Annotated in this window: 47 protein-coding genes (1 of these 47 cut by a window edge); 35 read left to right on the top strand and 12 right to left on the bottom strand. The window is 73.3% G+C overall.

The window, feature by feature from the left end; translation table 11 throughout:
- The 9 genes from ACZ6W9_RS29115 to ACZ6W9_RS29075 all read left to right on the top strand — a co-directional run.
- Positions 1-828, top strand: the 3' portion of a protein-coding gene (locus tag ACZ6W9_RS29115; protein WP_470120592.1) for a DUF6395 domain-containing protein. The gene continues 444 nt to the left of window position 1, outside the view; only the last 828 of its 1272 coding nucleotides appear in the window; the start codon falls outside the window, past its left edge; the stop codon is at positions 826-828.
- Positions 825-1667 (top strand): M55 family metallopeptidase, encoded by an 843-nt coding sequence (locus ACZ6W9_RS29110; RefSeq protein ID WP_362939007.1) that lies wholly within the window; start codon positions 825-827, stop codon positions 1665-1667. Before ACZ6W9_RS29115 ends, ACZ6W9_RS29110 begins: the two co-directional genes overlap by 4 nt.
- Positions 1668-1747: 80 nt before the next feature.
- The gene (locus ACZ6W9_RS29105) at positions 1748-3292 is read left to right on the top strand and encodes a flavin monoamine oxidase family protein (RefSeq protein ID WP_389959654.1); all 1545 of its coding nucleotides are present in this window, start codon (positions 1748-1750) and stop codon (positions 3290-3292) included.
- A 215-nt stretch (positions 3293-3507) separates the two neighbouring features.
- Positions 3508-4029, top strand: a complete 522-nt coding sequence (locus tag ACZ6W9_RS29100; protein WP_389959657.1) for a YbaK/EbsC family protein — start codon at positions 3508-3510, stop codon at positions 4027-4029.
- 415 nt (positions 4030-4444) lie between these two features.
- Positions 4445-7102: a serine/threonine-protein kinase gene (locus ACZ6W9_RS29095; RefSeq protein WP_470120589.1), complete on the top strand. Its 2658-nt coding sequence runs from the start codon at positions 4445-4447 to the stop codon at positions 7100-7102.
- Entirely contained in the window at positions 7099-9063 is a 1965-nt protein-coding gene (locus ACZ6W9_RS29090) for a serine/threonine-protein kinase (RefSeq protein ID WP_470120587.1), read from the top strand. Before ACZ6W9_RS29095 ends, ACZ6W9_RS29090 begins: the two co-directional genes overlap by 4 nt.
- Positions 9064-9113: 50 nt before the next feature.
- Complete coding sequence (locus ACZ6W9_RS29085) at positions 9114-10571, top strand: serine/threonine-protein kinase (RefSeq protein WP_470120585.1); 1458 nt, start codon at positions 9114-9116, stop codon at positions 10569-10571.
- Between the two features lie 448 nt (positions 10572-11019).
- The gene (locus ACZ6W9_RS29080; RefSeq protein WP_362939025.1) at positions 11020-11799 is read left to right on the top strand and encodes an electron transfer flavoprotein subunit beta/FixA family protein; all 780 of its coding nucleotides are present in this window, start codon (positions 11020-11022) and stop codon (positions 11797-11799) included.
- 19 nt (positions 11800-11818) lie between these two features.
- The gene (locus ACZ6W9_RS29075) at positions 11819-12772 is read left to right on the top strand and encodes an electron transfer flavoprotein subunit alpha/FixB family protein (protein WP_389959667.1); all 954 of its coding nucleotides are present in this window, start codon (positions 11819-11821) and stop codon (positions 12770-12772) included.
- A 184-nt stretch (positions 12773-12956) separates the two neighbouring features.
- Here the strand turns inward: ACZ6W9_RS29075 and ACZ6W9_RS29070 are convergent, their stop codons facing one another.
- From ACZ6W9_RS29070 to ACZ6W9_RS29060, 3 genes are all read right to left on the bottom strand, one after another.
- Positions 12957-13745 carry a rhomboid family intramembrane serine protease gene (locus ACZ6W9_RS29070; protein WP_389959670.1) on the bottom strand — a complete coding sequence of 263 codons (789 nt, stop codon included), beginning with the start codon at positions 13743-13745 and terminating at the stop codon, positions 12957-12959.
- 139 nt (positions 13746-13884) lie between these two features.
- Positions 13885-15081: an MFS transporter gene (locus tag ACZ6W9_RS29065; protein ID WP_389959673.1), complete on the bottom strand. Its 1197-nt coding sequence runs from the start codon at positions 15079-15081 to the stop codon at positions 13885-13887.
- 142 nt (positions 15082-15223) lie between these two features.
- On the bottom strand, positions 15224-15730 hold the full coding sequence (locus tag ACZ6W9_RS29060) for a TetR/AcrR family transcriptional regulator (protein WP_362939037.1): 507 nt from the start codon (positions 15728-15730) through the stop codon (positions 15224-15226).
- 174 nt (positions 15731-15904) lie between these two features.
- Between ACZ6W9_RS29060 and ACZ6W9_RS29055 the strand changes: the two genes are divergently transcribed.
- Both ACZ6W9_RS29055 and mnmA read left to right on the top strand, forming a co-directional pair.
- A complete protein-coding gene (locus tag ACZ6W9_RS29055) occupies positions 15905-17068 on the top strand; it encodes a cysteine desulfurase family protein (RefSeq protein ID WP_389959676.1) in 1164 nt (387 codons plus the stop codon).
- A gap of 158 nt (positions 17069-17226) precedes the next feature.
- A complete protein-coding gene (mnmA, locus tag ACZ6W9_RS29050) occupies positions 17227-18297 on the top strand; it encodes a tRNA 2-thiouridine(34) synthase MnmA (RefSeq protein WP_389959678.1) in 1071 nt (356 codons plus the stop codon).
- A gap of 170 nt (positions 18298-18467) precedes the next feature.
- On the opposite strand, the gene ACZ6W9_RS29045 is transcribed toward mnmA, so the two are convergent.
- The 3 genes from ACZ6W9_RS29045 to ACZ6W9_RS29035 all read right to left on the bottom strand — a co-directional run bounded on the left by ACZ6W9_RS29045 (position 18468) and on the right by ACZ6W9_RS29035 (position 20651).
- Entirely contained in the window at positions 18468-19109 is a 642-nt protein-coding gene (locus ACZ6W9_RS29045) for an MBL fold metallo-hydrolase (RefSeq protein ID WP_389959680.1), read from the bottom strand.
- Positions 19110-19245: 136 nt separating this feature from the next.
- The gene (locus ACZ6W9_RS29040) at positions 19246-20358 is read right to left on the bottom strand and encodes a transglycosylase SLT domain-containing protein (RefSeq protein WP_389959683.1); all 1113 of its coding nucleotides are present in this window, start codon (positions 20356-20358) and stop codon (positions 19246-19248) included.
- The gene (locus ACZ6W9_RS29035; RefSeq protein WP_389959685.1) at positions 20358-20651 is read right to left on the bottom strand and encodes a hypothetical protein; all 294 of its coding nucleotides are present in this window, start codon (positions 20649-20651) and stop codon (positions 20358-20360) included. Before ACZ6W9_RS29035 ends, ACZ6W9_RS29040 begins: the two co-directional genes overlap by 1 nt.
- 177 nt (positions 20652-20828) lie before the next feature.
- On the opposite strand from ACZ6W9_RS29035, the gene ACZ6W9_RS29030 reads away from it, so the two are divergent.
- The 4 genes from ACZ6W9_RS29030 to ACZ6W9_RS29015 all read left to right on the top strand — a co-directional run bounded on the left by ACZ6W9_RS29030 (position 20829) and on the right by ACZ6W9_RS29015 (position 22094).
- The gene (locus tag ACZ6W9_RS29030; RefSeq protein WP_389959688.1) at positions 20829-20975 is read left to right on the top strand and encodes a hypothetical protein; all 147 of its coding nucleotides are present in this window, start codon (positions 20829-20831) and stop codon (positions 20973-20975) included.
- Between the two features lie 168 nt (positions 20976-21143).
- Entirely contained in the window at positions 21144-21548 is a 405-nt protein-coding gene (locus ACZ6W9_RS29025; protein ID WP_362939059.1) for a YbaB/EbfC family nucleoid-associated protein, read from the top strand.
- The gene (locus ACZ6W9_RS29020; protein ID WP_389959691.1) at positions 21545-21868 is read left to right on the top strand and encodes a hypothetical protein; all 324 of its coding nucleotides are present in this window, start codon (positions 21545-21547) and stop codon (positions 21866-21868) included. Before ACZ6W9_RS29025 ends, ACZ6W9_RS29020 begins: the two co-directional genes overlap by 4 nt.
- A 64-nt stretch (positions 21869-21932) precedes the next feature.
- Complete coding sequence (locus tag ACZ6W9_RS29015; protein WP_470120578.1) at positions 21933-22094, top strand: hypothetical protein; 162 nt, start codon at positions 21933-21935, stop codon at positions 22092-22094.
- A gap of 82 nt (positions 22095-22176) precedes the next feature.
- Here ACZ6W9_RS29015 and eccCa read toward each other — a convergent pair whose 3' ends face one another.
- Entirely contained in the window at positions 22177-26181 is a 4005-nt protein-coding gene (eccCa, locus tag ACZ6W9_RS29010; RefSeq protein ID WP_389959697.1) for a type VII secretion protein EccCa, read from the bottom strand.
- Positions 26182-26336: 155 nt separating this feature from the next.
- Here eccCa and eccD point away from each other — a divergent pair, with 155 nt between their 5' ends.
- Together eccD and ACZ6W9_RS29000 are read left to right on the top strand one after the other, a co-directional pair.
- Complete coding sequence (gene eccD / locus ACZ6W9_RS29005; RefSeq protein WP_470120575.1) at positions 26337-27782, top strand: type VII secretion integral membrane protein EccD; 1446 nt, start codon at positions 26337-26339, stop codon at positions 27780-27782.
- 275 nt (positions 27783-28057) lie between these two features.
- Positions 28058-28426, top strand: coding sequence for a YbaB/EbfC family nucleoid-associated protein (locus ACZ6W9_RS29000; RefSeq protein ID WP_389959703.1), 369 nt, complete (start codon positions 28058-28060; stop codon positions 28424-28426).
- A gap of 35 nt (positions 28427-28461) precedes the next feature.
- Here ACZ6W9_RS29000 and ACZ6W9_RS28995 read toward each other — a convergent pair whose 3' ends face one another.
- Both ACZ6W9_RS28995 and ACZ6W9_RS28990 read right to left on the bottom strand, forming a co-directional pair.
- Positions 28462-29244: a hypothetical protein gene (locus ACZ6W9_RS28995; RefSeq protein WP_389959706.1), complete on the bottom strand. Its 783-nt coding sequence runs from the start codon at positions 29242-29244 to the stop codon at positions 28462-28464.
- 6 nt (positions 29245-29250) lie between these two features.
- Positions 29251-30936, bottom strand: coding sequence for a hypothetical protein (locus tag ACZ6W9_RS28990; RefSeq protein ID WP_470120573.1), 1686 nt, complete (start codon positions 30934-30936; stop codon positions 29251-29253).
- A gap of 319 nt (positions 30937-31255) precedes the next feature.
- On the opposite strand from ACZ6W9_RS28990, the gene ACZ6W9_RS28985 reads away from it, so the two are divergent.
- The 6 genes from ACZ6W9_RS28985 (at position 31256) to ACZ6W9_RS28960 (ending at position 36222) form a co-directional block, all read left to right on the top strand.
- The gene (locus tag ACZ6W9_RS28985) at positions 31256-31579 is read left to right on the top strand and encodes a WXG100 family type VII secretion target (RefSeq protein ID WP_362939089.1); all 324 of its coding nucleotides are present in this window, start codon (positions 31256-31258) and stop codon (positions 31577-31579) included.
- Between the two features lie 36 nt (positions 31580-31615).
- A complete protein-coding gene (locus tag ACZ6W9_RS28980) occupies positions 31616-31930 on the top strand; it encodes a WXG100 family type VII secretion target (protein WP_362939092.1) in 315 nt (104 codons plus the stop codon).
- A 112-nt stretch (positions 31931-32042) separates the two neighbouring features.
- The gene (locus tag ACZ6W9_RS28975; protein ID WP_389959712.1) at positions 32043-32459 is read left to right on the top strand and encodes a hypothetical protein; all 417 of its coding nucleotides are present in this window, start codon (positions 32043-32045) and stop codon (positions 32457-32459) included.
- A gap of 38 nt (positions 32460-32497) precedes the next feature.
- Positions 32498-34033, top strand: a complete 1536-nt coding sequence (locus tag ACZ6W9_RS28970; protein ID WP_389959715.1) for a WXG100 family type VII secretion target — start codon at positions 32498-32500, stop codon at positions 34031-34033.
- Between the two features lie 200 nt (positions 34034-34233).
- Positions 34234-35418, top strand: coding sequence for a hypothetical protein (locus tag ACZ6W9_RS28965; protein ID WP_470120569.1), 1185 nt, complete (start codon positions 34234-34236; stop codon positions 35416-35418).
- A gap of 36 nt (positions 35419-35454) precedes the next feature.
- Entirely contained in the window at positions 35455-36222 is a 768-nt protein-coding gene (locus ACZ6W9_RS28960; RefSeq protein WP_389959720.1) for a hypothetical protein, read from the top strand.
- Positions 36223-36324: 102 nt separating this feature from the next.
- On the opposite strand, the gene eccB is transcribed toward ACZ6W9_RS28960, so the two are convergent.
- Positions 36325-37773: a type VII secretion protein EccB gene (eccB, locus tag ACZ6W9_RS28955; protein ID WP_470120567.1), complete on the bottom strand. Its 1449-nt coding sequence runs from the start codon at positions 37771-37773 to the stop codon at positions 36325-36327.
- Positions 37774-37979: 206 nt separating this feature from the next.
- Here eccB and ACZ6W9_RS28950 point away from each other — a divergent pair, with 206 nt between their 5' ends.
- From ACZ6W9_RS28950 to ACZ6W9_RS28940, 3 genes are read left to right on the top strand one after another with little or no spacing between them, the layout of a single operon-like run.
- A complete protein-coding gene (locus ACZ6W9_RS28950) occupies positions 37980-38306 on the top strand; it encodes a hypothetical protein (RefSeq protein ID WP_389959725.1) in 327 nt (108 codons plus the stop codon).
- A 13-nt stretch (positions 38307-38319) separates the two neighbouring features.
- Positions 38320-39438 (top strand): WXG100 family type VII secretion target, encoded by a 1119-nt coding sequence (locus tag ACZ6W9_RS28945; protein ID WP_470120564.1) that lies wholly within the window; start codon positions 38320-38322, stop codon positions 39436-39438.
- Complete coding sequence (locus tag ACZ6W9_RS28940; protein ID WP_362939116.1) at positions 39435-39857, top strand: YbaB/EbfC family nucleoid-associated protein; 423 nt, start codon at positions 39435-39437, stop codon at positions 39855-39857. Before ACZ6W9_RS28945 ends, ACZ6W9_RS28940 begins: the two co-directional genes overlap by 4 nt.
- A 217-nt stretch (positions 39858-40074) precedes the next feature.
- Here the strand turns inward: ACZ6W9_RS28940 and ACZ6W9_RS28935 are convergent, their stop codons facing one another.
- Positions 40075-42369 (bottom strand): serine/threonine protein kinase, encoded by a 2295-nt coding sequence (locus ACZ6W9_RS28935; protein WP_470120562.1) that lies wholly within the window; start codon positions 42367-42369, stop codon positions 40075-40077.
- A gap of 101 nt (positions 42370-42470) precedes the next feature.
- A complete protein-coding gene (mycP, locus tag ACZ6W9_RS28930; protein WP_389959733.1) occupies positions 42471-43634 on the bottom strand; it encodes a type VII secretion-associated serine protease mycosin in 1164 nt (387 codons plus the stop codon).
- Between the two features lie 326 nt (positions 43635-43960).
- On the opposite strand from mycP, the gene ACZ6W9_RS28925 reads away from it, so the two are divergent.
- From ACZ6W9_RS28925 to ACZ6W9_RS28885, 9 genes are all read left to right on the top strand, one after another.
- The gene (locus ACZ6W9_RS28925; protein ID WP_389959734.1) at positions 43961-44965 is read left to right on the top strand and encodes a methionine synthase; all 1005 of its coding nucleotides are present in this window, start codon (positions 43961-43963) and stop codon (positions 44963-44965) included.
- A gap of 151 nt (positions 44966-45116) precedes the next feature.
- Complete coding sequence (gene ligA / locus ACZ6W9_RS28920; RefSeq protein WP_389959736.1) at positions 45117-47315, top strand: NAD-dependent DNA ligase LigA; 2199 nt, start codon at positions 45117-45119, stop codon at positions 47313-47315.
- A gap of 453 nt (positions 47316-47768) precedes the next feature.
- On the top strand, positions 47769-49850 hold the full coding sequence (locus tag ACZ6W9_RS28915) for a putative bifunctional diguanylate cyclase/phosphodiesterase (RefSeq protein ID WP_389959739.1): 2082 nt from the start codon (positions 47769-47771) through the stop codon (positions 49848-49850).
- 110 nt (positions 49851-49960) lie between these two features.
- Positions 49961-50260, top strand: coding sequence for an Asp-tRNA(Asn)/Glu-tRNA(Gln) amidotransferase subunit GatC (gatC, locus tag ACZ6W9_RS28910; protein ID WP_179824916.1), 300 nt, complete (start codon positions 49961-49963; stop codon positions 50258-50260).
- Complete coding sequence (gatA, locus tag ACZ6W9_RS28905) at positions 50257-51747, top strand: Asp-tRNA(Asn)/Glu-tRNA(Gln) amidotransferase subunit GatA (protein WP_470120559.1); 1491 nt, start codon at positions 50257-50259, stop codon at positions 51745-51747. The genes gatC and gatA overlap by 4 nt, the downstream gene beginning before the upstream one ends.
- 49 nt (positions 51748-51796) lie before the next feature.
- Positions 51797-52885 carry an AAA family ATPase gene (locus ACZ6W9_RS28900; RefSeq protein WP_362939138.1) on the top strand — a complete coding sequence of 363 codons (1089 nt, stop codon included), beginning with the start codon at positions 51797-51799 and terminating at the stop codon, positions 52883-52885.
- Positions 52882-53463, top strand: coding sequence for a hypothetical protein (locus ACZ6W9_RS28895; RefSeq protein ID WP_389959746.1), 582 nt, complete (start codon positions 52882-52884; stop codon positions 53461-53463). The genes ACZ6W9_RS28900 and ACZ6W9_RS28895 overlap by 4 nt, the downstream gene beginning before the upstream one ends.
- Positions 53464-53528: 65 nt before the next feature.
- On the top strand, positions 53529-55016 hold the full coding sequence (gene gatB / locus ACZ6W9_RS28890; RefSeq protein WP_389960311.1) for an Asp-tRNA(Asn)/Glu-tRNA(Gln) amidotransferase subunit GatB: 1488 nt from the start codon (positions 53529-53531) through the stop codon (positions 55014-55016).
- A gap of 187 nt (positions 55017-55203) precedes the next feature.
- The gene (locus ACZ6W9_RS28885) at positions 55204-57270 is read left to right on the top strand and encodes a VanW family protein (protein WP_389959749.1); all 2067 of its coding nucleotides are present in this window, start codon (positions 55204-55206) and stop codon (positions 57268-57270) included.
- Positions 57271-57448 lie beyond the last annotated feature (178 nt).

Here is a 57448-nt window from a genome sequence, read left to right as displayed (position 1 = left end):
TTCCAGCGGGTGTCCCACCCGCGCGTGCCCAACCGCTGGACCCACTACCGCTCCGACGTGCTGGCGAAGCTGGCCGCGCGCACCGGCCGCGAGCTGACCGTCGTCCGCTCCGACCTGGAGTTCACGCTCGCCGAGCCCCGGCCCGGCTACCCCGAGCATCACGCGGTGGCCGCCGGGGCGCTGCTGATGGCCGACGAGCTGGATCTCGGCGGCCTGGCGTTCGGCTACGAGCTGGGCTCGCGCTGGCTGGGCGGCGACCGCTACCTGCTGCGGTACACCCCGGACAACCCGATGTGGGCCCCGCACGGCGCCTGGGGCCGCGCCTTCGCCGCGGCGGGCGTGCACATCGTGCTGCCCGTCGGCGGGGTGAGCGAGGCCGTCACCATGCGGCTCGCCCTGGACTCCCCCCTGAAGGAGTGCGTCCGCTGGTGCCTACGCGGCGTGGACGGCCCCTGTGGCACCTGCGGCAAGTGCCTGTACAAGGAGCTCATCCAGGCCGCCGTCGAACGCCGCCCGCTGCGCACCGCCGTCGGCCCGGACCGGCCGGTCGCCCGTAAGTGGAGCGAGCCCCCGCCGTACGGCGGGCAGGAGATGATCGAGTACGGCTGCGCCCGGATCCCGGGCATCGAGGACACGGTCTTCGCCAAGGCCGCGGAGTTCCTCGGCGCGACCGAGGCCTCGACCGCCTGGCTGGACCGCTGCTACCCTCCCGCGATCGAGGAGATCCCCGAGCCGTGGCGGGCGACGGTCCGCGACTTCGTCGCCGCGGAGGTCGGGTTCATGAACGATGACGAGGCGCGTCGCGTCGAGACCTGGGGGTTGTCGTGAGGGTGTACGTGTCGGTGGACATGGAGGGCGTCACCGGCCTGACCGACCCCGAGGAGATGGGCGCCGGGGGCCGGGGCTACGAGCGCGGCTGCGAGCTGATGACCGCCGACGCCAACGCCGCCGTCCAGGGAGCCTTCGACGCGGGGGCCGAGGCGGTGTGCGTCAACGACGCCCACGGCTCGACGAAGAACCTCAGGATCGACCTGCTCGACCCGCGCGCCACCCTGATCAGGGGGCCGGGCAAGCCGCTGCGGATGGGCCAGGGCCTCGACGCCGGTCACCGGGCCGCCTGCTTCGTCGGCTACCACGCGCGGGCCGGGGTCGAGCACGGGGTGCTCAACCACACGTGGATGGGCAGGGAGATCCAGAACCTCTACCTCAACGGCGAGATCTGCGGCGAGACCCGCCTGGTGGCGTCGTTCGCCGGGTCGCTCGGCGTCCCGGTGGCCCTGGTGACCGGGGACGAGGCGGTCTGCGAGGAGGCCAGGGAACTGCTCGGCGACGTCGAGACCGTCGCGGTCAAGAAGGGCATCAACAAGTTCTCCGCCGAGCTGCTGCCACCCTCGGTGGCCCAGGCCCGCATCCGCGAGGCCGCCGTCCGCGCGCTCGGCCGCCTCGCGGACTTCCGCCCCTACGCGCCGGAGCCGCCGTTCACCCTCGGCGTCGAGTGGAACTCCACCGCCATCGCCGCCGGGTGCGCCCTCATCCCCGGGGTGCGCTCCGTCGGGCCCCGGCACACCGAGTTCACCACCGACGACTTCGCCCAGATCATGGCGGTGATGGGTCTGCTGGCCGGCATCGGCGGCCAGGTCGCCTGCGACAGCGGCGCGTACGGCTGAGGCCGCCGTCCGCCCCCCGAGACCGAGACCGAGAGACCCCCGAGAAGACCCCCGAGAAGACAGTGACCGAACGTACGACGATGACGCGCAGGGCACTGCTGGTGGGCGTGGGCGCGGCCGGCGGCGCCGGGGCCATGTTCGCCGCCATGGGGGCGCTGGGCCTGGCCCCCGACTCCCAGCCGTCCGACTACGTCCCGCCGCAGCCGTCCGACTTCTCCCTCAAGGGGAGGGGCGCGGCGAAGGTCGTGGTCCTGGGGGCCGGCGTCGCCGGTCTGACCTGCGCATACGAGCTGGGCAAGGCGGGCTACGACTGCACCGTCCTGGAGGCGTCCGACCGGGTCGGCGGGCGCAACCTCACGCTGCGCGGAGGCGACCGGCTGTCCGAGAAGGACGGGCCCGCCCAGACGGCCGGCTTCGGCGAGGGCGTCTACTTCAACGCCGGCCCGGGGCGGATCGCGCAGTGGATGGTCACCATGGACTACTGCCGCGAGCTGGGCGTGCCCCTTGAGGTGTTCGTCAACAACAACGCCTCGGCGTACGTCCACACGCGCGGCATGAAGGCCCCGGTCCGGGCCCGTACGGCCCGCGCCGACCTGTACGGTTACGTCGCCGAGCTGCTGGCCAAGGTCTCCCACGCGGGCGCGCTGAACCGCCGCCTCACCGCCGAGGACCGGGAGCGGCTCTCGGAGTTCCTGCGCCGGTTCGGCGACCTCGGGCCCGACCTGTCCTACCGCGGCTCCGACCGCCGCGGGTTCGCGACCTACCCGGCGACCGGCGGCGGCGTGCCGCTCGACCCGCCCGCCTCACTGGCGGAGGTGCTCTCCGCGGGCACCGGCCGGGCGGTCACCATGGACTTCGGCTTCGAGCAGGCGGCGCCGATGTTCCAGCCGGTGGGCGGGATGGACGCGATCGTGACCGCGCTGGCCGAGGCGGTCGGCCGCGACCGGATCAGGACGGGCACGCCCGTCACCGGGATCAGGAACCTGCCCGACGGCGTCGAGGTGACCCATCCGGGCGGCTCGGTCCGCGCCGACTACTGCGTGGCCGCGCTGCCGCCGAACCTGCTCGCCCGGCTGCCGCACAACCTCGGCGCCCAGGTCACCGCCGCGCTCCGCACCCCCGTGCCGGTCGCCGCCGGCAAGATCGGCCTGGAGTACGGCAGGCGCTGGTGGGAGATCGAGGACCGCATCTACGGCGGCATCACCGAGACCGACCTGGACATCACCCACATCTGGTACCCCTCCTACGGCTACCACGCGCCGACCGGCCTGCTCGTCGGCTACTACAACACCGAGAAGGAGGCCGAGCTGTACGGCCGGCTCTCCCCGGCGGAGCGCCGCAACCGGGCGCTCACCCAGGGCAAGAAGATCCACGGTGAGAAGTACCGCGCCGAGCTGCGCTCCAGCGTCTCGATCGCCTGGCACCGCCAGCCGCACATCGAGGGGGGATGGGTCCGCTGGCCCACGTACCAGGGGGCCTTCACCCTCCTGCAACGCCCGGCCGGGCGGGTCTACTTCGCCGGCGACTGGCTCACCCACCTGATCGCCTGGCAGGCCGGGGCGATGGAGTCGGCCAGGAAGGCGGTCACCGCGATCCACGAGCGGGTCCTGAGCACGCCGTCCTGAGCAGGCCGTCCTGAGCACGCCGTCCTGAGCGCGGCCGGGCGCGCGGTGTCCGGGGGCCGTGCCGCGCGGCCGTACAGTCTCAGGGAACGGCGGGGCGGTCTCAGATAACGGCGGGGCGGTTCCCGGGGAACGACGGGACGGTCCCGGGAACGGCGAGAAGACGAGAAGAGGGGTCCCGGCGACGGCGGGACACATGACGGAGGGGAAGAACGGCGATGGCGATCGGAACGCTGGAATGGGTCAAGGCCGGCGAGCGCCCCGACCTGCTCGCGGAGCCCGTGGCGCGGGCCGCGGCGGGTCTCGACGGGGTCCTCGTGGCCCCGATCGACCCGGAGCTGGCCGACACGGCGGCGTTCTGCGAGCGGTACGGCGTCGCCCTGTCGGAGTCGGCCAACTGCGTGATCGTGGCGGCCAAACGCGCCGGGGAGGTCCGTTACGCCGCCTGCCTGGTGCTCGCCACGACGCGGGCGGACGTCAACGGCGTGGTCCGGCGGCACCTGGACGCCCGGAAGATCTCCTTCGCCCCGCAGGACGACGCGGTCGGGCTGACCGGGATGGAGTACGGCGGGATCACCCCGCTGGGGCTGCCCGCCGAGTGGCCGGTGCTGGTGGACGAGGCCGTGGCGGCGCACCCGGAGGTCGTGATCGGCAGCGGCGTCCGCCGCTCCAAGCTGGCGGTGGCCGGTTCGCTGCTGGCCGGGCTGGAGAACGCCGAGGTGCTCCGGCTGGCGGGCTGAGGCCGGCGCCGGAGCCGCGCGGGGAGGCCGGGCCGACACCGGGCCGTGGAACCGGGGCCCGACCGGAGGGGCGGGGGCGGCGGGGCCATCGGACCGGGGCCGGGCTGCGGGATCGGGACCGGGGAACCGGGATCGGAGGCGCGGGGGCCGGGGTGTGGAGCCGGGCCGGGCCGGAGGCGCGGCGAGGCCGGGCCGCGGAACCGGGGCCGGGCCGGTGAACGTCGGGGTGGTCCGGCCGGTGAGCTGAACGCCCGGTGAGGAGCCGGGGAAAATGGGCGAACCGTCGCCGAAAAGAGATTGAGTGTTGCCTGCCTTTGGGAAACCGTTGAAGCCTGGCGGACGTTGTTTGTTCGGGGAGTATGGCCTGATGGTTCAGCTCACGGGCGGTGTTTAACCGGATATGGTGCTACATGCCATGAATCAGGACGACCGATTGGGTCCTTACCGGCTGCTCAGGCGGCTCGGCGAGGGCGGCATGGGCGTGGTCCATCTCGCCACCGACCCCCGCGGCCGCCAGGTGGCGGTGAAGGTCCTGCGCGGCGAGGTCGCCGGAGACGACGTGGCGCGTCGCAGGCTCTCCCGCGAGGTCGAGACCATGCGCCGAGTGCGCAGCGAGTACATCGCCGAGGTCGTCGACGCCGACGTGACCGGCCACCGCCCCTACATCGTGACGCGATACGTCCCCGGCCGCTCGCTGGAGGAACTGGTCAAGCAGGACGGCCCGCTGGAGCTGTCCGGCCTGCTCCAGCTCGCCCACGGGGTGGCGGTGGCGCTGGCCGCCGTGCACTCCGTCGGGGTGATCCATCGTGACCTCAAGCCGGGCAACGTGCTCATCCTGGAAGGCCGTCCCGTCCTCATCGACTTCGGCATCGCGCAGGCCGTGGACGCCACCCGGCTCACCCAGACCGGCATGTTCATCGGCACGCCCGGCTACCTCGCCCCCGAGATCATCGAGGGACACGAGGCCGGACCCGAGGTGGACGTGCACGCCTGGGGCGGCACGCTGGTCTTCGCGGCCACCGGTCGTCCGCCCTTCGGCAAGGGCACGCTGGAGATGATCTTCTACAACATCACGGCGGGCAAGGCCGACGTGGACTCGGCCCCCGAGCCGCTGCGGCCGCTGCTGCGGGCCGCGCTCCAGCGCGACCCGGCCAGGCGTCCCACGGCGGCCGAGCTGGCCGAGCAGGTGGGGCGTCTGATGGCCAGGGGCGGCCGGCCCTGGGCGCCCGACGAGATCGCGACGGTCCCGCGCTTCGGCGACACGGGCCCCGGAGGCCCCGGCGCTGGTGGCCCCGGAGGTCACAGCGGTCCCGGCGGCCTCGGCGTGGCCGGCTCCGGTGTCACGGGCCCGGCGGGCGGCGGCTTTCCCGGCGGGCCGGACGGCTCCGGAGGCCGGGGGATCCCCGGCGGGGACGGCTTCCCCGGCCGGCCGGGCGATTCCGGAGGCGCGGGCCGGCCGGGCGACCCCGGTGAGGTGCCGATCCCGGCGACGCCCCGCCCGGGTGCCGGGCCGTGGCCGCCGCCCCAGCCGACCCAGCCGTCCCCGGTCGTTCCGTCTTCTCCGGCGTCCCCGGCGCACGAGTACGTCTCGCTGCTCGGCGAACAGCGGCCCGATGGGTGGCGGCCCGAGGGACGGCGGTCCGACGAGGGGCCAGGGGAGCGGCGGCCCGATGAGCGGTCCGGCGAGCGAGCCGGTGAGCGGCGCGCTGACGGGCAGGGGCCCGGCGGGCAGCGCTCCGGCGAGCAGTGGTCCGCCGGTCGGCCGGCCGAGCGTTCGGCCGACCGGTCCGATCCCTGGCCCACCCGCAGGGTGACGCCCGATGAGCTGCGCCGCGCCGCCGTGGAGGACGCCCACGACCTGCCCACCGGCGCGCTCGGGCCGGAGGACCTCCCGACCGGCCGCGTGCCCACCGGTCCGTCCGGCATCCCCGGCGCATCGGGGCCGGGCGCATCGAGGCCGGGCATGTCCGGGCCGGGCGCACCGGGATCGGGCGCATCAGGGCCGGGCATGCCCGCACCGGGCGCGTCGGGGCCGGGCGTGTCCGCCCCCGGCACGTCGCGGCCGGGCGCGTTCGGGCCGGGCGGGTCCGGTCCGGGCGCGTGGACCGGATCCGAGCGGTCCGGCATATCGGGTATGTCCGGCGACGGTGCCCGGCCCGGTGTCTCCGATCGGTCACGGCCCGCACCGCGGGTGCCGGACGGCGACATCCCGACGCAGCGGGTCCGTCCCCAGGAGTTGCAGGAGTACGCCCGCGACCACCAGGCCCGGCCCGGCTCGGGGCCCGGGACCGCCCGCCCGGCGGCGCCGTACCCGCCGCCGGTGCCCTCCGGGGGGCCGCGTGACCGGTGGCCCGCGCCGGCGGACCCGTTCGAGCACACACCGAACCTGCGGCCCGACCGGCACTCCGCGCCGCCGCCCTACCCCTACCCTCACCCCCGGCCGCCCGGGGCTCAGGCGGGTCACCTGTTGCAGCGTTCCCGGGCGCACGGCGTCGCCGCGACGATGGCGCTGGTCGCCGTCGCGGCGGTGGCCGTCCTGGCGCCGGTCCTCGCCGCCGTCGTGGTCGTGCCCGCCGTGATCCTGCTGCGCGCGGCCGACATCGCCCAGCCCGGCCTCGGCGCCCGCCGTCCGGCCGGCGCGGCGGCGGCCGACGTCCTGCGGGTGCTCGGCGACCCCGCCGCGCTGCTGAAGGCGGTGGGCGTCACGATCGCGCTCCTGCCGTACGCGCTGATCCTCGGCCTGCCGGTGACGCTCCTGCTGACCGTGCTGGTCACCGGCATGCCGGTGACGAACGCGCTGAGCTGGGGGGCGGCGGTGGCGCTGTGGGCGATCTGCGCGGGACCGGGGGTTGAGGGCCCCAGCCGCCAGATGCGACGTACGCTGGCATCATTGCTGCCTTCGCGCGGCGCGGCCGTGATCACGGCTGTGGCGCTGGGGGCGGCGGCGGTGCTGGCGGTCGTCATGGCGGCCGGAACCGTGCGCGACGGGGCACGGGAGGCGAGGTGGACGCCGGTCGGTGTCAAGACGGTGGTGAGCAGACTGGACGAGCTACGGGAGAGGGCGGGGCGATGACGGGGGAGACGCAGGCGCCCGAGAGGCTGGGCCCTTACCGGCTGCTCAGGCAGATCGGTGAGGGCGGGATGGGGGTCGTCCACCTGGGGCTCGACGAGGACGGCCGCGAGGTGGCGGTCAAGGTGCTCCACCCCCACGTGGCCGCCGACCTCAAGGCCCGCGACCGCCTCACCCGCGAGGTCGAGACCATGCGGCGGGTGCGCAGCCCACAGGTCGCCGAGGTCGTCGACGCCGAGCTGACCGGCAGGCAGCCCTACATCGTCACCCGCTTCGCGCCAGGCCGCACGCTGGAGGACATCGTCCTCACCGACGGGCCGCTCGACGCGGACGGGGTGATCAGGCTCGCCCGGGGCCTGTGCGCGGCGCTGGTGGCGATCCACGCCGCCGACGTCGTCCACCGCGACCTCAAGCCGGCCAACGTGATGATCGTCGACGGTGAGCCGCTGGTCATCGACTTCGGCATCGCGCACCTGGTCAACGCCACCCGGCTGACCCAGACCGGCATGTTCGTCGGCACGCCCGGCTACCTCGCCCCGGAGATCATCCGTGACTCCGAGATCACCCAGGCGGCCGACGTGCACGCGCTGGCCTCGACGGTGTTCTTCGCCGCGACCGGCAAACCGCCGTTCGGCACCGGCAGCTTCGAGGTCGTCTGCTTCAACATCATGGAGGGCCGGGCCAACATCGACCAGGCCCCCGCCTGGCTGCGCGGCTGGCTCCGCCGGGCGCTGGCGGTCGACGCGGACGCCCGGCCGAGCGCCCAGGAACTCCTCCGGATGGCCCGCGAGCTCGACCCCACGGCCACGGTCCTGCACGAGACGCCGCCGCCCGCCGACGGCGGCACCCGCGTCATCGACGCCGACGGCACCCGCGTCCTCGACGACGGCGGGACCCGGGTCCTCGACGCCGACGGCACCTCGACCCTGCCCGGCGGGCCGGGGTCCCCGCCGGGCGGCACCCGCACGCTTCCGCGCGGCGACGACTACGCGGACCTGCTGCCGCCGGTGGAGTACGCCAGGCCCGAACGGCGGACCCGGCCGGCCCGCCCCGAGCCGAGCCTGACCCCCGAGGGGATCGCCCCGTACGTGCCGGCCACGCCGCCCCCCTACGCCGCGGCCCCGACGCGGCGGGGCGCGTCCCCTCCGCCTCCCTACCCCGACCAGCGGGTCGCCGGCTACCCGCCGCCCCCGCCGACCGGGCAGCCCCAGCCGTACGCCCCGCCGGCCCAGGCCCGGCCGCACACCCCGCCGGAGGCCCGGCCCCGGCCGCAGGAGCGCGCCCCCTACCGCACCGGCCACCCGCTGGCCGCGGCGCTGCTGCTGACGATCCTCGTCGGGCTGGCCTGCGTGCGCCCGGTCATGGTGAGCGCCGTCGCGCTGGTCGCGGTGCTGTGCCTGCGGGTGGGCGAGTACCTCTTCGGGGACCTCGCCGAGCGCCGCTCGGTACGCGGCGGTAGCGCCGCCGATCCGCTGCTGGCGGTGCTGGGCACGCCGTGGGCGCTGGTCAAGGCGGTGTTCGCCACCGTTCTCACCACCCCGCTGGCCGCGATGTTCGGAATGTGCGTGTGGGGCGCGCTGCGGTTCGGCGCGAACCTTGGGCCCAACACGGCCGCCGCCTACGCCGCCGGGGGGTTCGTGGCCGGGCTGTTCGTGCTGCCCGGCGGGGGCAAGCCGCGCAAGGCCGTCGCCCGCACGCTCACCGCCTCCATCCGCAGCCCCGGCGCGGCGATGGTGACCACGATCGTCCTGGGCACGCTGGCGTTCTTCGCGGTGATGGCCGTGTTCACCATGCACCCGTCCTTCGCGCCCTGGAAGCCGCCGACCCAGGTCATCGACCAGCTCACGCTGGAATGGCAGAACCAGGTGAACCGCGGGAAGATGGGCGTTCTCGACCTCGTCGGCGGTCTCGTCGACGACCTGCTGAACAGCCTGGGTCTGGGTTTCGTCACCTTCTGGAAGTGATCGTCCCCCTGGGGCACGATGGGGGGACGCCGACGCCGGAGGGAGTTCGCATGGGAGCACCGGACGGCGAGAGCCTGGGCCCCTACCGCCTGCTGTCCACGCTCGGCGCGGGCGGCTTCGGCGAGGTCCACCTCGCGCTGGACCCCGAGGGGCGCACGGTCGCGGTCAAGATCCTGCACCCGCACGTCGCGGCCGACGCGACGGCCCTGGCCCGGCTGGCCCGCGAGGTCGAGACCATGCGGCGCGTCCAGGGGCCGTACGTCGCCGAGGTGCTCGACGCCTCCATGGCGGCCCCCCGCCCCTACCTCGTCACCCGTTACGCGCAGGGCCGCCCGCTCAGCGCGGTCATCGCGGCCGGGGCCGTCGAGGGGGACGGCCTGGCGCGTCTGGCGCGCGGCCTGGCCGGGGCGCTGGTGGCGATCCACGCCGCAGGCGTCGTCCACCGCGACCTCAAGCCGGCCAACGTGATCCTGAGCGACGGCGAGCCGGTGGTGATCGACTTCGGCATCGCCTGCGCACTCGACTCCGTCTCGGTCACGGTGTCCGGCGCGGTCCTGGGCACACCCGGCTACCTCGCGCCCGAGGTGCTGGAGGGCGCGGACGCCGGTCCCGCGGCCGACCTGTTCTCGCTCGGCGCGACGCTGGCCCACGCCGCGACCGGCCGCCCGCCGTACGGCGTCGGCCCGGCCTCGGCGGTCGGCTACCGCGTCGTCCACCACGATCCCGACCTGGAGGGCGTGCCCGGCTGGCTCGCGCCGCGGCTCGCCGCGTGCCTGCGGCGCGACCCGTCCGCCCGTCCCTCGGCGCCCGAGCTGCTGGCGGCCCTTTCAGCCGAGCCGCGGGTGGCCGCGCTGCCCGCCGGGAAGGCCGGCGCCGCCCGGCCGGTCCGCCCGCTCCTCGCCGCCGTCGCCACGGCCGAGCCGGCCGACGACGCCGGGGGATCCGGTGGGGCGGGGAGCGCCGTAGCCGGGCCCGCCGCCGGGATCGCGGAGGCGCGGGCCGCGGAGGCGCGGGCGGCGGAGGCGCGGGCCGCGGAGACCGGCATCGCCTTCCGAGAGCCGGGGGACGGCGCGGCCGGGACCGGGACCGGTGGCGTGGGTGGGAGCGGGCTGCACGGCCTGGTCACCCGCGAGTGGCGTCCCGGGCGGAAACGGCCACCCGGCAGGCCCTCGCCGGAGGAACTGCGCGAGCGCCGTCGCGCCGTGCTGCACCGCCGCTGGGTGATCGGCACCGGGCTGCTGACCGGGCTGGCCGCGGCGACGGCGCGGAACCCGTTGCCCGAGGTGTCGCTGCTGCTGCTGTCGGCGTACACGCTGACGGTGACCGTCGACGCGGGGGTCGCGATGTTCGCCCGGAAGAACCGCGGGCGGGCGATCCTCGACCTGGGCTGCGTCGCCGGGACGCTCGCGCTGTGGGCCGTGCTCGGCGCGTTCTTCAGCACCCTGACCCTCGCGCTGGCCCTGGGAACCGTCGTCTTCGTCGTGGCGGCGATCCTCCTGGGCTCCTGAACCCGGGGGACTTCGAACCCGTAGGGCTCTGGACCCGCGGAGCCCTGAGCCCGCCGGTTCCGGGGAGCGGGAGACCTCCGGCGGTTCGCCTCACGGGCCGTCACCCGCCGGGCCCGCGGGGCGTCTTTTCGCCGCGGGCGAATCCCGGGTGAGGCTCCCGCGTGGGTGGAACATAGTTCGGTTAGGGTGGGGGAACCGGTCGGAACGGGGGTGGATCGCCGGGTGAATGCCATACTGCCTGGCGGTTTGCACCTAAGCTACCGATGGGTAACATGATGTCGGGAGCCGGCGGGCGCGCGCCGGACCGGACATCCCACTGTCACGCCCCCTTCGGGCACCTGGCAGTCTTGGCATCACGTGCACGTGCCCCGCGTGCGCGTACCGCACATCCGGCGCCAACCGCAACGACGCGGTGGCGTACGCGAACACGGGAGGTCGGCCACCGGCCATGAACATCGTCGTCTGCGTGAAGCAGGTCCCCGACACGGCGACCGAGCGCAAGCTGAGGTCCGATGACAAGACGCTCGACCGCGACGCCGCCGACGGCGTCATCAACGAGCTGTGTGAATACGCGGTCGAGGAGGCGCTGCGCCTGAAGGAGGCCCACGGCGGTGAGGTGACCGTCCTCACCATGGGTCCCGGCAAGGCCACCGACACCATCCGCAAGGCCCTGGCCATGGGCGCCGACAAGGCGGTCCACCTGGTGGACGACGCGCTGCACGGCTCCGACGCCCTGGGCACCTCCTACGCCCTGGCGCAGACCCTCAGGAAGATCGGCTTCGACCTGGTCGTGCTGGGCTCGGAGTCGACCGACGCCCGCACCGGCGTCCTCGCCGCCATGCTGGCCGAGCGCCTCGGCGTTCCGCAGCTCACCTTCTCCAACAAGGTCGAGGTGAACGGCGAGACCATCACCGCCCAGCGCGTCACCGACTACGGCTACGACCGGGTCGAGGCGTCGCTGCCCGCCGTGGTCTCCGTGGTCGAGAAGATCAACGAGCCGCGCTACCCCTCCTTCAAGGGGATCATGGCCGCCAAGAAGAAGCCGGTCACCACGTTCGGCATCGCCGACGCGGAGATCGACGCCTCCCAGGTGGGCCTGGCCAACTCCTGGAGCGAGGTCGTCGACTTCGCCGCCGCCCCGCCCCGCGCGGCCGGCACCATCGTCAAGGACGAGGGCGACGGCGGCGCGAAGACCGCCGACTTCCTCGCGTCGAAGAAGTTCGTCTGAGGACGGGGGGTCAACCGAAATGTCTGAGATTCTCGTTCTCGTCGAGCACGTCGAGGGCCAGGTCAAGAAGGTCACGCTCGAACTGCTGACGCTCGCCCGCAGGCTGGGCGCGCCGTCGGCCGTCTGGGCCGGCCCCGGATACACCGCCGAGGCCCAGGCCCGGCTGGCCGAGTACGGCGCCGAGAAGGTCTACGTCGCCGACTCGGCCGACATCGCCGACCACGTCGTCGCGCCCAAGGCCGAGCTGCTGGCCCAGCTCGCCACGGAGAAGTCCGCCGCCGCGGTGCTCGTCGCCGCCACGGCCGAGGCCAAGGAGATCGCGGCCCGCCTGGCGATCAAGCTCGACGCCGGCATCCTCACCGACGTCGTCGGGATCCAGGACGGCATGGTCGCCGAGCACTCGATCTTCGGCGGCGGCGTCAACGTCCGGGCCCGGGTGACCAAGGGCCTCCCGATCATCGCCGTCCGCCCCAACTCCACGCCGGTCGAGGCCGCCGCGGGCGCGGGCGCCGAGGAGCGGATCTCGGTGGCCGTCTCCGACGCGGCCAAGGCCGTCCGGGTCGTCGAGCGCGTCAAGGAGGAGAAGGGGGCCCGTCCCGAGCTCACCGAGGCCGCGATCGTGGTCTCCGGCGGGCGAGGCGTGGGCTCGGCCGAGAACTTCTCGATCATCGAGAAGCTCGCCGACTCCCTCGGCGCGGCGGTCGGCGCCTCCCGCGCCGCCACCGACGCCGGCTGGTACCCCCACCAGTTCCAGGTCGGCCAGACCGGCAAGACCGTCTCGCCGCAGCTCTACATCGCCGCGGGCATCTCCGGAGCCATCCAGCACCGGGCCGGCATGCAGACCGCCAAGACGATCGTCGCGATCAACAAGGACCCCGAGGCGCCGATCTTCGAGCTGGCGGACTTCGGTGTCGTGGGCGACCTGCACCAGATCGTCCCGCAGCTGACCGAGGAGATCGCCAAGCGCAAGTGACGCGCGGCCCGCGAGGCGGGCACGGAACGCCGGAGGGCGCCGCACACGCGTGCGGCGCCCTCGTGCTTTCGGACGGCCCGCGTCCTCCGCGCGTTCGGGCGGCCCGTGCCCCCTCGCGCTCGGACGGCCCGTCTCCTCCCGCGCTCAGACCTTCCGCGCTCGGACGGCTCGCGCCTTCGCGCGATCAGACCTCCCGCGCCGGTGCGGCGGGCCGCCCCGCGACGGCCAGGCCGCAGACGAGGCCGCCCAGCAGGGCCGGGCCGTGCAGATCGGAGAACGCCGCGAGGAGCGCCCCGCCGGCCGTGACGACCGCGGGGAAGACCCACCGGGGCATCCGTTCGCGGTGGACGACGAGCTGGGCGCCCGCCGCGCAGAGCACGACGAGGGCGACGGTCCCGGCCGTCGAGCCGCCCAGGAGCCCGGCGGCCGTGAGGATCAACGCGTAGAAGGCGGCCACCGAGCCCGCCAGGGCCCCGGCGCGAGAGGCTCCGGTCCGTGAGGTTCCGGCCGGCGGTGTTCCGGCTTCCGGGCTCCCGGCCCGCGTGCTTTCGGGCCGCGTGTTCTCGGTGCGCGTGGCCCCTGCCCGTTCCCGCAGCGCGGCGATCGCGAGGCCGCCCGCCAGGCCGCAGACGGCGATCGAGTTCCCGGCGCCGACGGTGCCCCACAGCATCCCGGCCACCTGGCCGCACACCGCGCCCGCGCCGTACAGGGCGAGCCATCGCCACGGTCCCAGGGCCCGTTCGGCGAGGCAGCCGACCACGGCGAGCGTGACCAGGTTGAAGGCCGTGCCCGCGATCCCGCCGTCCTGGGTCACCAGCGAGGTGAGCAGCCGCCACCACTGGCCGCCGGCGACGGCCGCCGGATCACGTCGCAGCGCCGGTTCCAACGCCGGAAGGACGAACTGGAGCAGGCTGGGCACCGCCGTGACCGCGACGGCCGCGGCGGTGACGAGGGGGGTCGGCGTCCTGGGCATGACCCGATGATGCAGGGAGACCCGAGCGCGCCGGTAGTCCGGGCCTCCCCGTGCTCACCGGTACGGATGTCATCCCCCTCGACCGGCTCAGGCCACCTTGACGGAGCGTGGCACCGAGCCGGGCGGGTGTGGTGGCCGGTCAGGCGGCCATGGAGAGTTCGCGGCCGGGGGTCTCGGCCGGGGCGGCGGGGGCCTGTGTGCCGGTGCGCGGCAGGAACCGCGCGGCCACGGCGATCAGCAGGCCCAGCACCACGGCGATGCCGAGCGCGGCCCGCAGGGTGGCGACATCGGAGATGAAGCCGATGACGACCGGGCCGAGCAGCAGCCCCGCGTACCCCATCGCACCGGTCTGGGCGATGGCCGGACCGGGGTTGGCGACGGCGCCGCCCGCCAGGGACAGGGCCATCGGGGAGATCGTCGCCACCCCGATGCCCACGAGGAACATGACGGCGATGGCGACCATGGCCGTCGAGGCGGTGAGGACGACGGCGAACATCGCGGCGGTCACCAGCCCGGAGACCATGAGCATGCCGCGGGCGCCGAAGCGGGCCCGGATCCGGTCGCCGCCCAGACGGCCGAACAGCATGCCGGCCTCCAGGACCGGGTAGCCCAGCGCGGCCAGCGCCTCGGGGGCGCCGAGCACGTCGCGCAGGTACAGACCGTTCCAGTCGGCGACCGTGCCCTCCACCATGAAGGCGCAGAACGCGATCACACCGAGCAGGTAGACCACCGGCGGCATCCGGCGGCGCGACCCGGCCCGGCCGTCCTCGGTGACGACCGGATCGGGCAGGTAGGTGCGGCTGATGGCGACCAGCAGGGGCAGCGAGACCAGGGCCACGATGGCCAGGTGCGCCGTGGACGACAGCCCCGCGGCGATGGCCGCGGTGCCGAGCAGGCCGGCGGAGATCGCTCCGACGCACCAGCCGGCGTGCATGCCGTTCATCAGCGGACGTCCGTAGGTGCGTTCGACGGCCGAACCCTGGGCGTTCATCGCGACGTCCACGGCGCCGAACGCCATGCCGAAGAGCCCTGCGGTCACCAGCAGCAGAGGATACGTCGGCGCGAACGCCAGCAGGGCGAGCGTCGCCGCGCAGAGGGGGGCGCCGACCCGCAGTACGCTCCGGCTGCCGAAGCGGGTCATCACCCGGCGCATGGACTGCATGGTGACGAGGGCGCCGAGGCCCCACACCAGCAGCGTCACGCCGACCGACGCCTCGGACAGGCCGAGTTTGTCGGACAGCGCGGGGATGCGCACGGTCATCGATCCGCACATCAGTCCGGCGAGCACGAAGGTGAGAACGGCACCGGTACGGGCCATCCTCAGGGCGCGGGTCATCACTGGCTCCTTCAGATGAACTCAAACGAAAATCGTTGAACGTCGATCGGGCACGCACGAGCGGGCCGCCTCCGCGTGGGCGGAGACGACCGCGGGTGCGATCGGTCGGAGGGGTTGCGCAGGGGCCGCGGGAGCGGTTCGCTCAGGCGGGCAGCAGCGCCAGCAGGCGCCGTTTCAGCTCGTCGTAACGCTCGTCGTCGTACAGGGCGGGGTCGTGGCTGGCCACGTCCCACAGCCCCTCGCAGGCGAGCCGTACGATCTGCGCGGCGGCCGGGTCGGGCTCGTCGTCCAGCCCTTCGCGGTGCCACCTGGCCATCGCCTCGCGCAACGGGGCGAGGAGGAAGAGGTTGCCGGACGCGCCGGTGACCACGGCCCAGCGCCGCAGCCTGCCGGTCCGCACGGCCTCGAACGTGGCGGCCAGGTAGTTCTTGGTGTAGGTGTCGTGGCCCTGGGTGGCGACGAGCTGGTCGAAGTCCTCGATGAGGCGCTCGACCATGCCTTTGATCAGGGCTTCTTTGGAGTTGAAGTGGTAGAGCAGACCGCCCTTGCTGCATCCGGCCCGCTCCGCGACGGCGGCCAGGGTGAGGGCCGCGGAACCCTGGTCGCAGAGGAGGTCCTCCGCCGCGTCCAGTAGCTCTTCTCGTCGCATGACATTTACTGTACCGTCCGGACGGTACAGCGGCAAGCGCGGCGGCTGTGACGCGCGTGACACCCGTGCCGCCCCGGTGCCCCGGTGCCCCCGGGACCACGGCGACGGCGTCCGTCCGGGCGCGGATACGCTTGGAAGGGCCGGAGGAAAGCGGCCGGGGAAGGAAGTGCGGTCGTGGAGTCTGCCTATCTCGATCACGCGGCGACCACGCCGATGCTGCCCGAGGCGATCGAGGCGATGACCGCCCAGCTCGGCGTGGTCGGCAACGCCTCGTCGCTGCACGCCGCGGGCCGCCGGGCCCGCCGGGTCGTGGAGGAGTCGCGGGAGAGCATCGCGGAAGCGCTGGACGCCCGGCCGAGCGAGGTGGTCTTCACCTCCGGCGGCACCGAGGCCGACAACCTGGCCGTCAAGGGCCTGTACTGGGCCCGCCGCGCCAGGGGCGCGACCCGGATCCTGATGAGTGCGGCCGAGCACCACGCGGCCCTCGACCCCGCGCACTGGCTGGGCGACCACCAGGACGCGAAGGTGGAGCTGCTGGAGGTGGACGAGCTCGGCCGGGTGCACCCGCAGACCCTCCGCGACGCCGTCGAGCGCGACCCGGAGAGCGTCGCCCTGGTGAGCGTGATGTGGGCCAACAACGAGGTCGGCACCGTCCAACCGGTCCGCGTGCTCGCCGCCGTCGCCCACGACCACGGCATCCCCTTCCACACCGACGCGGTGCAGGCCGTCGGCCAGCTCCCGGTCGAGTTCGCCGCCTCCGGCGTGGACGCCATGACCGTCTCCGGCCACAAGGTCGGCGGCCCGATCGGCGCCGGCGCGCTGCTGCTGGTCCGGGGCGTCGACCCGGTGCCGGTGCTGCACGGCGGCGGACAGGAGCGCGACGTGCGCTCCGGCACGCTCGACACCCCGGCGATCGCCGGGTTCGCGGCGGCCGTACGGGTCGCCGTGGGCCGCCGGGCCGAGACCGCGGCCAGGCTGACCGCGCTCCGCGACGAGCTGATCCGCCGGGTCCGCGAGGCCGTCCCCGACGTGATCCTCAACGGCGACCCGGTGAACCGGCTGCCCGGCAACGCGCACTTCTCCTTCCCCGGATGCGAGGGCGACGCGCTGCTGATGCTCCTGGACGCCAAGGGCGTGGAGTGCTCGACCGGCTCGGCGTGCTCCGCCGGGGTGGCGCAGCCCTCCCACGTCCTGCTGGCCATGGGCGCCGACGCGGTACGGGCGCGCGGCTCGCTCCGCTTCTCCCTGGGCCACACCTCGACCCGGGACGACGTGGACCGGGTGGCCGCCGTCATCGGCACGGTCGTCGAACGCGCCCGCCGGGCCGGCCTGAGCTGACCCGCGCCGCGCGGCCGTACGGTGACCGGGACCCGGGACCGCCCGGCCGTACCGGAGCCGGGGCGTCCGCGCGGCCGTACGGTGGCCGCCCGCGCGCCGGGGCACGGCGCGGCCCGAGCTGACGGCGTACCCCGTCGCGACGGTACGCTCAAGGGGCTATGACACTTCGCGTGCTTGCCGCCATGTCCGGCGGCGTCGACTCCGCCGTGGCCGCCGCCCGCATCGCCGAGGCCGGCCACGACGTCACCGGGGTGCACCTGGCACTCTCGGCCAACCCGCAGTCCTACCGGACCGGCGCCCGCGGTTGCTGCACGGTCGAGGACTCCCGTGACGCCCGCCGGGCCGCCGACGTCATCGGCATCCCCTTCTACATCTGGGACATGGCCGAGCGCTTCCACCGCGACGTGGTGGAGGACTTCGTCAGCGAGTACGCCGCCGGCCGTACGCCCAACCCGTGCCTGCGGTGCAACGAGAAGATCAAGTTCGAGGCGGTCCTCACCCGGGCCCTCGCCCTCGGCTTCGACGCGGTGGCCACCGGCCACCACGCCCGGCTCGCCGACGGCGTGCTGAGCCGCAGCCCCGACGCGGCCAAGGACCAGTCCTACGTCCTCGGCGTCCTCACCAGGGACCAGCTCAGGCACGCGATCTTCCCGCTGGGCGACTCCACCAAGGCGCAGGTCCGCGAGGAGGCCGCCCGGCGCGGGCTCACCGTGGCCGACAAGCCCGACAGCCACGACATCTGCTTCATCGCCGACGGCGACACCCGGGGCTTCCTCGCCGACCGCCTCGGCGCGGCCCCCGGCCCGATCGTCGACGTCTCGGGCGAGGTCGTCGGCACCCACGAGGGCGCGTACGGCTTCACCGTCGGCCAGCGCAAGGGCCTGCGCGTCGACCGCCCGGCCCCCGACGGCCGGCCGCGCTACGTGCTGTCCATCGAGCCGGTCTCCAACACCGTCACGGTCGGCCCCCGCTCAGCCCTGGAGGTCACCGCCATCGTGGCCGTCCGGCCGGTCTGGAACGGCCCGGTCGCCGAGCCGCGCGAGCCGCTGGCCTGCACCGTCCAGCTCCGCGCGCACGGCGAGGTGTACGGCTGCCGCGCCCAGCTCTCCGGCGACGAGGTGCACATCACGCTCGACGCCCCGGCCACCGGGGTCGCGGCGGGCCAGGCGGCGGTGCTCTACGTGGGCGACACCGTGATCGGCTCGGCCACCATCGCCACCGCCGCGTGACCGTCCGCGCCGGCGGGCCCGTCCCGCCGGGGCGGGCCCGCGCCCGCGGTGCACGGCGGGCCTGTCCGGCCACGGAGGCCGTTTCCCCGATGACGTGACGGACCGCCCTCCAGGGGCGCCCGTTCACCGGAGCGCGGGCCGGCGCTCCGGCCTTCGGGCCGGGGAGGAGCTCAGGGCAGGGTGACGGACTCGCCCGGCTTGAGGCGTCGTATCTCGGCCTTCTGCTCCTCGCTCTCCCGTTCGAGCCAGCCGTCGACCAGGCGGAGCCCGACGTCGTTGAGCAGGCCGTCGTGGGTGGAGAAGGCGCGGGCCGGGCGGACGCGGCGCAGATACTCGATCGCCTCCGCCATCCTCATCCAGGGCGCGTTGGTCGGCACCAGGAGGGTGGGGACCTCCGCGCCGGGCGGGGTGAACGCGTCACCGGGGTAGAAGACCTCCTCGTCGACCAGGAACCCGACATTGCGCACGGCCGGGATGTCGGGGTGGTTGGGGGCGTGCCACTCGCCGACCGCCCTCACCCCGAAACCGGCCGTGTCGAACGCGTCGCCGTGCCGTACGGTCCGTACCTCGGCGGGGAGGCCGGTCAGTGTGGCGGCCACCGCCTCGTTCGTCCAGATCTCCAGCGACGGGTCGGCCTCGGCCGCCCGGCGCAGCCGCTCGGCGTCGACGTGGTCGAAGTGCTCGTGGGTGATGAGCACGGCGCGCGCGCCCTCCAGCGCGGACTCCTCACTGAGGGTGCCGGGGTCGATGACCAGGGCCGAGCCGTCCTTCTCCAGACGGACGCACGCGTGCCCGAACTTCGTCAGCTTCATCGTCCCAGCCTAGCCACGGCCCCGGGACGCCACCCGCCCGCGTCCACCTGCCCCCGGGTACGGCGGGCACGCTGACGGCGCGCGCCGGCCGGGCACGCGGGCGAGAGCGCCGCCGGGTACGCGGGCCGTGGGGCGGTCAGTAGCCGACGTAGCCGCTGCCGGTCTTGCTGCCGACCACGCCGGGCACGTTGGAGACCGACCCGTACCGGCTGATGGCGTAGCGGACCCCGGCGATGATGTTGTCCACCGGGTTGTAGATGTCGCCGTGGCCCGGCAGCTTGTAGGAGTTGAAGGTCGGGTCGATGGTCTGCATCAGCCCCTTGGACGGATGTCCGGCGGCCGCGTTGGAGTCCCAGTTGTTGATCGCGTGCGGGTTCCCGCCCGACTCGTGCTGAATGATCATCCAGATGTCGTTGGGGTTCATCTTGCCGACCGGGACGCCCTGCTCCTTGAGGATCTCGATCGCCTGGTCGATCCACTCCTTGACCCTGCCCTCGGGGGCGGGACCGCCGCCGGGCGGGGGCGGGCCGCTGGGCCCGTAGCCGCCGAAGCCACCGCCGGACCCGTTGCCGCCGGCTCCGTTGCCGCCGGAACCGCCTCCGGGGCCGCCCCCGCCCGGTCCTCCCGCGGGGTGGTAGCCGACGGTCCGCTCCCAGTTCACGGTGTGGCCGGCTCCGGGGACGAACGGCTGGTCGCCGGGGTCGTCGATCGAGGTGAAGGTGATCTTCCGCTCGCCGAGGTACTTGTTGATCTCCTTCATGGCCTTGCTGACGGCTTTGTCGGCCTCGTCGACGTGGGGCTTGGCCTTCTCGGCGGCGGAGGAGGCCATCTGCGAGATGGTCGCCGAGGTTTCCCGCGGGGTGTCGCCGCGGCTGCTGCTGCGGTAGGCGGACACGTCGGTCAGGAGCGTGTCGGCGATCCTGCCGATCTTCGCCTTCGCGTCCTCCAGCGCGCCGGCGGCGTCGTCCAGGGAGTTCGCGCAGCTCGACACCGCGATGTCCAGCTCCTCGCCCGCTCTGCCGTACTTGCTCATGTAGGTGACGAAGCCGTCGGCGGAGGCGCCCTGCCAGGCGTCGTCCACGTTCCGTACGGCGGCGCCGAGGGCGCCGAGGTGCTCGTTCGTCTTCCCGCTGGCGCCGCGCCAGCGTTTCGCGACGGCGCGGATCGCCTCGGGGTCGCCGCTGACCTGGTCCAGGTAGCCGGCCAGTGTGCCGCCGCCGGGGAGCTGGCGGACCTGTTCCGAGCCCATCAGCGACCTCCTCCGGCCCGGTTCGCGCCGCGCACGTTGTCCTGCACCTGGTCGAGGGCCCGCTCCACGAGCCTGAGCTTCTTGGCGACGCGGCCGAGCTGGTCGTCGAGCGTCTTCTCGACCGTGTCGAGGGCTGTGGCGAGACCGGAGGAGTCGGTCAGCTTGCCGAAGACGGAGGAGTCGGCCGTCTTGGCCGGGTACTTGTCGCCGATCTCCTCGAACTTCCCGGCCAGCGTCCTCGCGGTCGTGCGGCACTGATCGAGCGCCTGGAAATGGATGTCGACGTCGGCCACCGAGCCCGGCCCCCCTCCCGTGTAGGAACAAAGCCACCGAATGCCGATCATAGGGGACATAGATCTTCCGGGGGCGGTGTCATGGGAAGCGCCGCCCGGCCTGACGGCGGCCGTCCGCGTTCCGGCGGGATGGGTCCGTCACCGCTTCATTCCCGGTTCGTCGATGAGGGCTCCCGTATGAGTGAGACGTCCGCGGGGAGCTTGAGTGTCTCCCCCGACCTCACACCCGAGGAGTTCGCCGTCCTCGACGAGATGCGGCGGGCCGCCGCCGCCGAGCGGGGACGGGGACTCCTGACCGCGCTCCGGTCCGCCGGCGGCATGTGATCCAGCCCGAGGTCCCGCCGCGGTCCTCGCGGTCCCGCGGCGTCCCGGCAGCGGGTCCGGCCAGAGGCATGACGGTTTTACTCGATTTAGCCGGACTGCGAATGGTATGTCTGGGTCTGTTGGGATTCCTGTGGCGTATGGTTTCCCTGATCCCGGGAGGTGAAGAGGATGAGCGACGAGTTCCGCAGGACCATGGAAGAGCTCGCCGAGGAGTACAACCGGCAGGCGACGCAGCTCCGCGAGACGTACGGCAAGCTCAACGAGCTGAACGTGACCGCGCGGTCCGACGACGGAATGGTGTCGGTGACGGTCGGTCCGCGGGGCCAGGTGCGGGACCTCACGCTCGACCCCCGCGTCTACCGCAAGCTGTCCCCCACGGAGCTGGCCCGGGCGATCATGGAACAGATCGGCGCGGCGACGGGTGCGGTGGCCGACCAGACGAAGGAGCTCATGGCTCCGTTCCTGCCGGAGGGCCTGCCGTACGAGGAGGTCTTCGGTGAGGGGGCGAGCTTCGAGTCGTTCCTCCCTCAGCCGGTGACGCTGTCGCCCGTGGAACCGGAGGGCCGTGGATGACGGCGTCCGGTGACGGCTACTACGCCGAGTGGGCGGACCTGCGTCGCAGGGCGTCGCAGTACGGCGAGGAGCGCGACTTCCTGCGCGAGCGGCGGGATGAGCTGTGGCAGGCGTTCCTGCGGGAGAGCCCCCCGCTGGGCGACGACCAGTACGGCGCGGAACTGGAGAAGCGGCTGCCCGGCATCATGGACGGGCTCTTCACGGCGTTCGACGCGTACATCGACGAGATCGGGGGCGTCCGGGAGCGGCTGAGCGCGGGCGCCGCGACGTACGAGGGAGCCGAAGGAGCGGGCACCCGCCCCTCCTCGCGCGACGTGTGACCTCCACTCGATGCCCGACGTCGACGGCGCAGTGTCCTTCGTTCTCCACGGGAACCCGCGGAGGGTGGGGATCGGTCATCACGTGCTCGACGCCGACCGGTTCGCCGAGCTCGTCCTCAACGAACCGGGCCCGCTGCCCGACGACGTGATCCCGCCCCCGACATGGGAGCGGATCAGGTCGTGGTTCGGTGCGGGGCCGCCGGACGACCCCCGCCCCTCCGGCTGAGACGCCGCCGTCCCACGACGGCCGGTCACCTCCGGGGCCGTCTCCCGCGGCTCGGGGAGACGGCCCCCGGAGGTCCCGCGTGTCAGTCCTCCACCGGCTCCTGCGGCGGCATGAACGCCGTCTGGACCAGCCGCGCGCCGAACTTGCGGTCGACGTAGTAGCCGCGGCCCGGCGGCAGCGGATGCGGGCGCACGTTGCCGAACAGGAAGCCCTCGTCCTTGTTGCCCGACAGGACGACCGCGGGGCTGGCCATGTCCTTGAGCCGCTGGACGATCGGGTCGAACATCGCCCGTCCCATGCCGCCCATCGCGCGGGACACGATCAGGTGCAACCCGATGTCGCGGGCCTGGGGCAGCAGCTCCGCCAGCGGCTGCAGCGGGTTGGACGAGGTCGCGACGAGATCGTAGTCGTCGACGACGATGTACAGGTCCGAACCCTGCCACCAGCTCCTGCTGCGGAGCTGCTCGGGCGTCAGGTCGGCCGGGGGGAGCCGTTTGAGCAGCGCGGCGCGCGCGTCGCCGATCAGGCCGGCCGCCGCCGCGCTGGAGGCGGCGTAGCCGATGCGGTGCTCGGTGGCGGCCGAGTCCAGCAGGGTCCGCCGGTAGTCGATCACGATCATCATGGCCTCGCGCGGCGTGCGCCGGGCGACCAGGCCCTCGGTGATCAGACGCAGCAGGTTGGACTTCCCGCTCTCAGTGTCGCCGACCACGATGAAGTGCGGGTCGGTGTCGAAGTCGAGCATGACGGGCGACAGGGTCGCCTCGTCGATGCCGATCGGGATCCGGCCGGGGCCGGTCTGCTCGATGCCGGGCAGGGTCTCGGACGGCAGCACCGGCGGCAGGAGTCGCACGCCGGGGGCGGGGAGGCCCTGCCAGGCCTCCCGGACCGCGTCGACGAGGGCGCGCACGCCGACCGTCAGGTCGTCGGCCTTGCGGACGCCGTCGATCCGCGGCAGCGCCCCCAGGAAGTGCAGGCCCTCCCGGGTGAGGCCGCGGCCCGGGGTGCCCTCGGGCACGGCCAGCGACGCCTTGCGGTTGACCTCGGACTCGTAGGCGTCGCCCAGTTTCAGCTCCACCCGGGTGCCGAACAGGTCGCGGATGCCGGGCCGGAACTCCGACCACTTGTTGGTGGCGGCCACGACGTGGATGCCGTACCCGAGACCGCGCGCGGCCAGGTCGGTGATGACCGGCTCCAGCGACTCGAAGTCCTGCCGGACGGTCAGCCAGCCGTCCACCACCAGGAAGACGTCACCGAACCGGTCGCCCTCGATCGTGCCGTCGGCCACCTGCCGCCGGTAGACGGCGATCGAGTCGATGCCCTGCTCGGCGAAGTCGCGTTCCCGCTGCTCCAGCAGGGTGGAGACCTCGGCCACCGTACGGCGGACCCGGTCGGTGTCCAGGCGGGTGGCGACGCCGCCCACGTGGGGCAGGCCCTCCAGCGAGCCGAGCGAGCCGCCGCCGAAGTCCAGGCAGTAGAACTGCACCTCGCGGGGGGTGTGCGTGAGCGCCATGCTGGTGACGAAGGTGCGCAGGATCGTGCTCTTGCCGCTCTGGGTGCCGCCGGCGACGCCGACGTGCCCGGCCGCGCCGGAGACGTCCAGCCAGAACGGGTCGCTGCGCTGCTCGAACGGCTTGTCGATGATGCCGATGACCGCGTGCAGCTGCCCCCGTCCCGCCCACCCGGTCGTGGTCAGGCCCAGCTCGGGAGTGACCGACAGCGGCGGCAGCAGGTGGGCGAGGGTCGGCGCGTCGGCCAGCGGGGGCAGCCAGATCCGGTGGGCGGGCGGCCCCTGGCCCCTCAGCCGCTCGACGACGATGTCCAGCAGGCTGCTGGAGTTGCCCTTGGCGGGGGAGCTCTCCGCGGGGGTCAGCTCCTTCTTGGGGGGTTCGGCCGGGACCGGCACCGGCGCGAACTCCGGCCCGTACTCCACGATCTCCCACGGCGCCGCGCCGCCGTCCGCGGAGGCCGCGCGGTGGGGGTCGGCCTGGTAGGCGCCCGACACGTAGGCGGCCTTGAACCGGGTCATCCCGGTGGTGTCGAACTTCAGGTAGCCGTTGCCCGGCGCGGGCGGCAGCTCGTAGGCGTCGGCGACGCCCAGCACGACCCGGCTCTCCATCGCCGAGAAGGTCCGCAGGCCCACCCGGTAGGACAGGTGGGTGTCCAGGCCGCGCAGCCGGCCCTCCTCCAGGCGCTGGGAGGCCAGCAGCAGGTGCACGCCGAGCGACCGGCCGAGCCGGCCGATCATCACGAACAGCTCGATGAACTCCGGCTTGGCGGTCAGCAGCTCGCTGAACTCGTCGATCACGACGAACAGCGTGGGCATCGGGCGCAGGTCGGCGCCCTGCTCGCGGGCGCGCTCGTAGTCGCGCAGGGAGGCGTAGTTGCCGGCCGCGCGCAGCAGCTCCTGGCGGCGGATCATCTCGCCGTGCAGGGCGTCGTACATGCGGTCGACCAGGGGGAGCTCGTCCTCCAGGTTGGTGATGACCGCCGAGACGTGGGAGAGCGTGTCCAGGCCCAGGAAGGTCGCGCCGCCCTTGAAGTCGACCAGGACGAAGTTCAGGATCTCCGAGGAGTGGGTGATCGCCAGGCCGAGGACCAGGGTGCGCAGCAGCTCGCTCTTGCCCGAGCCGGTGGCGCCGATGACCAGGCCGTGCGGCCCCATCCCGCCCTGCGCCGACTCCTTGATGTCCAGCTCGACCAGCCGGCCGTCCACGCCGAGGCCGATCGGCACCCGCAGCCGGTTGCGCCCGGCCCTGGGACGCCAGGTCACCCCCGCGTCGAGTCGTGCCGGGTCGCCGACGCCGAGCAGGTCGGTCAGCGAGGTGTTGACCGCCAGGACGTCCTGGGCCTCCCCGCCTCCCTTGGAGGTGGACGCGCGCAGCGGTGCGAGCTGCCGGGCCAGGCCCTCGGTCCGCAGGAAGTCCAGCCGGTCGGGGTCGCCGAGCCGGGTCGAGCTGCGTTTGCCCGCGTGGTCCACCTTGATCATGTGGAAGCCGTCCGGCTGGACGTCCAGCCGCAGCGTGCTCTTCTCCTCGATCACCCCCGCCGACCCCGACAGGTCGATCACGGTGACGCCCTGGATGGCGTCGGTGCCGAGCTGGGAGTCGTGCGGCACGTGCCCGCCGTCCAGGATCAGCACGTGGTACGGCAGGGCGTCGGCGGAGGCGCCGGGCCGGAACCGCGCCCGCTCCTTCAGCTCCCCGCCGACGAGCCGGTCCAGCTCGGCGAGGTTCTCGGCCATGAGCCGCACCGGGCCGGCGGCGTCGGTCTCCTCCGGGTGCAGGGCGTGCGGCAGCCACTTGACCCAGTCCCACTGGGCCATCCACTCCTTGCTCGCGCACACCATGATCCGCATGTCGTCGGGGGAGTGGAACACGGTGATCTGCGCGATCATCGCCCGCACCAGTTCGCGCACGGCCACCGGGTCGCCGGTGAGGTTGATCCGGGCGAAGGAGTGCAGGGCCACCGCGACGGGCAGCCCGGCGACCGTCGAGTGCGCCCGGACGAACCTGCGCAGCGCGCCGGAGGTCAGCGCGTCCAGGTCCTCGACCGGCCGGGAGTCCGGCGGGACGAGCTGGATGGCGAGCTTCTGGACGCCGGTGCCGAGCCGTACGGTGCCGAAGTCGTCGTCGCGGGGGCGGCGCTCCCACAGCCGCTGGCTCATCGCGACCCACCACAGCGACTCGGGGTCGGGGCCGCTCCACTCCAGCGCCTCGCGCTGCTGGACCGCCGCCCGCCGCGCCCGCTTGCGGATCTGCGACAGATAGCGGAAGTAGTCGCGGCGCAGGCCGTTCAGCCGCTGCCGGCGTTCCCCGGACTGGCGGCCGAGCTGCCCCATCGTCATGCCGAGCATGGAGACGCCGAACAGGCCGCTGGCCACGTACATGATCGGGTTGGCGTTGCCGCCCGCGGTGAACATCAGGCCCATCGCGGCCGCGCCCGCCACCATCGGAAGGTAGGTCAGCACGGCCATCATGCCCTGCGACTGCACCTCGGGGACCTCGGGCGGGGATTCGAGCAGGATCTCGCCGCGCGGTGGCTTGGGCGGGGGCCGGCGCTCGGGGCGCCGTACGACGACGATGCTCACCCTGCGGATGCCTTCCTGGTCGTTCCTCGCCGTCCGCGGCGCCGTCCGTCCGGCGCCGTTCGGGTACGGCCATCGCACATGATCCCTCTTCTCAGCGCTACCGTATCCGGCATATCCCTGATGTCCGTGATGGATGTGGGAAAAGGAGGACAACTGTGAGGTCGCTGGCCCAGCCGCCCGTCCCGATCCCGGCGCCGCAGGGCGCGCTCGCCCAGTTCGCCGCGCCGCTCCCCGCCCTGTGCCACGTCACGATCGTCGGACCCCGCAAGAAGGCCGACCTGGCGCTGCCCGCCGACATCCCGCTCCCGCACGTGCTGCCCGGCCTGCTGCGCGCGATGGGCGAGATCGGGGGAGAGGCGGCGGCGGCCCCCGGGTGGGTGCTCCAGCGCCCCGGCGGACCGCCCCTCGACGTCGCCCAGAGCCTGGGGGCGCTCGGCGTGCTCGACGGCGAGGTGCTCTACCTGCGGCCGCGCGAGGCCGCGGCGCCCCCCGCCATGTTCGACGACGTGGCCGACGTGGTCGCCACCGGCGTCAAGGAGAGCGCCGGCAACTGGACCTCCTCGCACACCCGCCTGGCCGGGGTGAGCTCGGCCCTGGCCCTGCTGGCCGCCGGGGCGGTGACGCTGGTGTTCGCCGGACCGCCGTGGACGGCCTCCGCCGTGGTCGCCGGGGTGATCGCCCTGCTGCTGGTCGTGGCCGGGGCCCTGGTGTCCCGGGTGGTGGGCGACTCCTTCGCGGGCGCGCTGGTCGGCCACGCGGCCCTGCCGTACGGCTTCATCGCCGGGCTGCTGGCGCCCGCCGGGAACGGCGGGCTGACCGGGCTGGGGGCGGCACACCTGCTCGCCGCGTTCGCCACCGTCGGCCTCGTGGCGACGGTGGCGTTGATCGCGATCTCCGACGGCGTGCAGGGGTTCCTCGGCACGGCCATCGCCGCGATGGCCGGGGCGGTGAGCTCCGGCGTCGTGATGGTCTCGGACGCCTCCCCGGCCGGGGTCGCCGCGGTGACGCTCACGGTGCTGCTGGCGTTCAGCTCCCTGATCCCGACGGTGGCGTTCCGGGCCGCCGGCATGCCGATGCCCTCGATGCCCACCAACGCCGAGGAACTGCGTGGCGACAACCAGCGGGTCGACGGGCCGTCGGTCCGGGAGCGCACGCTCCGGGCGCAGTCCTACGCCACCGGCATGGTCGCCGGGCTCGGGATGGTCGCCCTGGGGGCGGAGCTCTACCTGGCGCTGGTGAACGACTGGGTCGCCATGACGGCGACGGTGACGCTGGCGCTGACCCTGCTGCTGCGCTCGCGGGTCTTCCGTGGGCTCGGCCAGCGGCTCTGGCTGGTCACGGCGGGCCTCGCCGGCCTCGTCTTCTTCGCGCTCGCCCGGGTCGCCGGCGCGGGCGGGGTGGCGGCGATCATCGCGGTGATGGGGCTGATGTGCGCGGCGGCGGTCGCGGCGGGGATGGGGCTGTGGCTGCGTCAGGGCAAGCCGTCCCCGTTCTGGGGGCGGGCCGGGGACATCCTGGAGATCCTGCTGATCATCACGCTGTTCCCACTGGCCCTCGGCGTACTGGACGTCTACGCCTGGGTGCGCGGCCTGGCCGGCTGAACCGGGGCGGCTCCGTTCCCGGGAGCGCCTCCGTTCCCGGGAACGCCTGCGGTTCCCGCGGCGGGTGCGAAGCGGCGGCGTGGGCGGAATGTCGCCGAGTGGATTGCGGAGGTGTGATCAGGTGCGGTTAGCTTTCCGCGGAAACGGACCTTTGTAGCAGTCCGGATGAGTGAGTGCGGGGCAAGAGGGGACGACCGATGACGGCGGAGTTCGGGGATTTCGCGAACATTGATGTTGACAAGCTTCTGAATGGGGCCGACAGCCAGTTCGCCCGGATGGAAGAGCTCCAGAAGTCCCTGGCGACGCTGGTCGGCCGCGCCCAGGACGAGGACGGCCTGGTCATCGTGGAGTACGCCGCCGAGGGGTTGCAGGAGCTCCAGCTCCACCCCAAGGCGATGCGGCTCAGCTCCGGCGAGCTGGCCGAGCGGATCAAGGAGGTCCTGCACGCCGCCACGCGGGACCTCCAGGACCAGGTCAACGCCGCCATGGCCGAGGCGTTCGGCGAGGACGACAACCCGATGCGGTTCGTCCAGGACCCGGATGCGGCGCTCCAGCAGCTCAAGAGCGCCGAGGCGGCCTACAACCGGACGTTCGAGGACGTCATGGGCGAGCTCGACCGCATCCGCCGCCGTCTGGACCTCTGACCGGACCGGTGCCGCTCCGGGGCGCGGGCGGCGGATCAGGCCTCCGGCATTCCCGGAATCTTCGGCATGCCCGATGCCCCGGGCATGCCGGACGCCCCCGGCATCCCCTTGGTGGACACGGGAAGGCCCTCGATCGTCACCTGCTCGAAGGCGGGGATGTCGCCGTTGGTCGGGGTCGTCGCCGTGGACAGTTTCTGCTGGGTGGACTGGGAGAAGAACTGGCCGGCCATCACGGCGATCGTCGCGGCGGTTCCCAGGACCATGAGGTTCTTCCTCGCCATGTTCTTCAGGCCTATCTGGAAGGCGTTGGCGTACGTGATCCCGGCGGTCTGGGTCGCCAGGGAGACGGCCTGCCCGACGACGGGGATGAACTTCCCGGCCATCGCCGCGAGGGCGAGCCCGAACAGGACCTGGGCTCCGAGCGTCGAGACGATCGCCCCGGCGTACGACATCTTCGCGGCTCCGTCCATGCAGCCCCCGACGGAGTCGTTCATCTGCTTGCACTTGTCCAGCTCGGCGCAGAACTTCTTGTAGGCCGCGTCGAACTCCTCGCGGCCCATCTTCTTCCACTCGTCGTCCGACACGGCTTTCGCCGCCTTGTCGATGGCGGCCTTCGTGTTTTCGATGTGCGGGTTCAGGCCCTTCCACCCGTCCCCGCACCCCTGGATGTCGCTCGGGCTGGAGTACAGGACGCCGATCGCCGCCGCGGCCGTCCGGCTGGCGTAGGTGAACATCGGGCTGTTGGGGATCGCGGCGCTGGCCACGCACAGGGCGAGCGCCGTCGTGTAGAGGCCCGTCCCAGCGCTGTAGGCGTCCATGTCCGCTCAGGCTCCCTTGAGTGTGTTGGCGTCCTCGGCGGCCTTGATGACCGTCGATCCCTCTTTCAGCTGCCCGCTCATCGTGGTGTTCAGGTGCGTCCTGGCCGACTCCAGGTATCTGACCATGTTGTCGCGGGTTCCGTTGTGCGCGGAGTTGAGCCCCATCAGGCCGAGCACGCCCAGTCCGGGGAAGCCGCCCAGGTCGATGCCGGTGGCGTTGGAGTGGGCGGTGGCGGCCTCTCCGCCCTCGTCGCCGATGGCCTTGAGCCTGCCGCTGAGCTTGGTCAGCGAGCCGGTGTCGGCCTTGCGCCATTGGTCGCCCACGCCGTTCGTGGCGAGGTACTGCTCGCGCTGCTGGGCCGCCTGCTTCTTCTGCTCCTCGGCGGCTTTCTTCTTCTGCTCTGCCAGGTTCGGGCCGCCGGCACCGCCGCCGGGTGATCCACCCGGCCCCGCGCCGCCTCCGGGCAGGCCGCCCCCGGGCATCCCGCCACCGCCCGGGTCCCCGCCGCCGGGTGATCCGCCCGGCACCGCCGGGGTCTCCGCCCCCGGCGTCCCGGATCCGGGAGTCTCGGCGCCGGGGGCGCCCGTGCCGGGCAGCGAGGCTCCCGGCAGCTCCGCGCTCGGGGTCTCCGGCTGGCCCGGGAGCGTGGGATCCGCCGGGTTCTCCGGGGTGGGAGGGGCGGAGGAGTCGGCCGGGTTCCCGGTGCCGGGGTCGCCCGGGGTCTGCGGGGTGCCGGGCTCGATGGGGACGGTCGGATCACCGGCCCCCGGACCGCCCTGGTCACCGGTGCCGGAGCCGCCCTGGTCACCGGTCCCCGGGCCGCCGGTGTCGCCCGTTCCGGAGCCGCCCTGGTCACCCGTCCCGGAACCGTCGGAGCCGCCGGGGTTTCCCTGGTCGCCCTGGTTTCCGGAGTCTCCGGGGTTCCCCTGGTCGCCGGAGCCGCCCCCCTCGCCGGAGTCCGACCGGCCGTCGGCCGCCGGCGGATTCGGGTCCTCGGTCACGTCGCCGTTCGGGTCGTCGGGGTAGATCTCCCCGTCCGGCCCGTCCGGGTCGTCGGAGCCGCCTCCGTCGCCGGATCCGGCGGCGTCGTCGTCCGGTCCGCTCGGCTCGACGTATCCGGGCTCGTCGCCGGATCCGCCGTCCCCGGTGTCGCCCGGGTCGTGAGCCTCGCCCTCGGGGACCCCGGCGCCGCCGTCCGGGGTGTCGGATCCGTCGGCACCGGAGTCGTCGCCGGAACCGCGCGGGTCGTCCGCGTCCGTACCGCCGTCGTTCACGGTCCCGCTGTCATCCACGGTCCCGCCGTCGTTCGCCGTCCCCCCTGTACCGGTACCGTCACCGGCTCCCGCGCCGCCGCGGCCGGCCTCGCCGTACGGGTCCGTGATGATCTCCTGCTTGGCGCCGTCGGCGGGGGATCCGCCGGGTGCGACGCCGCCTGTTCCGGAAGCGTCGGCGCCGAGGGCGGACGACGCGGGGGCCGTGGCCAGGTCGATCGGGCCCTCGTAGCCGGTGATGCCGGAGAAGCCGGACTCCGCGGACGGTTGCGCCGCTTCCGCGCCGTCGTCGGCGGGGCGGATGATCTCCACCGGGCCGGTGGTGGGCGGAGCCGAAGTCTCGCCCCAGTTGAGCAGGCGTTCGATGTCAGGACCCTCGGCCACCTTCACCCTCCCGTCGCGGCACGCAGTGATCGCCAACAGTAGCCCACCTGCGTTTGGACGGTACAGAAGTGGATGAAGCATCAACTATTCGCCCAGGAGGCGATCGGCGCCGCCGGGCGGTCATTAACGGTATAAACGCCCTTTGACCTGGGCGTTTGTTTCGAAGACGCGGAAATGTTATGAGGCCGTAATATATTCGCGAGTTATTTGTGGGGCTCTAGATCGCTAGCATGCCATTCGATGATGTTCGCGGGGGTAGTTCCTTTTGTCGCTCTGTGTGACCAATGCGCCACGGGGCCGGCGCGAGGACGCGGCGCCGTGACGAAGAGGTAGCCCCATGTCACGGAGGTGACCGGTGGATTTTTACGGTGCGAGCCCAGAGAAGATCAACTTGGGTGCGACCCAGGTCGTCGACACCGCGCAGTTCGTCGAGGGTCTGCGCAGGGGCGTCGCGACCACGACCCAGGAGCTCACGGCCTCGGGCTGGCTCGGTGCGGCGGCCGTCAAGTTCCAGCAGGCCATGACCAAGTGGGACGAGCAGGCTCTCATCATCCGGCGTGACCTGGAGGACATCGCCGACCGGATGGGCCAGAACGCCGTCACCTACAGCGGGGCCGACCAGGATGTGCAGTCCGGTATGAACCGGGTCGACTCGCTCATCAACCTTCCCCCCCGGTAGCGCGTCCCCGTACACGGTCAGAATAAGGAGAGTCGAATGTCCAGCAACGCGGGTGACTACACCAAGGTCGACTTCGGCCACATGGAGCGGGTCCAGGAGCAGCTCCTCAAGGTCGTCACCGACATGGACAAGGCCACCGACGACCTGGTCACCAAGCTCCGGCAGACCCTGGGCGAGCAGGCCTGGTCCGGTGGGGCCTCGCAGTTCTTCGAGGAGCACCGGGCCAAGTGGGACCGGGCGGAGCAGGAGATGGGCCGTCAGCTCCACGAGGCCGCGGTGGCCCTCGGCGTCGCCAACGACAACTACCGGGCCGCCGAGGCGCGCAACAAGGCGATCTGGTCCAGCCACTGACGCGACCGGCACACCGGTCTCCGCCCGGTCACCGCGGCGGCGGTGACCGGGACAGTCCGTCTCCGGTCGCGGGCACGCGGCCCGCGACCCGGCCTCTCCACAAGGGGTGATCATGACCAGCAAGGACGCCATGGACGGCGGCAACGACCGCGCGCTCTGGGTCGACCCCAACTGGCCCGGTCTGGACGGCTCTCCCGGCGCGGAGTTCAGCGCTTCCAAGATGCGGGCGATCGCCAGCGATCTGGAGGAGTACGCCCGGATGCTCAAGGGCCCGGCCTACTCCGAGGGCTACACCACGGGGACGGTGCAGGGCGTCAGCGAGAACGGTGAGCTGACCTCCAAGGAGATCGGCTCCTGGAGCGCGGCGCAGGCCTTCGCCCACACGGTCGGCAAGTCCAGTGGCGACGAGGGCGCACAGGCCCTGTGGAAGGTGTACGGCCTCCTGGCCCAGCGGCTGGACGAGGCCATCAAGGCGATCAGGGCGAACGCCGACGAGTACGACGGGGCCCGCCACGCCAACGGCGGCTGAGGCGGGACACGGGGCATAAGCGGGCAGGGGAAGGTGCTGTGGGAAGCGAAACCAAGGTTCTGCTGATCCGGTCCTATAGCGCGGTTCCGGACGCGGGGACGGTCTCCGCAGGCAAGAGCGAGATCCAGAGGCTGCTGAACGACACCTCCGCGACCGCCGTCAACGACGCGGGGTTCGCCTACGGGAAGGCCGCCGGCACCATCGACACCGTCTGCGGCGCCCTGCAGCGCAACGCGGCCGAGCTGTCGCGGGTGTGGGGCGGGGACGCGGCCAAGGAGGTGCAGAAGGCGCTGCAGATGCTGCACGCCACCGGCGCCGAGCTGTCCTCGAAGATGAACCAGATGTCCACCACCCTGCGGCTCTACGGCGGCGAGTACCTCCCCCAGGCCATCGCGAAGATCGAGAAGATCCCCGACCCGAAGCTGCCGACCCCCACCCCGGGTCCCTCCCCGAGTCCCGGGGGGACGCCCCGCGCGACCTCGTCGCCGTCGCCGACCGCCACCCCCACCCCGACGACCACGCCCGCTCCCGGCACGACTCCCTCCGGGGAGACGATCCTGACGCCGGAGGAGGCCGACCGGGCGGCGCGCGAGGTGCTGAAGGAGCTCAACGAGAAGATCGTCGACCTCTACACCTCGTACGTCCCCCCGCACGTGTCGTACGAGCTGCCGGTCGTGGAACTGCCGGGCGGGCCCGGCGACTACCGGACCACCCGCTACTCGGACGGCTCGCCGAACAACGGATCGATCTTCTCCGGGAACGGCTCGGGCGGCGGGTACGACCCGAGCGGTTCCTCGTGGCCCGGGGGGTCCGGCGGTTCGGGTTCCTCCGGTTCGGGTTCCGGTTCCCACGGTTCCGGCGGCTCGGGCTCTGACGCCTCGGGTTCGGGCGGCAACGGAGGGAACGGCGGCAACGGGACGAACGGCGGCGGCTCCGGTTCCGGCGGTTCGGGCACGGACGGCTCCGGTGGCGCCGGCACGGACGGTTCCGGCTCCCACGCGCCCGGCGACACGGGGACGAACGCCCCGGGTGCGAACGACCCGGGCGGGAACGGCGCCGGCGCGAACGGGCCCGGGGCGAACGGCACCGGCCGGGACGGCGACGGCACCGTGCCGTCCGTGATCGGCGGGGAGAACGGCTCCCGGTACGACCGCACCACCGAGATGGCGAACTTCAACCCGCAGACGCCCCCGAACACCGTCTCGCCGTACAACTCGTTCGGGCACCCCAACCCGGTGATCGGCAACACCGTGACCCCGAACCCGAACGTGACCGCCTTCCCCAACGTCACGACCAACGTCCCGCCGATCCTCGGCGGCCCCGGCACCGGAAACGGCCCGGGGAGCGGGTTCGGCCCCGGGAACGGCTCCGGCTGGGGCTCGAACCCGAACGGAGTGACCTCCGCCGTGCTGTCCCGGGGCACGACGGGTGGCCCCGGGATGATCCCGCCCTTCATGGGCGGCGGCGCCGGAGCCGAGGGGGAGCAGGAGGAGCGGAGCTCCGGCATCCCCATCTCGGAGGTCGACGACGTCTGGGGCTCCGCCGAAGGCGGGGGGCCCTCGCTGCTCTGCTGAGGCGTCGCCGTCCGCCGTGATCCGGCCCTGGAGACCACCGCCCTGACGGCGGCCGCGGACGCCGCCGGAGCCCGTCTGGCGGCGCAGGCGGGCAGCGGGCCGTACGGCGGGCACCGAAGATCCGACGCGGGTAGGGTGATCGCTTACCCGGAGGTTCCGGGGAGACCATCCGGAAAGCCGCACGGAAGAGGACGGTGGTCATGGCCGATAACGGTGAGAAGGCCGCGCGCGGCGGCGCCCCCCGGGAGGTCGGCTTCACCGAGGGCAAGGTGAAGGAGCTGGGCGGCTCCATGGGGCAGCACGTCCAGCCTCTCAAGGACCTCTCCACCCGGACCAAGGGCTTCACCTTCGACTGGCCCGGCTGCGGCGTGCTGGGCATCGGCATCGACAGCGCCCACTCGCAGGCGTGCAACGAGGGCGCGACGGCGCTCGACGCCGCCGCGGCGACGCTGGAGTCGTGGCAGCACTCCCTGGCCGAATCGGACAAGTTCTACAAGGACGCCGACGAGCACAGCAAGATCAAGGACCCCGGCGGGGGCGGCAAGGACAAGGACCCCGGCCCGGGATCCCCCTCCGGCCGGCCCGACATCGAATCCCTGCTGAACGGCTCGCCCTCCGGTGGCTCTCCCACCGGCCCCGGGTCGATGGGGCCGGGCGGCGGACTGCCGGGCGGCGGGCTGCCCGCGCCGCACCTGAACGGCGGGCTGCCGGGCCCCGGCTCCGGTGTTCCCGGTCTGGACGGCGTCCCGCCCGGAACGGATCCGTCGAAGGCCGGCCCCGGCGCCCCCGGGACGAACATGCCCGGCGCCGACCTTCCCCGTCCGCACATCCCCGACCCGAACACGACCGTCCCGAACGTGCCCGTCCCGAACACGTCTACTCCGAACGTGCCCACGCCGAACGTGCCGGACCTCAACGGCGCGCTCCCCGGCCGCGACCAGGTCGACCCCTCCCGCTACACCCCGAACACCACGCATCTGGCGGGCTACGACCCGAACGACCTGCTCGCCCAGCAGGCCCGGCAGGCCCAGCAGCTCCAGAACGCGGTGCCGCCGAACTGGCCGGGCGACCCGGGAGGGCAGGGCCAGCCCCCCGGCAACTCCCAGGAGAACCAGAACAACCAGGGGAACCAGGGCAACCAGAACCGCGGCAGCCAGGGCGGCGGTTACGGCGGGAGTTCCCTGTCGCAGGCGGTGCGTCCCAGCGTGACCGGAGCGCCCGGCGCACCGGGCATGGGCGGCATGCCGATGATGCCTCCCATGGGAGGCGGCGCACCCGGCGGCAAGGACGAGGAGAGGGAGCCCTCGGGGCTGCTGCGCGGGAGCGAGCAGGACTGGGAGGACGACATGGACATCGCCCCCTCGGTCATCAGTCACGAGGCGTGACGGTGAGAGTCGGCAGGGCGGAAGAAGGAGCGCCTCGTGGCGTATGAGAACGACGTCCGGTTGTTCACGGCGTCCGTGGCGGCGACGGTCGTCGCCGCCGGGCTGATCAGGAGCAAGCAGGCGCTGGCCGTCCCCGTCGCGCTCGGCCTCCTGGTCTCCAACCCCGGCAGCATGAAGAAGGCCGCCGAGGGCTGGCGCGACCAGGGCAAGGAGGGCTCGCCGGAGAACCTCGACCGGATCGTGGCCGACATCAAGAACCTGAAGAAACAGGTCAAGGAGAACAAGCACTGGGAGGGCGAGGCCGCGGAGACCTTCAACACCGCCGCGGACTCCTTCCTCGCGGCGCTGGACGACAACAAGAGGTACCGCCACGCCGCGGGCGAGTGCGCCGACCAGACCGGGAACGCCTACCACGCCGCGGCCGTGTTCGCCGGCAACGTCGCCGCGGTGATGCTCGGGCTCGGGGTGGCCTTCCAGGCCGCCAGGCTCCTCCCCCCGGTCCTGATGGCGACCGTGCAGTTCGCGATCCTCCAGATCGTCGGCAAGATCAACGCCGTGGTCAACGCCGTGGTCAAGCGGAAGATGGTGCTCGCGACCGCCGCCGCCTCCATCTTCGCCGCGGTCAACTCTCTGCAGAGCAGCCACCGGGCGCTGTTCTTCGGCATGAAGACCGCTCCCGGCCAGGCCCCGGACTTCACCCAGGCGGGCCTGCAGTACCAGAAGGGGCTCGGCCTCACCCCGAAGCCGGGACAGGGGAGCCCGCCCGGCGGCACGCCCCCGCTGCCGACCGGCGCCGAGGTCTGACCGCCCTCCGGGTCCCCCTTGCCGCCGCCCGCCCCGGGCGTCCCGGTCCGGAGGACCGCGACGCCCGGAAGCACGTTCGGAAGGCCGGGGCGGACGCCGTGCTCACTGCTGCGGCGGGGCCGTCACCGGCGGGGCGGCCTGGATCGGGTTCCTGGCCGCCTCCGGGTCGAGCGCAGGCCCCTCGGGGATGAGGTGCAGCAGGTGGGCCGGCAGCGGCGCGATGTTCTGCTGGCCGTACCCGAGGTTGGGCAGCAGGTCGGCGGACGGGATCGCGTGCCGGCGTCCCTGGTCGCCGATGAGGTAGAGCGGCCCGACGGCGTCCAGCCTCCCCTCCCCGGGCAGGACGCCCACCAGGGCGGCCGAGCCGGGGGTGAGCAGCACCTGGTCGGCCAGCTCCTGGTTGAACCAGCCCTTCGGCGGCTGCGGGATGGGCTTGGCGGCGCCCGTCGTCAGCACCGCCCGGGTCGATCCCTTCTCGGTGCCGGAGTAGACGGCGCAGAGCGGGGTCGAGCCGGACACCGTGGTGATCTTGGGCATGGCCGAGGGCAGGTCGGAGGTGCCGAGATCGGTGGCGGACGCCTTCGTCGCGTTCACCGTCGCGGCGTCCAGCTCGATCGGCCGGGCGGACGCGCCGCGGTACGCCTTCTGCTTGATGACCGGGCTCTGCAGCAGCAGGGCGGCCTGCGCCGGGGTGAGGGACGCCAGGCCGTCGGGGAGCAGGACGTACCAGCGGACGGTCATGCCGGCCACCGGCGGCACCGTGAACACCGTGCCGGCCCGGTAGCGCTTCCCGTCCGGCCCGGCCACGGCGCGGCCGAGGCCGGGGATGTCCGGGCCGCGGAAGGCGGGCCCCTCGGGCAGCGCGTTGAGCCAGGCCGCCGGGACCTGCCGGGGCCGCCCGGGGGTCATCGTCCGCACCGCCTCTGCCGGGACCCGCATCCGCCGGTTCGACCAGAGCATCCAGGCCTGGCCGCCCTCCTCCACGACCACGGCCGAACCCTGTTCGATCGGGGCGCCGCCGACGTCGATGCCGCCGAGCAGCGTGGTGTACGGCCTGCGCTCGTTGCCGGTGTCCACGCCGTCGGCCACGCACGCCGTCCAGGGGCCGCGGACCAGGCGGTCGGGGGCGGGCAGCGACTTGGGGGCGCCGACGATGCCGACCATCGCGTCGCGCCGGAACTTCGCGAGCGAGGCCGCGCTGACCGCGCGGACCTTCACCTGCTGCTCGCCGAGCAGCAGCCGGGCGGAGGTCACGTTGTCGACCGGGATCAGCTTCTCCTTGGGGGCGCTGTAGACGAAGACCGCGCCCGACTCCTCCTCCACGAGCACCGTCCCGGGGGCGGTGAGCGCGGTCGCGCTGCCGGGTCGGAGCAGCCCCAGGATGCCGAAGATCGCCGCCACGACCACCGCGACCAGCGCGGAGCCGAACATGGCCACGTTGTGCCGGCGCGTGGGCGTCTCCGGCAGGTCCGGCTCGCCCTGGAGCAGGGCCATGCTCAGGCGCTGGGTCATCAGCTTGTACGCCTGGTAGAGATCACGACGGGTCTGCATTCCACCTCCGCGTCGCGGTGTGACGGTAGCCGACAGCATAGAAGCGCGATCAGGTGCACGGCATCACCGGCGGGGCCGGTGAACGCCCTGTGGCCCCGGGGTTTCGGAGTGCCTAAAGCCTCCTGAACAGGCCGTCGTGACCTCCGGAAGGGCGCGGGGCGGGTGGTAGAGATGTCCCGGAACGGCGTTGATCACGGGGAGGGGTCATGGGGCAGGAGATACACGTCACGTCGGCGGCGATCCGGAGCGTCCGCACCGAGATCCGCGACGACCTGATCCCCGAGATCAGGGAGATGCGGGACATGGTGCACAGCACCGACCTGCGGGACACCGGCCCGGAGGCCCTCCGTCCCTTCGGCTGGGGCGCGGGCGGCGAGGTGGTCGTCGGGATCCGCTACCGGGACATCCGGCGGGACGTCGTCCAGAAGTTCGACGAGGCACTGGAGGTGCTGGACACGTGGCTGGAACTGCTGGAGCGGGCCGAGCGGAACTGGTGGACCGCCGAGTCGCACAGCGTCGTCGTCTACCGGTGACGGGGCCCGCGAGATGAACGACATCCCACCGTCGGCGCGCGCCGCGGGCGTCCCTCCGCTGCCGCCGGGCTGGCAGCCGGCCACACCGCAGCCGACGACTTGGACGCCGCCCCCGCAGCCGCCGGCCTGGCCGCCGCCGCAGCCCTCCCACGCGACCTGGACGCCGCAGCAGCCGCAGCGGTCACGGCCGCCCCAGGCGTCCGGCGGGGGTGCCCACCGGTGGCCGTCCGGGGGCGGGCGGCACCGGGCCCCGTCGCCCTACCGGCCGTCCCCCGGCGTGGCCGCGAAGAACGCCAAGACCGTGATGACCGACGCCTCCAAGATCATCAGTAGCCTGCAGAAGGGGTCGCGGCTGGCGCCCACCCTGTACGCGGGTGTGGTGATCGCGGCGACCGCGGTGGCCAACGTGCCCGGGATGGCCGACGTCTACAACAACTGGGAGTCCCTGCACTCACGGCTGGACACCGCCGTCAAGAGTTACTCGGCGGCCCTGCTCACCACGGGCTCCCAGGGCTGGATCGCGGACGACCGCGACGCGTACGAGGACGCCGTGCGGCACTTCCAGGAGGGCCTGGAGAGCATGCGCGGCTACATCAAGACCATCGCGGGCATCGTCGACGAGATCGGCGACGCCTACCGCGCCTACTGGGTGGCGATCGCCCGGCTGGCCGCGACGTTCCTGCTCCTCGCGACGATCGCCGCCGCCATGCTCCTGACGCCCTGGGCGGGGTCGGCGGCCCTCAACCTCCGGATGCTCGGCACCCTGGCCACCCAGATCATCGGCGTCTCCACAGGAGCGCTGTGGAAGCTCGTCGAGGTGGTGGCCAGCGGCTTCGCGGTCTACTTCGGCGGCAAGGCCATCTTCCAGATGTACAACCTCGAACCCACCGGCGCGGCGCGGATCGACTTCACCCAGGCCGAGATCAGGATCGGCGACCTGCCGTCCTTCCAGAAGCCGCCGTCCCCCGGGAACACGCCCCAGCCCCCGCCGTCGGCCGGGAAGACGCCCGGAGGCGCGCCCGGGAACGCGCCCCAGCCCCCGCCACCGGCCGGGAACGTGCCCGGCCTCCCGCCGAGTGCGGGCTTCCAGTGGCTTTCCCCCAGGCAAGAGACTCCGGAGCCGGCCAGATGACGAGATTCGACCCCGAGAACCCGCGCGTGGAGAGCCCGGAGGACCTCGACGAGGTCGTACGGCACAGCGAGCGGGTGATGGCCGGGCTGGCGGAGGCCCAGCGGGAGCTCGCGGCCGTGACGGGCGAGGGGACCGCCGCCGACGGCATGGTCCGCGCGGAGGTGGACGGCGCCGGCCGGATCCGGCGGATCGCCTTCGACGCGCGTGCGGCGCGGATGGGTACCGCGGAGCTGGCCGAGGCGGCGACGGAGGCGGTACGGGCGGCGCAGGAGGAGGCGGCGCGCCGCAACGACGAGCTGCTCAGGGCGGCGACGGGCGGCGCGCCGGTCGCCCTGGACATGGAGCGCGCCCGCCGGGAGTTCGAGGCGATCGGCGCGGACCTGGCGCGCACCCTGCGCGACCTGACGGAGAAGTGGTGACCCCGGCCCCACCGTGACCCCGGCCCCACCGTGACCCCGGCCCCGCCGTGACCCCGGCCCCGGAACCGGCGGGTCGCCTCTCCGTCCGCCTCCGGAACCGGCGAGGCCCGCCTCCCCTCCACCGAACCGTGGTGGAGGGGAGGCGGGCCTCTTCATGCCCGGGGCCGGGAGGTCCGCCGTGACCGCCGGGAGCCGGCGGTCACGGCGTCCGCGGGTGTCAGCCGCAGTTGGCCCAGCCGGAGCTCGTGTCACCGGTGGAGGAGCCGCCGCTGACGCGGACGCACTTCCCCTTGCCGGACAGGATCACCGGCCCGGCGTAGAACTCGTAGCTGCCCCGGTCGGTCTTGCTCTCGCCGTTCTGGACCTCCAGGGTCGCCCAGACCGGGCTGGCGACGCCCACGTTGGCGGTCTTCATCGTGACCGCGCAGTTGAGGCCGTTGGAGGAGTTGTAGAGCTGGTAGGCGGTCCCACCGGCGAACGGGACCGACCGCTGCACGTAGAAGCCCGCCCCGCAGACCTTCTCGGGGGAGTACGGGTTCGTACGGGTCGGCGGCGTCGGCCTCTCCGGGGCGCTCGTCGACGGCCGGCTCGTCGGGGCCGGCGGGATCACCGTCGGCACCGCCGTACGGGTCGGCTTCGGCGACCACGTCGGTTTGGGCGGCTGTGTCGGCTCCACCGTACGGGTCGGCTTCGGCGACGAGGTGGGCCTGGGCGACCAGGTCCTGGTGGGCTTCGGCTCCGCCGTGCGCGTCGGCCTCGGCGACCAGGTCGGCCTCGGCGTGTGCGTCGGCCTGGGCGCCCGCGTGGCGGTCGCCGTGGGCACCGGCGTGGGGATCCACGTCGGGCTCACGCTCGGCTGGGGCGTCGTCGGGGCCGTGGGCACCGGGGTGGCGGGTCCGCTCGGCTGGGGCGTCTCCGGAGCCGTGGGCGCCGGGGAACCCCCGTCGGTCGGCTGGGGCGTCGCGGGACCGCTCGGCGGCGGCGTGGGGGCCGGTGTCGGGTCGACCTCCGGCTTGTTGTGGTTCCTCCCTCTGCCGTGGCCGTTGCCGTTCCCATTGCCGTCGGTGGGCTGTGCCGTCGGCTGGGCCGGGGCCGTCGGCTGTGCCGTGGGCTGGGCCGGGGCCGTGGGCACCGGCACGGGCGGCGCGGTGGGATAGGCCGTGATCGAAGGGATCGGCGGGGGGAGCGGGGTCTCCGTGGCCAGCTTCATCGGCGAGACGTCCGGGACCTGGGGATCGACCGTGGCGTTCCACGGCACGGTCACCTTGGCCGTCGGCTGGTCGCCGATCCCGCCCTGGTCGCCGTACCCGCCGGTGTCGCCGCCGCCGTCACCCTGACCCTGGTCCTGGCTCTGGCCCTGGCCGTTTCCCTGCGCGACCCTGGACAGGCCGGAGTGGCCGTCGCCGCCCTGGGCCGCGACCTGTTCCGTGCTGCCGAGCGAGGTGTACTGCCCGGCAGCCCAGATCCCGGCGCCGGACAGCAGGACGGCCCCGCCCACGCAGGCGGCCAGCGCCACGGAGAGCTTGCCGTTCCTGGGCCGCTTCTCGGGCTCGGGGGCCAGCTGCATCACGACGGGCCCCTGCGGGTCCGGCGGAGGCGGGTCGCTGGGGAGCGGCGGCGCGCCCCAGCCGGAGGGGACCGCCGGCTGCGGGAGGGTGGCCTCAGGGCGGCCCGGTACGGGGGCCTGCGGCGCCTCGGGCAGCCAGTCGTCCCCGGTGATCTGGGGCACCTGCTGCTCGCCGAGCAGGCGGAGCATGGCGGCCTTGGTGTCCGGCCGCTCCTGGGGGCGCTTGCTCAGGCAGACGGCGAGGAGGCCGGCCAGGTCGGCGGGCAGGCCGACCAGGTTGGCCGGGCCGTTCATGAGCCTGTCCAGCTGTCCGCCGAACGGGGAACGTCCGGTGGCCGCGTACAGGACGGTGGCGGCCCAGGAGAAGACGTCGGCCGGCCTGCCGGGGACGGCGCCGGTCCCCGGGGTGAGCTCGGCCTGGATGTGCTCGGGGGCGCGGTAGTCGGGCTCGGGGCCGATGACGCCGAGGCCGATGTCGCAGACGAGCGGCCCGTCGGGGCCGAGGAGCACGGTGTCGGGGCTGAGGCCCCCGTGGGTCATGCCGGAGAGGTGGACGGCGGTCAGCGCGGTGAGGGTGGCGACGGCGAGCCGCTCCAGCGCGTCGCCGGTCAGGGGACCGTCGGCGGTCACGGCCTCGCGCAGCGAGCGTCCTTCGATGTGCTCGCGCACGACATAGGGGGTGTCGCCGTCCCAGCCGACCTCGATCAGCTTCGCGGTGTGCGCGCCGGAGACCCGCCTGACGGCCTCCAGGCCGTCGGTGATCTGCGCTCGCGCGCCGGGGTCGATCCCGGGCCGCGGAGGCAGGATCCGGATCGCGCGCAGGGTGTCCTCGTCCGGCAGGTGACCCAGATGAACGGGGGGCTGAAGGCGGCCGAGACGGCCGACGAGAACGTATGGACCTATACGCTCTGGATCTTCAGCCAGTAATGGGTTTAAATCGCCCATTTCACTCCTTCTGGCTCAACTTGCCATCAAAACCGCTGATTGGCGGTCTAGTACTATCGAACCAAACGTGCGTCACGAAATTCACATAATTCACATCTCTTTCACGCCCCGTTCTCCAGCGCCCCCGCCCGCCACCTCCGGCGGCGCCCCGCCGGGATCGCGACGCCGGCCACGACGACCACGCCCGCCGCGGCGAACGAGCCGAGCGCGACCCACCCGGCGATCGACATGCTCCGGACGTCCTTCACCGGCGCCGGCCGTATCGCGCCGGGCGGCAACGGGACGGGCGGCGGCGGCGCGAGCGCGACGGCCTCCGAGGGCAGCACGGCCGTGACGGCCAGCAGCGGGTTGACCATCCCGGCGCCGACGCCCGCCCCGGTGCCGCCGTCGGCGGTCATCGCGATGCGCCGTACCGTCGCCTCGGCGCTCAGCTCCGGGTGGTACGCGCGGACCAGCGCCGCCACCCCCGCCACGTACGGCGCGGCGAAGCTGGTGCCCCGCAGGTCCTCCCGGTAGGTGACCCACGGCCAGGTGCTCGTGATCCCCTCGCCGGGGGCCAGGACGGAGACCGGGGAACCGGTGTTGGAGAAGTCGGTACGGCGCCCGTCGGGGCCCGCCGCGCCGACCGACAGCACGCCGGGGTAGGAGGCCGGGTAGGCCGGTGTGGAGTCGTTGTTCTCGGAGTTGCCCGCCGCGGCCACGATCACCGCCCCCTTGGCCTGGGCGTAGGTGACCGCGGTGCGAAGGTCGGGCTGGTCGCTCGCCCGGACCGACACGTTGATCACGTCGGCGCCGAGGTCGGCGGCCCGCGCGATGGCCCGGGCCAGGTTGCCCACCTCGCCCTCGTCGCCGTCCGTGTGCTTGACGGAGATCAGCCTGACCTGCGGCGCGACCCCGGAGAACGGGGACTCCTTCCGCTGCCGCCCGGCGACGATGCCCGCCACCGCCGTGCCGTGGCCGTCGCAGTCGCGCGTCCCGGTGCCGGTGACGTCGTACACGGCGGCCCCGGCGAGCTGGGGATGCGTGGTGTCCAGCCCGCTGTCGACGACCGCGACGGTGATCCCGGCGCCCTTGGTCAGCCGCCACACGTCCCGCAGGCTGAGCCGCCGCTGGCCCCAGGGCTCGGCGATGCTCTTCGTGCCGGGCTTCGGCGCGCACTGCCTGGGCTCGGCCGCCCGCGCGGCGGGCGGCCTCTCGGGTGCCGGGACCGCCCGCGCCGCTGCGGGCGGCCCCAGGGCCGCCGCGGCCGCCGCCAGCAGCGACACGACGGCTAGTGTCCGGCTGATCACCATGTGTCCCCCCGGGCTGGGTGAATACCGGGCGAAACACTACTCAACCCGATCAAGGGGCGTCATGCCGACGCCCGAATCCCCGGTCGTGTCCCGGGGAGCGCCCCGGGACACGACCGGGCGGCCCGGGGAGGTGGCCGGGCGGCCGGTGGACCGTCGCGGGCCGGCCCGTTCTCGCGCGGCGGCACCGCCGGGCGGTCGGGGGACGCCACCGGGCCGCCCTAAGCTGCTGTCGTGCGAGGACGGGCCGCCGGACGCGACGGCGGCCGTCCGGTTCGCGGAGGAACGCGGCGAGGAGCGGCATGAGCGAGTATCCGTGGGGCGAGGCGACCGCCACCGGGGTCGGATCCCACCCGGGGGAGGAGCACGAGGAGGCGATCAGGGTCGTCTTCGGGGAACTGCCCGCCCTGCCCTACCTCCCGGAGCTGCCCGCGCGCGGAGTCGGCGCCGACATGGTCGGCAGGACCGCCTCGCTGCTGGTGGAGCTGCCGGTGGAGGTGCAGCCGTCCGGGTGGCGGTTCACCGACCGGCCGGGACGCGACCTGAGACGGGCCCGTGACCACCTGCGGCGCGACCTCGACGCGCTGGAGGAGGCGGCGCAGGGGTACGAGGGCCCGCTGAAGATCCAGGCGGCCGGGCCGTGGACGATGGCCGGGGCGATCGAGCTGCGGCACGGCGACAAGACGCTCGCCGACCCCGGCGCGGTGCGCGACCTGACCGCCTCCCTCGCCGAGGGGCTCGCCGCCCACCTCGCCGACGTGCGGCGCAGGGTGCCCGGGGCCACGGAGATCGTCCTGCAGCTCGACGAGCCGGGGCTGCCGGGCGTCCTGGCCGGCACGGTGCCGACCGCCTCGGGCTTCGGGCGGCTGCCGGCCGTCGACGCCCAGGTCGCCGCCGAACGGCTGGGCGCGGTGCTGCCCGCCGGGGCGTTCCCGGTCGTGCACTGCTGCGCCCCGGACGTTCCCCTCAGGCTCCTCCGTACGGCGGGCGCCCGGGGGATCTCGCTGGACGCCGCCCTGCTGCGGCGGCGTGACGAGGACGCGATCGGTGAGGCGATCGAGGCCGGGACGGCCCTGTTCCTCGGCGTGGTGCCCGGGACCGACGCCCCGCTGCCCGACGTGGGGGTGGTCGCCCGGCCCGCCGTCGAGCTCTGGCGCCGCCTCGGCTTCCCCGCCGCGACGCTCGCCTCGCAGGTCGTCCTGACCCCCTCCTGCGGGCTGGCCGGGGCCTCGCCCGCCTACGCCAGGGCCGCCCTGGCGAAGGTGCGCGGCGCGGCGCTGGTGCTGCGGGAGGATCCCGGCGAGTGACCCGTCCGGACCGTCCTTTCCGGGGGCCGAGGCGGTCCCCGCATTGTCGGTGCGCGGCGATAGCGTTCCACTTGGGAGTTCGCTGCTTCTGCGGCCCCCGGCCGGGGTCGCCGGCCGGCCGGTTCGCGGTGACGAGGGGAGATCTTGGGTGATGGGCGCTGAGACGGAGTCCGGGGTCGCGCCGGCGTCGGCGAGGAAACGGCACGCCGAGCTGGCCGAGCTGGTCGACGAGGCCAACTGGCGTTACTACGTGCTCGACGCGCCCACCGTGAGCGACGCCCAGTACGACACGTGGATGCGCGAGCTGCAGGGGCTGGAGGAGGAGCACCCCGCCCTGCGCACGCCCGACTCCCCGACCCAGAGGGTCGGCGCGCCGATCACCAGCGACTTCGCCTCGGTGGCCCACCTGCGGCGGATGGAGAGCCTGGACAACGCGTTCAGCGCCGAGGAGACGGCCGCCTGGCAGGCGCGGGCCGAGCGGCTGGCCGAGCGCGACCCGGCCCCCTACCTGTGCGAGCTGAAGATCGACGGCCTGGCGATCGCGCTGGTGTACGAGAAGGGCCGCCTGGTGCGCGGGGCCACCCGCGGCGACGGCCGGGTCGGCGAGGACGTGACGGCGAACGTCCGGACCCTCGCCGACGTGCCGCAGCGCCTGACCGGCGACGGCGTCCCCGACCTGCTGGAGGTCCGGGGCGAGGTCTACATGCCCGTCGAGGGGTTCGGGCGGCTCAACGAGCAGCTGGTCGAGGCGGGCAGGCAGCCGTTCGCCAACCCGCGCAACTCCGCCGCCGGCTCGCTGCGGATGAAGGACCCGCGGGAGACCGCGCGGCGACCTCTGCGGATGATCGTCCACGGGGTCGGCCCCTGGGAGGGCGGCGCCCCGATGCCCGCCTCGCAGTCGCAGATCTACGAGAGGTTGCGCGAGTTCGGGCTGCCGGTGAGCGACCTCTACCGGGTCGTCGGCGGCCTCGACGAGATCAACGCCTACATCGAGTACTACCGCGAGCACCGCCACGACCCCGCCTACGAGATCGACGGCGTCGTGGTGAAGATCGACGGGGTCGACCTCCAGCGCGAGCTCGGCTCCACCAGCCGGGCGCCGCGCTGGGCGATCGCCTACAAGTACCCGCCGGAGGAGGTCAACACCAGGCTCCTCGACATCCAGGTGGGCGTCGGCCGCACCGGCAGGGTCACCCCGTTCGGCGTCATGGAGCCGGTCGTCGTGTCCGGCTCCACGGTCGAGCGCGCCACCCTGCACAACGCCTCCGAGGTCGTGCGCAAGGGCGTGCGGATCGGTGACACGGTGGTGCTGCGCAAGGCCGGCGACGTGATCCCGGAGATCGTCAAGCCGGTCGAGGAGCTGCGCGACGGCACCGAGCGGGAGTTCGTGATGCCGGCGCACTGCCCGGAGTGCGGCACCGAGCTGGCCTACGAGAAGGAGGGCGACGCCGACCTGCGCTGCCCCAACACCAGGTCCTGTCCCGCCCAGCTCCGTGAGCGGATCTTCTTCGCGGCCGGTCGCAGGGCCTTCGACATCGAGGGCCTGGGCTACGTCGCGGCCACCGCGCTGACCCAGCCGCTGCCCCCGCAGCAGCCGCTGATCCGCACCGAGGCCGACCTGTTCGACCTGACCGCCGAGCAGCTCCTGCCGATCCGCTCGGTGGTCCGCGACCCCGACACCGGGCTGCCTAAGACCGACCCGGAGACCGGCGAGCCGAGGATCGTCTCCTTCTTCGCCAACCAGAGCGGCGGGCTGAGCAAGAACGCCGAGAAGATGCTCCAGGAGCTGGAGCGGGCCAAGACGAAGGAGGAGACGACCGTGGCGCGGGTCCTGGTCGCGCTCTCCATCCGGCATGTCGGCCCGCCCACCGCCCAGGCCGTCGCCGCCGAGTTCCGTTCGATCGACGCGATCGCCGCCGCCTCCGAGGAGGAGCTCGCCGCGGTCGAGGGCGTCGGCCCGCGGGTGGCCGCCGCGATCCACGACTGGTTCCAGGTCGACTGGCACCGGGAGATCGTCGACCGGTGGAGGGCCGCCGGGGTGCGGATGGAGGACGAGGCGCCCGCCGACCTGCCCCCGCAGACTCTCGCCGGGCTCACCTTCGTGGTGACCGGCACGCTGGCCGGCCTCACCCGTGACGAGGCCGGCACGGCCCTGGCGAGCCGGGGCGGCAAGGTGGCGTCCTCGGTCTCCAAGAAGACGTCCTTCGTGATCGTGGGCGAGAACGCCGGGTCCAAGTTCGACAAGGCGGTCAAGCTGGGCGTGCCGATCCTCGACGAGGAGGGCCTGAAGGTCCTCCTGGAGGACGGGCCCGAGGCCGCGGCCGGGCTGACGGTCACGCCCGAGGCGTGACCGGGACGGCCCCGCCCCGGACATGCCGGGACGGGGCCGTCTCATGGTCTCCGCCGGGGCACGGGCCGTACGGCGGGCGGAGAACGGTGGAACGGGTGGCCGGTCGGCCGGGCGACGGGCCGGGCGGTGGGCCGAGGGCGGCAGAATGATCGGCGGGCCGGGAGGCGGCCGGGGAACGAGGGCGACCGGACGCGGCCGGGAGGCGGCCGGGGGCGAGGACGGGGACGGCCGGGCACGGCGGGAAGACGGCGGGAAGACGGGGAACGGGAGGGCGGCCGGCGAGGCGGACGGGAAAACGGACGACGAGCCGGAGGACGGGAAGACGGGGAGAGACGGCGGGGAAAACGGGGTAACCACTCAAACCCACTCGTAACGGAACGTGCCCAACCGGTTTCGCGAAGTGGCCCAAAGGCCGTACTCTCCCATAGGGAACTAATGGGGGTTTTGTTATTCATGGCTGACCCGAATGACACTCGCGACACCGGCCCACGTGCGGGCTCACCACTGTGGACCTACCTCACCGTCGTGATCACGCTCGGGGCCGCCGTCCTCGCGGCGGCGCAGTGGCGACTCGGCCCGGCGGAGACGCTCGTCCTCGCCCGCAGCCCGATGTTCTGGATGCTCACCGTTCTGGTCGTGCTCGGGGAACTGCGACCGGTCCTGCTGTCGTCGTCGACGTCCGTGGGCGGCACCTACCCGTCGACGATGTTCATCTTCGCCGCGCTCCTGCACTACGGCATGCCGGTCGCCGTGCTGATCCAGGCGGTCGGCATCGTCGTCAACGCGGCCGTCACCCGCCGGGCGTGGCACCGGGTCATGTTCAACATCGCGCAGACGACGCTGGCCTGCGCCGCCGCCGGCGCGGTGCTGGAGACGCTCGGCCACCAGCCCGTCACGGCGGGCGGGCGGACGCCCGCCGGCTCCGACCTGCTCGCGATCGCCCTGGCCGGGCTCGCCTACTTCACGGTGCGGGGGCTGCTGGTCTCCGGGGCGGTGGCACTGCACGAGCGCCGCTCGGTCCACCGGGTGGTCCGGGCGGCGATCGGCCACCAGAGCCTGGTCTACGCCGGGCTGATCGGGCTGGCGCCGCCGGTCGTGGTGGTGATGAACCACTCCCCGGCGCTGGTCCCGCTGTTCGTCGCGCCGATGGCCGCCGTCTACTTCACCGCCACCCTGTCGCTCCGCCGCGACCACCAGGCGATGCACGACGGGCTGACCGGGCTGCCCAACCGCAAGCTGCTCGTGCTGCGCACCGAGGAAGCGCTTGCAGAGGCCCGGCCGGGTGAGCGGGTCGGCCTGTTCCTGCTCGACCTCGACCGGTTCAAGGAGGTCAACGACACCCTCGGCCACCCGGTGGGCGACCGGCTGCTGCAGATCGTGGCGCACCGGCTGACCCACAGCGTGCGGCCGGGCGACGTGGTGGCCCGGCTCGGCGGCGACGAGTTCGCCGTGCTGCTGCCCTCGGTGCGCGACGCCGTCGCCGCCCGCGAGGTCGCCGCGCGGCTGCGGGTGGCCCTCACCGAGCCGGTCCGGCTGGAGGGGATGACCTTCGACCTCGACGCCTCGGTCGGCATCGCGCTCCACCCCGACCACGCCCCCGACTTCGAGCTGCTGATGCAGCGCTCCGACGTGGCGATGTACCTCGCCAAGGAGGGGCGGACGGGCGTCGAGGTCTACGTCGCGGAGAAGGACCGCAACAGCCCCGACCGGCTCAACCTCCTGGGCGACCTGCGCCGGGCCATCGACCGCTCCGAACTGCGGCTGCACTACCAGCCCAAGCTGGACCTGGCCGTCGGTGAGGTGCGGGGCGTGGAGGCGCTGCTGCGCTGGCGTCACCCGGAGCGGGGGATGATCTCGCCCGGGGAGTTCGTGCCCATGGCCGAGCAGTCCTACCTCATGCGGCACCTCACCCAGTACGTCGTGGACGCGGCCCTGGAGCAGGCCGCGCACTGGTGGCGCGCCGGCCTGCACGAGCAGATCTCCGTCAACGTCTCCGCCCGCGACCTGCTCGACTCGGCGCTGCCCGACCGCCTGGAGGCCGGCCTGGCCTACCACCGGCTGCCGCCCAAGGCGATCCAGCTGGAGGTGACCGAGCGCGTCCTGATGACCGACCAGTCCTACACCGCCGACGCCGTACGCGCCCTGGTCTCGCTGGGCGTGCCGCTGGCACTGGACGACTTCGGCACCGGCTACTCCTCGCTGGTGCGCCTGCAGCGGCTGCCGGTCGCCGAGGTGAAGATCGACTCCTCGTTCGTCCACCGGATCGGCCAGTCCTCCGACGACGAGCGGATCGTCCGCTCCATCGTCGACCTGGTCCGCTCCCTGGGCCTGCGCTCGGTCGCCGAGGGCGTCGAGTCCGCCGAGGTGGCCGACCGGCTGACCGCCATGGGATGCGACCTCGCCCAGGGCCGGCTGTTCGCCGCGCCGATGCCCGCCGCCGAGGCCACCGCCTGGCTGCACGAGCACCGCGGCCGCGCCCTGCCCGGCCTGACCCTGCTGCGTTCCGGAGAGGTCCTCGACGTCCGGACGGCGTGACACCGGCTCCCGCGGGCGGGTCGTGGGGGGCGAGCGGTCAGGCACGTCGAGTCACGCGCCCTAAGATGACAGTGTCCAATTGCCATTCCACGAGACGGGTTCAACGACTCATGTCCGCCATAACCCGCGACGAGGTCGCTCACCTCGCCCGGCTGTCCCGGCTGGCGCTGGCCGACGAGGAACTCGACCACTTCGCCGCCCAGCTCGATGTGATCATCGGTGCGGTCGCCCGCGTCGCCGAGGTGGCGGCCGACGACATCCCGCCGTCCTCGCACGCGCTCCCGCTCACCAACGTCTACCGCCCCGACGAGGTACGGCCCGGCCTCACACCCGAGCAGGCCCTGGCCGGCGCCCCCGCGGTCGAGGACGACCGCTTCCGCGTTCCGCGCATCCTCGGGGAGGAAGCATGAGTCTCACTCACAAGACCGCCGCCGAGCTCGGCGCCCTGATCGCCTCGGGCGAGGTCTCGGCCGTCGAGGTCGCCCAGGCCCACCTCGACCGGATCGCCGCGGTGGAGCCGCAGGTCAACGCCTTCCTCCACGTCGACGCCGAGACGACCCTGGAGCAGGCCCGCGCCGTCGACGCCCGCCGGGCCGCCGGGGAGCGCCTCGGCCCGCTCGCGGGCGTGCCGATCGCGCACAAGGACGTCTTCACCACCGCCGACATGCCGACCACCGCCGGCTCGAAGATCCTCGAAGGCTGGCGCCCGCCGTACGACGCGACGGTGACGCGGCGGCTGCGCGAAGCCGGTCTGGTGATCCTCGGCAAGACCAACCTCGACGAGTTCGCGATGGGCTCCTCCACCGAGAACTCCGCCTACGGCCCCACGCACAACCCGTGGGACCTGACGCGGATCCCGGGCGGCTCCTCCGGCGGCTCCTCGGCCGCGGTCGCCGCCTACGAGGCCCCGCTGTCCACCGGCACCGACACCGGCGGCTCGATCCGCCAGCCCGCCGCGGTCACCGGCATCGTCGGTATGAAGCCGACCTACGGCGGTTCCTCCCGCTACGGCCTGATCGCCTTCGCGAGCTCCCTGGACACCCCGGGCCCGTTCGCACGCAACGTCATGGACGCCGCGCTGCTGCAGGAGGCGTTCTCCGGCCACGACCCGCTCGACTCGACGTCCATCGACGCCCCGGTGCCGAGCGTCGTCGAGGCCGCCCGCCAGGGCGACGTGGCGGGGCTGCGCATCGGCGTGGTCAAGGAGTTCGGCGGCGGCGGCTACCAGCCGGGCGTGCTCGCCCGCTTCCGCGAGACGGTGGAGCTGCTGGAGTCGCTCGGCGCCAAGGTCGTCGAGGTCTCCTGCCCGTCGTTCACCGTCGCCCTGCCGGCGTACTACCTCATCGCGCCGTCGGAGTGCTCGTCCAACCTCGCCCGCTTCGACGCCATGCGGTACGGCCTGCGCGTCGGTGACGACGGCACGCGCAGCGCCGAGGAGGTCATGGCGCTGACCCGGGCCGCCGGCTTCGGCCCCGAGGTCAAGCGGCGCATCATCCTCGGCACCTACGCGCTGTCCAGCGGCTACTACGACGCCTACTACGGCCAGGCGCAGAAGGTCCGCACGCTGATCGCCCGCGACTTCGAGGCCGCCTTCGGCCAGGTGGACGTGCTCATCTCGCCCACCACGCCGACCACGGCGTTCCCGATCGGCGAGCGCGCCGACGACCCGATGGCGATGTACCTCGCCGACCTGTGCACCATCCCGGCCAACATGGCCGGCAACGCGGCGATCTCGGTGCCGTGCGGCCTGGCCGACGAGGACGGCCTGCCGGTCGGCCTGCAGATCATGGCCCCGGTGCTCGGCGACGACCGCTGCTACCGGGTCGCCGCCGCGGTGGAGAACGCCCTGGAGTCCCGCTGGGGCGGGACCCTGCTGTCCAAGGCCCCGGCGCTGTAAGGGCACCCGGGCAGACACGGCGACGGACGCGACAGGGGGGAGCGGCGGCATGATCACTCGGATCGAGATCGACGGGTTCAAGTCATTCTTGAACTTCGACCTCGACGTGCCGCCCTTCCTGGTGCTGGTCGGTCCCAACGCCAGCGGCAAGTCGAACCTGCTCGACGCCCTGGGGTTCGTCGCCGACGAGGTCACCGGGGCCGGCGGGCTGATGGGCGCGACCCGCGGGCTGCCCGCCGAGCAGTTCCACCGGGTGGCGCGCGGCACCCCGGTGCCGGGCTTCGTCGTCTCGGTGGAGGCCCTGGTCGCCCCGGAACCCGGCGCGCTGCTGCCGATCCGGATCGACGCGGGCGCGGAGATGGTGCTGCGGATCCCCCGGGCCAGCGGCCCGGTCGTCAGCCACGCGGTCCGCCAGATCCCGGAGGAGCTGCTGGAGCTGGTGGTGGAGGACCCGGAGCCGGAGAGCACGCCCCGCCGTACGGTGCGGGCCTGGCGCAGGCACGCGCCCTCGCCGCGGACCATGCGTCGCAGGAGCGTCCCGGCCGACACCGGGCCGCTCACCGGCGACGGCGCCAACCTCGCCGCGGTGCTCGCCCGGATGGCCGGGACGGCGGCGCTGGCCGACCTGATGGCCGACCTCGCCGGGATCCTGCCCGGCGTGGCCGACCTGGTGTCCCGCGTCGAGCGGGGAGAGTGCTCCTTCGACCTGGTCCTCGACGGCCAGGGGCCGGTGCCGGCCGCGCTGCTGTCGGACGGCACCCTGCGGGTCCTCGCCCTGCTGGCGGCCCTGCACGACCCCGGCCACCCCTGCACCCTCCTGGTGGAGGAGATCGAGAACGGCGTGCACCCCGCCCGCGTCGGCGAGCTGCTCCGGCGCGTCCGGCAGCGGGTCGCCATGCCCGGAGGCGCGGAGCCGTTCCGGCAGGTGATCGTCACCAGCCACTCCCCGGCGGTGGTGGCCGAGACCTACCGCACCGATCCGGACGCGCTGACCTTCCTCGACACCGCCGTCCGCGTCGACCCCGACAACGACCGGGTGTCGCGGGTGACCGTGGCGAAGTCGGTCCAGCCGTACGGCGAGCCGGGCACGTTCGTCTCGCCCCGGCAGGTCCGCGAGTACCTCGGCGCGGCGGCATGACGCCCCGCTCGCTGGTCCCCGGTCTGATCGCGGAGGGGGAGGCCGCCGAGAGCTTCCTCGGCATCGTGATCTCCCGGCAGCTCCGGGAGCTGACCTGGATGTCGCCCCACGTGGTCGACGTCGAGGCCACGGAGGTCGTGAACTGCGGCCGTGACCGCGTGGTGGCCGCGATGCAGGAGCTCGCGGCCGACTGCCACCTGCTGTTCACCCACAACGTCGAGTGGGAGCGCGGCAAGATCGGCGGACGGGCCGACGGCGTCCGATACCACTCCCACTACCTGGTTCCGGTGGTCAGCCTGGGTGACACCGAGGCGTGGCTGCTCGCCGACCCCGGAGTGTGGGCGAGACTGGAGGGGAGCGACCTCAGCCGGCTGCCCACCCGGCCGCGCGACGTCGCCAGGATCACCGACCCCGGCGAGGTCCTGGCCGCGACCGTCCCCCGGCGGGGCAAGCCCCTGCGCGACTACTTCCAGTACATCGGACGCAACATCGATCTCGGCGTGCTGGCCCAGGTGCCCGCCTACGCGGACTGGGTGGCCGAGACGCGGAACGCATTGAAAGGACTCGGGTACCTGTGAGCGGCACGGCCGCCCTCAGCGACTAAGGAAGAAATGGTGAACGACCAGTGAGCACGGAAACGCTGATGCCGTACGACGAGGCGCTGGAGCGCTTCGAGCCGGTGCTCGGCCTGGAGACGCACGTCGAGCTCGGCACGGCGTCGAAGATGTTCTGCGGTTGCCCGACCACGTTCGGCGCCCCGCCGAACACGCACGTGTGCCCGGTCTGCCTGGCCCTGCCCGGCGCGCTGCCGACGGCCAACGCCGCGGCCATCGAGGCGACGATCCGCATCGGCCTGGCCCTCAACTGCTCGATCGCCGAGTGGTGCCGCTTCGCCCGGAAGAACTACTTCTATCCGGACATGCCGAAGAACTACCAGATCAGCCAGTACGACGAGCCGCTCTGCTTCGACGGCTACCTTGACGTCGAGGTGAACGGCGAGGTCGTACGGGTCGAGATCGAGCGGGTCCACCTGGAAGAGGACACCGGCAAATCCACCCACGTGGGTGGCGCGACCGGCCGCATCCACGGCGCCGACTACTCGATCGTCGACTACAACCGGGCCGGCATCCCGCTGGTGGAGATCGTCACCAAGCCGATCCCCGGCACCGACCGGCTCGCCCCCGAGGTCGCCCGCGCCTACGGCACCGAGCTGCGCGAGCTCGTCCGCGGCCTCGGTGTCTCGGACGTGCGCATGGAGGAGGGCTCCATGCGGTTCGATGTGAACGTCTCCCTCATGCCGCGCGGATCCTCGGAGTGGGGCACCCGTACCGAGACCAAGAACGTCAACTCGCTGCGCAGCGTCGAGCGCGCCGTCCGAGGCGAGATCGAGCGCCAGGCGGCCGTCCTGGCCGGCGGCGGCCGGATCGTCCAGGAGACCCGCCACTTCCACGAGGACACCGGCTCCACCACGTCCGGACGGTCCAAGGAGGAGGCGCAGGACTACCGCTACTTCCCCGAGCCCGACCTCGTGCCGATCGCCCCCGACCCCGCCTGGGTCGCCGAGCTCAAGGCCACGCTGCCCGAGCTGCCCGGCGCGCGGCGCAAGCGGCTGCAGCAGGAATGGGGCGTCTCCGACCTCGACATGCAGTCCATGCACAACGCCGACGCCATCGACCTGGTCGAGGCGACGGTCGCGGCCGGCGCCCCGCCGGCGGACGCCCGCAAGTGGTGGATGGGCGAGCTGGCCCGTCGCGCCAACGAGGCCGGGACGCCGCTGCGGGAGCTGCGCATCACCCCCGACGAGATCGCCCGGGTGTGCGCGATGGTCGCCGGCGGCGCGCTGAACGACAAGCTGGCTCGCCAGGTGCTGGAGGGCGTGCTGAACGGCGAGGGCACCCCCGACGAGGTGGTGGCCGCGCGCGGCCTGCAGATCGTCAACGACGAGGGCGAGCTGTCGGCGATCATCGATCAGGTGCTGGCGGGCAACGCCGACGCGGCCGACAAGGTCCGGGGCGGCAAGATCGCCGCGGTCGGCGCGCTGGTCGGTGGTGTCATGAAGGCCAGCCGCGGCAAGGCCGACGCGGGCCGAGCCCGCGAGCTCATCCTGGAGAAGCTCGGCGTCTCCGAGTAGTGCCCCTCCGGGGCTCCGGGGAGCACTCCCCGGAGCCCCGGAGCCGGCCGGGGCGTCCCGGCGGTGAACGGCATGGAGAGGCACGTGAAAGACCAATTGTTACGTCTTTCCGGGGCTTCGCCGGGGGTTCTGGTTTAGGGTTGCGGCAGGGAAGAGCCGGACGCGGGACGCAGGAGGAGCCGGGGCTGTGGGGAACGCCGGATCACCGACGGACCCGCCGACCGACCCGTTCGCGGCGGTGCCCCTTCCCACCCGGCCCGTCCGCCCGGGAGCCCGCGGCATCGCCCCGGTCTCCGGAGACGGCTCCGGGAACGGCTCGCGCCTGCCACCGGGCGTCTCACCCGACATCTTCGGATCTCCCGTCCCGACCCCCGCCTCCGCACGGCCCTCCGGCACCGCCGGGGGGACCGGCCTGCCGCCCGTGACCCCGGCCGCCCAGCCCTGGCGGGTGGCCGCCCAGCCCGAGAGCTCCCTGCAGCAGCGGACCCTGCGGGACGAACCGTCCCTGATGCCCGGCGGCCCGGCGAGGCCCGAGCCGTCCCCCTCCGGTGAGGAGGACCCGCCTCCGCGCCGCCTCCGCCGGATCATCGCCGCGGTACTGGCCCTGATGGTGCTGGCCGGCGCCGCCTACGCCGGCGCCGCGATCCTCATGTCCGGGAAGATGCTGCCCGGCACCCGGGTCCGCGGCGTCCCCATCGGCGGGCTGACCGCGACCGAGGCCGCCGACCGGCTCAGGGGCGAACTGGCCGACGAGGAGACCAAGGACGTCGTCGTCCGGGCCGCGGGCAAGAAGTACGCGATCGACCCCGACAAGGCCGGGCTGGAGTTCGACGTCGTCTCGACCATCGACCAGGCGTCCAGCGGTTTTCCCAGCCCGCCCCAGGTCTGGCGGGCGCTGACCGCCACCACCGACCTGAAGCCCGAGGTCAGCGTCGAGCCCGAGCTCCTCAACTCCACCGTCGAGGCCCTGGCCAGGAAGGTCGACGTCGAGGTGCGGGAGGGGGCCGTCACCTTCGAGGGCCTCAAGCCCGTGGCCGTCACCCCGGCGTCCGGCCGGAAACTGGACCGTGAGGCCGCCGCCGGTGCCATCGAGAAGGCGTTCCTCGGGCCCGCCCGGGAGGTCGAGCTGCCCGTATCGACGATCAGGCCCGAGGTCACGGCCGACACCGTCAAGCGGGTCGCGGCCGACGCGGACAAGGCCGTGTCCGGCCCGGTCATCCTCACCCACTCCGGCAGGCAGGTCCGGCTCGACACCGGGATCCTCGCCGCCCACCTGTCCTTCGAGCCCGACGGCAAGGGGGGCATGCGCCCGGTGTTCGACGCCGCCGGCGCGGTCGCGACCGTCGAGAGGAAGCTGGTCGATCCGGCGTCGGCCCCCCGCGACCCCACCTTCGAGATCGTCGGGGGCAAGCCCCGGCTGGTTCCCGGCCGCAAGGGCAAGGGCATCGACGACCAGCGGCTCGCCCGGGCGGTCACCCGGATGGTCGCCGAGGGCGGCAGCCGTACGATCCCCGTCACGCTGACGACCGTCCGGCCGCGGATCTCCGAGGCGGAGGCGCGGGGGCTCGGCATCAAACAGAAGATCAGCGAGTTCACCACGAACTTCCCCTGCTGTCAGCCCCGGGTGACCAACATCCGCACGATCGCCAAGCTCCTGGACGGCTACCTCGTCAAGCCCGGAGAGACCTTCTCCCTCAACGGCGTCATCGGTCAGCGCGACACGGCACGGGGTTTCGTCCCGGCTCCCATGATCCAGAACGGCCGGCTGGTCGACTCCGTGGGCGGCGGCATCTCCCAGTTCGTCACCACCATGTACAACGCGGTGTTCTTCGGCGGCCTGGAGGACGTCCAGCACGTACCGCACGAGTTCTACATCTCGCGTTACCCCGCGGGACGGGAGTCCACGGTCTCCTGGCCCGCGCCGGACTTCCGCTGGAAGAACGACTCCAAGTACGGCGTGCTGGTGAAGACCTCGACGACCGCCACCTCGGTCACGGTCTCCTTCTGGAGCACCAGACGGTACGACATCGAGTCGGTCTCCTCCGACCGCTACGACCTCACGCCCTTCGAGAACGCGACCGGCAGCGGGCCCGACTGCATGCCGATGACCGGCCAGCAGGGGTTCACGATCGACGTGACCCGGATCTTCAAGCAGGACGGCCGGGAGGTCAAGCGTGAGACCAGGAAGGTCGTCTACAAACCCGAGACCAACCTGACCTGCGACTCGACGGCCACCCCGGAACAGGCGGACTAACCGGGTCCCTTCTTTCGCGCTGGGGCTTTTCGCGTCTTGGGGCGGTTTCCCGGGTTCGGGGGGTCCACGCTTGTCGGGTTGGCCGGTGGCGCGCGCTGCGGTGGGTGGGTGTTCCGGCCCTCTTCGGGCCTGGGGCTTTCGCGTCTCTGGACGTTTCCCCGGGTTCGGACGGGTCCAC

This window comes from Streptosporangium sp. NPDC053982, from assembly GCF_055585205.1.
This window is presented reverse-complemented; position numbering and strand designations above follow the sequence as displayed.

Coding starts and splice junctions, on each gene's coding strand:
- ACZ6W9_RS28950 (WP_389959725.1), top strand. CDS start 37,980: ATGGGGCAGGAGATACACGTCACGTCGGCGGCGATCCGGAGCGTCCGC.
- ACZ6W9_RS29095 (WP_470120589.1), top strand. CDS start 4,445: ATGAATCAGGACGACCGATTGGGTCCTTACCGGCTGCTCAGGCGGCTC.
- ACZ6W9_RS28940 (WP_362939116.1), top strand. CDS start 39,435: ATGACGAGATTCGACCCCGAGAACCCGCGCGTGGAGAGCCCGGAGGAC.
- ACZ6W9_RS29025 (WP_362939059.1), top strand. CDS start 21,144: ATGAGCGACGAGTTCCGCAGGACCATGGAAGAGCTCGCCGAGGAGTAC.
- ACZ6W9_RS29020 (WP_389959691.1), top strand. CDS start 21,545: ATGACGGCGTCCGGTGACGGCTACTACGCCGAGTGGGCGGACCTGCGT.
- ACZ6W9_RS29000 (WP_389959703.1), top strand. CDS start 28,058: ATGGAAGAGCTCCAGAAGTCCCTGGCGACGCTGGTCGGCCGCGCCCAG.
- ACZ6W9_RS29100 (WP_389959657.1), top strand. CDS start 3,508: ATGGCGATCGGAACGCTGGAATGGGTCAAGGCCGGCGAGCGCCCCGAC.
- ACZ6W9_RS28945 (WP_470120564.1), top strand. CDS start 38,320: ATGAACGACATCCCACCGTCGGCGCGCGCCGCGGGCGTCCCTCCGCTG.
- mnmA (WP_389959678.1), top strand. CDS start 17,227: ATGACACTTCGCGTGCTTGCCGCCATGTCCGGCGGCGTCGACTCCGCC.
- ACZ6W9_RS28980 (WP_362939092.1), top strand. CDS start 31,616: ATGTCCAGCAACGCGGGTGACTACACCAAGGTCGACTTCGGCCACATG.
- eccB (WP_470120567.1), bottom strand. CDS start 37,773: ATGCAGACCCGTCGTGATCTCTACCAGGCGTACAAGCTGATGACCCAG.
- ligA (WP_389959736.1), top strand. CDS start 45,117: ATGGGCGCTGAGACGGAGTCCGGGGTCGCGCCGGCGTCGGCGAGGAAA.
- ACZ6W9_RS29060 (WP_362939037.1), bottom strand. CDS start 15,730: ATGCGACGAGAAGAGCTACTGGACGCGGCGGAGGACCTCCTCTGCGAC.
- ACZ6W9_RS29075 (WP_389959667.1), top strand. CDS start 11,819: ATGTCTGAGATTCTCGTTCTCGTCGAGCACGTCGAGGGCCAGGTCAAG.
- ACZ6W9_RS29045 (WP_389959680.1), bottom strand. CDS start 19,109: ATGAAGCTGACGAAGTTCGGGCACGCGTGCGTCCGTCTGGAGAAGGAC.
- ACZ6W9_RS29080 (WP_362939025.1), top strand. CDS start 11,020: ATGAACATCGTCGTCTGCGTGAAGCAGGTCCCCGACACGGCGACCGAG.
- ACZ6W9_RS29105 (WP_389959654.1), top strand. CDS start 1,748: ATGACGCGCAGGGCACTGCTGGTGGGCGTGGGCGCGGCCGGCGGCGCC.
- ACZ6W9_RS28975 (WP_389959712.1), top strand. CDS start 32,043: ATGACCAGCAAGGACGCCATGGACGGCGGCAACGACCGCGCGCTCTGG.
- ACZ6W9_RS29090 (WP_470120587.1), top strand. CDS start 7,099: ATGACGGGGGAGACGCAGGCGCCCGAGAGGCTGGGCCCTTACCGGCTG.
- ACZ6W9_RS28925 (WP_389959734.1), top strand. CDS start 43,961: ATGAGCGAGTATCCGTGGGGCGAGGCGACCGCCACCGGGGTCGGATCC.
- gatA (WP_470120559.1), top strand. CDS start 50,257: ATGAGTCTCACTCACAAGACCGCCGCCGAGCTCGGCGCCCTGATCGCC.
- ACZ6W9_RS28895 (WP_389959746.1), top strand. CDS start 52,882: ATGACGCCCCGCTCGCTGGTCCCCGGTCTGATCGCGGAGGGGGAGGCC.
- ACZ6W9_RS29070 (WP_389959670.1), bottom strand. CDS start 13,745: ATGCCCAGGACGCCGACCCCCCTCGTCACCGCCGCGGCCGTCGCGGTC.
- ACZ6W9_RS28935 (WP_470120562.1), bottom strand. CDS start 42,369: ATGGGCGATTTAAACCCATTACTGGCTGAAGATCCAGAGCGTATAGGT.
- ACZ6W9_RS28995 (WP_389959706.1), bottom strand. CDS start 29,244: ATGGACGCCTACAGCGCTGGGACGGGCCTCTACACGACGGCGCTCGCC.
- gatC (WP_179824916.1), top strand. CDS start 49,961: ATGTCCGCCATAACCCGCGACGAGGTCGCTCACCTCGCCCGGCTGTCC.
- ACZ6W9_RS29065 (WP_389959673.1), bottom strand. CDS start 15,081: ATGACCCGCGCCCTGAGGATGGCCCGTACCGGTGCCGTTCTCACCTTC.
- ACZ6W9_RS29040 (WP_389959683.1), bottom strand. CDS start 20,358: ATGGGCTCGGAACAGGTCCGCCAGCTCCCCGGCGGCGGCACACTGGCC.
- ACZ6W9_RS29030 (WP_389959688.1), top strand. CDS start 20,829: ATGAGTGAGACGTCCGCGGGGAGCTTGAGTGTCTCCCCCGACCTCACA.
- gatB (WP_389960311.1), top strand. CDS start 53,529: ATGCCGTACGACGAGGCGCTGGAGCGCTTCGAGCCGGTGCTCGGCCTG.
- ACZ6W9_RS28900 (WP_362939138.1), top strand. CDS start 51,797: ATGATCACTCGGATCGAGATCGACGGGTTCAAGTCATTCTTGAACTTC.
- ACZ6W9_RS28915 (WP_389959739.1), top strand. CDS start 47,769: ATGGCTGACCCGAATGACACTCGCGACACCGGCCCACGTGCGGGCTCA.
- ACZ6W9_RS28965 (WP_470120569.1), top strand. CDS start 34,234: ATGGCCGATAACGGTGAGAAGGCCGCGCGCGGCGGCGCCCCCCGGGAG.
- ACZ6W9_RS29085 (WP_470120585.1), top strand. CDS start 9,114: ATGGGAGCACCGGACGGCGAGAGCCTGGGCCCCTACCGCCTGCTGTCC.